This window comes from Rhodococcus sp. IEGM 1351, from assembly GCF_030056875.1.
In the GTDB taxonomy this organism is placed as follows: domain Bacteria; phylum Actinomycetota; class Actinomycetes; order Mycobacteriales; family Mycobacteriaceae; genus Rhodococcus_F; species Rhodococcus_F opacus.
Genome location: NZ_JASHKU010000013.1, coordinates 171,316 through 226,981 on the forward strand (window position 1 = coordinate 171,316; position 55,666 = coordinate 226,981).

The following is a 55,666-nucleotide window of genomic DNA, read 5'->3' on the forward strand; positions in this document are numbered from 1 at the left end:
CGACGCGAAATGCAACACCCGCGAACCCGCGCCCACCCCCAACCGATCCCGCTCATCCGCAGCCAGATTCACCACACCCCGATGCGTGACCGCCACACCCTTCGGCCGACCCGTCGACCCCGACGTATAAATCACATACGCCGGATGATCCACCGACAACACACCCGTCCGGTCGGCGTCGGTGACCGCATCCGCCGGATACGAGGCAACGGCAGACACAACCTCCGCGTCGTCGAGCACGATCCACTGGGTCGCGTCGGGCAAACCCTCCCGCAACGCGGCGGTCGTGATCCCGATCGGCGCCCCACAATCCTCCAGCATGAACGCGATCCGCTCGAACGGATAACCCGGATCCACCGGAACGAACGCCGCCCCCGCCTTCGCCACCGCCCACACACTGGACACGGACTCGACCGACCGCGGCAGCGCCAGCGCGACCGCGACCTCGGGGCCGACCTGGAGGTCGATCAGGAGTCGAGCGAGCCGGTTCGACGTCTCGTCCAGGGCGCGGTAACTCAGGGCGGCGGCGGACGTCCCGTGCCCGGGTGCGACGAGGGCATCGCCGTCCGGGTTGCTGCGCACGGCCCCGGCGAGTAGATCCGGCACGGTGACGGGTGCGAATCCGGCGCGCCCGGTGGCCGGCAGCAGGCTGCGGCGTTCGTCCTCGTCGAGGATGTCGAGGTCGCCGATCCGTCGTGGTCCGTCGGAGATGAGGAACGCGCCGAGGAACCGGCTGAAGCGGGCGTGATGCGCGGCGAGGGTGTCTTCGGAGTACAGGTCGGGGTTGGCCTCGAGGTCCAGGTTGAGGCTGGTGCCGGCGACCCCGTGATAGACGTTGACGGCGAGGTCGGTGATCGGTCCGGTGGACAGCAGTTCGAGCCTGCCGACGATGCTGCCGAGGGTGATCTCGTTGTGGAACAGCATGACGTTGATCAGTGGGCCGTAGAAGCCCTGATGATCGATGGCCGCGTCGCGACGGAGGTCGATGTGCGGGTACCGCTGATGCCGGAGCGCCGCGGTGACCTCCAGCCGGACCGCCGCCACCAGATCCGTGTTCGTCATGTCCGGGCGCACGTGCAGGCGCAACGGGACGACGTTGGACACCATGCCGCCCGAGCGGCGGAGCAGCGCGGTGGTGCGGGCGGTGACGGGCAGGCTGACCGCGACCTCCTCGCGTCCGGTCATCCGGGAAAGGTACGCGGCGAAGGCGGCGATGACCTCGAACGCGGTCGACGAGTCGTGGCGGTCCGTCGCAGCCTCGAGGTGGTCGACGAGGGCGTCGGGGATCTGGCCGCCCGTCGTGCGGCTCCGGGCCCGCGCGGGGGCGCTCCGGTCGACGAGGCTGTGCGGTTCGCCGATGGTGGACACCCGCTCGGACCAGTACTCCCGGTCGGCCCGGTAGCGCGCCGACGTCCGGTAGTCGTCGTCGACCCGGGCGACGTCGGTGAGTTCGGCAGCCTTGGACGGCCCGGCGGCGCGCCCCTCGACGGCTGCGGTGTAGAGCTCCGCGGTCCGGTCGACGAGGGTCACCGATCCCATGCCGTCGAGCGCGACGTGGTGGACCCTGCTGTACCAGTAGTGGCGATCCGGCCCGATGCGCAGAAGCGCCGAGGTCGTGAGCCGATCGCGGCACACGTTGAGCGGGGCGGTGTACTCCTGCCGCATCCACTCCTTGGCCGCGGCCCGCGGATCGGGCTCGTGCTGCAGGTCGACGAACCGGACCGATGCTTCCAGGGTCGGATCGACCAGCTGGTAGGGAACCCCGTCGACCTCGACGAGTCGGAGGAATGCGGAGCCGAGCTCACGGCCCGCGGTGATCATCGACTCCGACAGCAGCGGTACGTCGAGGGCACCCACCAGTTCGACGCACTGCGCGATGTTGACGGGTACGTCGGGATCGAGTTGCTGGGCGAACCACATGCCCTGCTGAGCGGCGGAGAGCGGAAATGCACCGTCCGGAAGGCGACCCTCGGTGGTCACGTCACCACTCGGCACAGCTTCGACCACCTTGTTCGTCCTCTTTCCCGCTCCGGCGGTGGGACGAACCCACCGGCCACCGAAGAAACTCATAGTGACCTGCGAACCTGGGAATTTACCGAACATTACCCGGGAGTACGCTTCAGGTTCCTATCGGACGTACGGTTCAGACCGTTTCACGGCGTCTCATAATGTGGACACCGCGCGGGTTTACCCACGTGGATCCTGTTTCCGGACCACAGATATAGCACTGCCCCACTCCTTCCCGGAAGGAGTGGGGCAGCGGTCGGTGCCGAGCCTCAGCCGGCTGTCACACCCTTGATTTTGGCGATTCGATTCCGCAGCCCCCACTGTGTGACCTTGAGGAGCGCCTCGCGGACGATCCCGCCGCTCATCTTGGATTCGCCGATCTCTCGTTCCGTGAACGTGATGGGAACTTCGCGGACGTCGAAGCCCTCCTGAATGGCCCGCCACGCCAGGTCCACCTGGAAGCAGTAGCCATGCGACTCCACCGCAGCGAGGTCGAGCTTCTCGAGCACCTCACGGCGGTACGCCCGGTATCCGCCGGTGATGTCTTTGATCTTCACGCCCAGGGCGAGCCGCGAGTAGATGTTCCCGCCGCGCGAGAGCCACTCGCGGTGCTTCGACCAGTTGACCACCGTGCCGCCCGGCACGTACCTCGAACCGAGCACGAGGTCGGCGCCGGCGTCCACCTGGTCGAGGAGGCGATGCAACTGCTCGGGCGCGTGGCTGCCGTCCGCGTCCATTTCGACGAGGACGGTGTAGTCCCGGTCCAGGCCCCAGTGGAATCCGGCGATGTAGGCGGCTCCGAGACCGTTCTTCTCGGTGCGGTGCATCACGTGGATGCGGCCGGCGTCGTCGTTCGACGCGAGGGCGTCCGCGATGTCTCCGGTGCCGTCGGGGCTGCCGTCGTCGACAACCAGAACATGCGTCCGCGGCAGCGCCGCATGCAGGCGGCCCACGATCAGGCCGAGATTCTCCCGCTCGTTATACGTCGGAATGATCACCAGAGTCCGTGCGCTCGGTGCCCCGCTCTGCCCGGAATCGGTCTCCGATGCCATGAGGATCCTCCCTGCCGGCAACTGCCGGCGCCTTCTCGGTACTGCGTTGAATCAGTGGGCGAACTGTGCGTCGTCGTTGCACCACGGCGAACGCGACGGCAGCGACGGCGCCGACACAGAGGAGAACCTCCGGAATCGGGCCGAGCCGACTTGCCAGCGTAGTACCGGTGCGGAGCGGCACCTGCGACACCAGGGCCGCGGGTACGAAAAGTGGGGTTTCCGCCGCCGTGGACCCGTCGGGGCCGATGATCGCGCTCACACCGCTGGTCGCGGCGACGACGACGGCGCGACCGTGCTCTACGGCCCGCACCTGTGACATGGCGAGCTGCTGGTAGGTCATCTCGGTGTCGCCGAACGTGGCGTTGTTGGTGGGGACGGCGAGCAGTTCGGCGCCGCTGCGCACCGACTGCTCGAACGCCCGGTCGAACGCCACCTCGTAGCAGGTCGCGACCCCGACGGCGATTCCGTCCGCGTGGACGACCCCGTCCCCGTCCCCGGGAACGAAGTTGCCCGCCCGGTCGGCATACGAGGAGAAGTGCCGGAAGAACCCGCGGTACGGCAGGTACTCGCCGAACGGCTGGATGATCTTCTTGTCGTGCTGCTCCTGCGGTCCCGCATCGCCGTCCCACACGATCACCGAGTTGGTGGTGGTGCGGTCGGAATTCACGAGCACCGCACCCACCAGAATCGGCGCACCGATCGCCTCGGACGCCCGGGAGATGTCGGCGGCGGCGTCGGCGTTGCGCAGGGGATCGATGTCGGACGCGTTCTCCGGCCAGACGACGAGGTCGGGTTGCGGCGCCGCGCCCGACGCGACGTCGTCTGCGAGTTCGAGGGTGCGGTTCACGTGATTGTCGAGGACCCGCTTGCGTTGGTCGTTGAAGTCGAGTCCTAGTTTGGGGACGCTGCCCTGGATCGCGGCGACGGTGATCGTCCGGTCTCCCGAGTCCATGCCCGGCAGCGTCGGCCCCAGCGCGAGCGACACGACCGTCGCGGCGAGTGCGGCGACCAGACCGCCTGCGAGCGGCCGCGTCCAGTTCGTGGCGCCGCTCACCCGGGCCCGCACCGTCACGGCGACGGATGCCAGTCCGGCGCCGGTCAGCGCGACGGCGAAGCTGAGCAACGGGGCACCGCCAATGCTCGCGAGCGGTAGGAACCAGCCCTCCGACTGGCCGAACGCCAACCGCCCCCAGGGGAAGCCACCGAACGGCACGCTGGCGCGCAGCCACTCCGTGAGCGACCAGCACGCCGCGATCCACAGCGGGGCCCAGCGCAGCCGGGAGACGAGCACGGCGAGCACCCCGAACAATCCGATGTACAGCGACTCGACCGCGGCGAGGGCAAGCCATGGGAGGGCGCCGACGAACACCCCGATCCACGGGAGCAGCGGCACGAGGAAGCCGAGTCCCGCGAGGTAGCCGTAGCCGAAGCCCGCGCGCAATCTCGGTGCCGCACCCCCCGCACCGGTGAGGATCAGCGTCAGCAGGGCGATGCCGATGGGTGCGAGGAACCAGAGGGGGCGGGGCGGAAAGCCGGAGAACACGAGGAATCCCGCGGCCACCGACAGGACGGAACGTACCAGCACGCCGCGCTTTCCGGTGGTCCAGCGAGACGTGGTGCTACCGCTCATGGACGACGCTCCCCCGGTGCACCGAACGCAGCAGCACGGGTGTGGGCGCGTCGTCCTCGAGCCGCGGCAGGGCCGGGACCCGGGACCGGGGATCGGTCGACCACCGCTGCACGGAGTCCTTGGGGGCGCTGACCACGAGTTCACCGGCATCCCACACGGCGTACGACGCGGGCGCTCCGGGGTCGAGCGTCCCGGCAAGACCGTCCCGGACCCCGCCGGCCCGCCACGCGCCGCGCGTGGCAGCCGAGAACGCCGCGCGGGGGGAGATCCCGCTGCCGGGCGTGCGGTGGTGGACGGCCGCGCGCAGCATCGCCCACGGGTCGACCGGGGTGACGGGTGCGTCGGAGCTCAGTGCCAGCGACACCCCGGCGGAGGCGGCGGCGGCGAACGGGTTGAGGGTGAGGGCACGCTCGGTTCCGAGGCGCTGCGCGTACAGGCCGTCGGTCCCACCCCACAGGGCGTCGAACGCGGGCTGGACGCTGGCGATCACACCCCACTGCGCGAGCCGCGCCGCGTCGTCACCGGTCAACATCTCGGCGTGTTCGAGTCGGTGCCCGGCCTTCGCGACCGCGGGACCGCCCAGTTCGTCGGCGACGACGGCGAACGCGTCGACCGCGGCCCGGACGGCGGCGTCGCCGATGACGTGGAATCCGGCCTGAATTCCGGCGATGGTGCAGGCGCGCACGTGTGCGGCGATCTCGTCGACTCCCAGGTAGCTCTTGCCGGTCCCGCCGGCCAGATCGGCATAGGGTTCGCTGAGCCACGCCGTGTGGGAGCCGAGGGATCCGTCGATGAACAGGTCGCCGCCCAGCGCGTGGGCGCCGGTGGTGTTCAACAGCTTTCTGGCCTCGTCGGCGTCGGCGACCGCCTCACCCCAGTAGCCGCGGACCTCGACACCGTGCGGGGTGGCGAGGAGTTCACGGAAATCGTCGAGTCCGGCGATGTCGGGGCCCCCGCACTCGTGCACTGCGACGATGCCGCGGGAGGCGATGGCGTCGAGGGCGGCGATGCGGGCGGCGGAACGCTGCTCGGCCGTCAGCAGCGAGCGCGCGACGGTGCGGGCGGCGTGGTGCGCCTCGAATGTCAGCGGCCCCTCCGGCGAGAAGCCGGCGGTGTCGCTCAGATCCGGGACCGACCGGCGCAGGGCCGTCGAGCAGACTGCCGAATGGACGTCGATCCGGGACAGATACACCGTGCGTCCGGGCGCGGCCTCGTCGAGTTGCGCCGTGGTGGGACCGGCGCCGTCCGGCCACGCCGATTCGTCCCAGCCGTGTCCCCAGATGACTGCGTCGCCGTGGGTGCGGGCGAAGGAGGCGAGCCGGTCCAGGCATTCGCGAAGCGATCCGACACCGACCAGGTCGAGTCCGACCATGTTCAGGCCGAGCGCTGTGACGTGCACGTGGGTATCGACGAAAGCCGGGGTGACGAACGCGCCGCCGAGGTCGACCACGTCGGCACCGGGGTGCAGCGCACGGGCCGCGCGGTCGTCGCCGACCCACGACACGACGCCGTCGGTCACTGCCATCGACGTGGCGTCTGGAGCAAAGGAACTGTAGATTCGGCCGTCGACCAGCAGTTGTGTAGTCACAGGCAACCAGTCTGCCTGTTAGGGCAGAACGCGGGGATCACGGGTCGGGGTTCGGGGCTCCTCGTCGATCACTACGCCCTCGAAGACCTCGTCGACCACCTCCCCTTCGATCACTTCGCCGCCACCCCGCCGGGGTGCCCGCGCGAACGCTTCCGCCCCGGCCGCGACGGTGGCGGCACGCCTGCCTGCCAGCAGGACCACGACGGGCCGAAGTGCCCACCGGGTGGGGGGAACGAGGAAGAGCAGCCCGAGCACCGAGGTGACCAGGCCGGGGACGAACATCAGCGCGGAGCCCAACGCGACGAGTGCGCCGTCCGCGACCGCCGCACCAGGAGAGCCGTCGCCGCTCGCCGCCCGGCGCAGGCCGTCCATCACACGACGCCACTGCGACCGCATCAGCAACAGTCCGATCAGCGTTCCACCGAGCAGGAGGAGAACCGTCCACAGCACGCCGATCGCGTTACCGACCAGGACGAGAGCGGCGATCTCCACCACTACGTACAACAGGAACAGTGCGGCGTACATGACGCCCCCTTTCGGACGGCCGGGTCATCGAGGGTCTGGGTCAACCGTCTGATCGTTCAACGTTCGACGGCGCCGATTTTCTCCCGGCCGTTGATATCGAAGCGCTCACAATGCTAAACCTCAAGTTGACATTGAGAGTCTGCGCATGATGCAGTTCACTGCGATGGGGGTCTTCCGACCCCGCGCACAACGAGGAGCCGATATGACTCGTTCCACCGTCTTCCGCCGAGCCGCAATCGTTCTCGCGTCCGCAGCCGCCTTCGGCATGCTGTCTTCGGGACCGGCATCGGCAGCACCGGTCGCCGACTTCGCGAAGGGTGCCGCCGAACTGCAGGCGCTGGCCACCGAGGTCTCCCCCGCCGCGACGGCCGCCGTGGACGCTCTTCTCGGCGCCAGCGTGTTCATCCCGAAGGATGTGCTCGAGGTCGGACTCACCACACCGCAGGACTTCATGTACCCGTCCCCCACGCTCGGGTGCGGCGTCGCCGACAAGCCCGCGACGGTCACGCTGGCGAGCGCTCAGGGCGGACCGAACCTGTTCCCCCAGATCACCGCGAACCAACTCCGATTCCAGGCCATCCCCGCCTACGTGGCGATCCCGCAGTCGTCCGACCTCAGCGTCGCCTGGATCAACCTCACGACGTTCCAGGGCGGGATCGTCAAGCTCGACGACAAGCTTCCGATCATCAATACCCCGCTGCTGTCGAAGATCGTCGACACCGGCAAGGGAACCGTCCTCGCGACGATGTTCGGGACGGTCGGCTACGCCGACTCCGTCACGTGCACCGTGGTCCCGACCGTCGGCACCTTCACCGTCTAGCGGCAGTACGCTTCCCCACCCGCCGGCCTACGAGCCGGGTCGCACCAGGCCCGTCTCGTAGGCCAGCACCACTGCTTGGACCCGGTCGCGGACGTTCAACTTGGTCAGAATCCGGCCCACGTGCGATTTGATGGTCGACTCCGAGAGGAAGAGCTGACCGGCGATCTCCGTGTTCGACAAGCCGGTGGCGACCAGCTGCAGCACTTCCCGTTCACGCTCGGTCAGCACGTCGAGGACCTCCGGGTCACGAAGCGGACCGGGGCCGTCGTCGAGGAACCTCGCCAGCAACCGGCGGGTCACCTTCGGCGACACCACTGCGTCCCCCGCGGCCACACTGCGGATCGCCGACACCAGGTCTTCCGACGGGGTGTCCTTGAGCAGGAAGCCGCTGGCCCCGGCCCGCAACGCACCCATGGCGTGCTCGTCGAGGTCGAAGGTGGTCATCACCAGCACGCGACTCGCGACCCCCGACTCCAGGATCTGGGCGGTCGCGCTGACCCCGTCCACCACCGGCATACGGACGTCCATCAACACCACATCGGGTTCGAGTTTGCGGACCGCGGCGACGGCCGCCGCTCCGTCGCTCGCCTCACCGACGACAGTGATGTCGTCCTGAGCGTCGAGCACCATGTTGAGGCCCATCCGCATCAGTTCCTGGTCGTCGACGAGTAGCACGGTGATCGGCACAGCGCCAACCTAACACCGCAGTCCCGGTGGGCGCCCGACCCGCACACCGGCCCGCGGGACACGGCGGTCACGAGTAGATAACCAAACCAAGACCGGCAGAAGCGCTGGCATACGCTCGAAGTCTGCCTATGATCGAATCGGCGGCCAGTCGGAGTGCCCACAGATCGGGGTGTCCAGATGCGAATCGCGGATGTGTTGCGGAACAAGGGTCCGGCCGTGGTGACGGTCGATCCGGAGATGCCGGTCAGCACACTGATCGGCGAACTCGCCAGGCACAATGTGGGCGCCCTGGTGGTAACGGAGAACGACGCCGTCGTCGGGATCGTCACCGAACGCGACGTCGTGCGCCGCATCCACGAGCGCGGCCCCGACATCCTGAATGCCCGGGTCGTGGACATCATGACGACATCGGTGTTCACCTGTCTCCCGACCGACACCGTGGACAGTCTCGCCGAAACCATGACCGAACGCCGGATCCGGCACCTGCCGGTGATCGTGGACGGGCAGCTGGTCGGCATCGTCAGCATCGGCGACGTGGTGAAGAGCCGGATCGGCGAGCTGCAGACCGAACGCGACCAGCTCGAGTCGTACATCGACCACGGCTGAGCGAGAACCTGATGGCCCTGTTCGTCGTGGAATACACGTACAGCCCCGAGACGTCGTCCCTGCGCGACGATCACCGGACGCAGCATCGTGGGTGGCTCACCGAACTCGTCCGCCGCAAGGTCATGCGTTCGACCGGCCCCCTCGCCGACGGCCACGGTGCGCTGTTCATCGTCGAGGCCGAGGACGAGGACGCCGTCGCGCGCCTGTTCGCGCAGGATCCGTTCGTACAGGAAAATCTGGTCGAGAAGGTGCAGATCCGCGAATGGACGCCCGCGATGGGCGAATTCAGCGAGTAGGACGCACGTCACACCCAGCCGAACAGGGCTCGGCTCCGAATCCCTCTAGCGGATCGTTCTGCGCACGCCGCGACGATCGGCTGTACGAGTCGTCGTCGGGGCGAAGAACTGAAGGAAGTACGCATGTCCGGGTTCCCCCTCGCACCGACCGACAGTCTCGGCCACGACGCGTTCACCTCGCTGGTGGTCTCTCTGCCGCGCCCCGTCTGCGTGTACGACGACCGACGGCGACTGGTGTTGACGAACCCGGCCCTGGCCGACCTCGTCGGCTACCGATTGGACGAGTTCGATCGTGTGGACCTCGCCGGTTTGATGCACCCGTCGGACGCGCCGCGGTGGTTCGGCCTCGTCGGGGGTGTCCTCGATACCGGCGCCGCCCAAGCGGGCTATGCCCGCGTCCGGCACAGGAACGGGAACTGGCTGTGGGCGCACGGGGTCGCCTCCATGTTCACCTCCGCGGACGCCCGCTTCGTCGTGCTCGTGTGGCAGGACAGGACCGACGAGATCTGGGACAACCCCCGCTTGCTCGACACGGCGGAAGTCGCTTCGCTCGACATCGTCCGTTCGCGGGCAGTCATCGAACAGGCCAAGGGTGCGCTGATGCTCGTCTACTCCATCTCCGCCGACGCCGCCTTCGACCTCCTGACGTGGCGGTCACAGCAGACGAACACGAAGATCCGCGTCATCGCGGAGCAACTCGTTCTCGCATTCGGCGACGAAATCCACACGCCCACTTCGTTTCGCGACCGTTTCGACGCTCTGCTGCTCACCGCTCACGAGCGGCACCGCCGATAGGAAAGCCCGGGGCGGTCCCGCGACCTGGGGGCTCAACCCGCGGAACCTGGGCCGGCGGTGCCACCGGTGACGCTTCCGGCCCTGGGGCGTCGATTTCCCGTCTTCTCGAATGACTAAACAGTCGACAGGCACCTGCGAGTTCGCGCGGGAGGACATTTCCGGGAACCGGTGACCGTGTCGCCGCCGAGTTCGGTGGCTGCGAGCAGCGGTCCCGGCTCCACTCTCTAGGATGTCGCGGTGTCCACAGGATTGCTGAACGAACCGCTCGAGCGGTCTGCCCCGCCACCGGTACCGAGCCCGTTTCGGGCGCCGGCGATCCTCGCCGCGTCCGGCGCGGTGGTGGCGGCCGTGTTGTTCTGGATCGTCTCCGGCAGCCTGACGGACGACGCCTACATCAGTCTGTCGGCCGCCAGGAACCTCGCCGTCCACGGGGAGTGGGCGATCGTAAACGGACTGACCGCGAACACGTCGACGTCCCCGCTCAACGTGCTCGTGCTCGGGGCATTGACGTTCCTGACCCGATTGTGGGGCCCGGGCGATCCCCTGTTCGCGCTCGGAATGCTCAACGTCGCGGTCACCGCCCTGTTGGGCTGGGTGCTGGCGCGCACGTGCCGGCGCCTCGGCCTCGGGACCGTCTGGGCGGTGCTCGCCGGTGCGCTGGTGGTGTTCAACCCGTTCGTGTTGTCCGCGGTCGGACTCGAGGTGCTGCTGATCCCGGCGGCCGTCGCGGTGATGGTGTGGTTCGCGCTCGAAGGCAGGGCCGCCTGGTTCGGCGCGGCCGCGGGCATGGCGTCGCTGGTACGTCTGGACCTGCTCGTCTTCGTCGTGGTCATCGCCGCCCTGTCACCGGCGATTCGCACGCAACTGCGCCGCGCTCTCGCCGGCTTCGCCGCGATCGCCGGGCCGTGGTACCTGTTCAGCTGGATCGTCCTCGGTTCGGCTCTGCCCGACACCTTCCTGATCAAGCAGGGCCAGGCCTCCGATGTGGGCGGCTACAACTACCTCACCGGCCCGATCATGTACTTCGAGTCCAACCCGTGGCGGACTGTGGCGGCATTCGGTCCCGCGGCCCTCGCACTCGTTCTGATTCTCGTCGCGCTCGCCTCGTACGCCAGGCCGGGGAAGCGACCGGTGCCTGTGCCGCTGCTCGCGCTCGGACTGTCCGGTGCTCTCTACTACGCCGCCTACGTCGTGCTCGACACCGTGCCGTACCACTGGTATTACGTGGCGCCCGCGACCACGCTGGCGATGTTCGCCGTCCTCGCCGCCGGCATCCACTGGAGCGCCGCGCGCAACGCCACGGACCGCGCTGTCGCCGGCACACTGGCCGGCCTGCTCGCCGTGCTGGGCGCCGGCGCCGTGTACTACGACGTCGAGAGCGGTCTCCCGTGGGACGCACCCCCCATCTTCGGTAACTGGGCGAGTGCGCAGGACTACGAGCGGGTCGGCCGGGCGGTCGGGACCCTCGTCGGGGAGGCACCGGTGCGATCCCCCGGTGAGATCGGGACCCTCGCGTACTTCTGTGAATGCGTCATCGTCGACGAATTCTCCGACCGCGGATTGGTGGTCGAGGACCGGTTGGTGCCCCGTCTCGCGGAGGCCACCGAACCGACGCGCACATTGCTGCGCGCGAACTACGCCTTCTTCGACTACCGGCTCGCACCCGTGAACCCCGCATTCGATCTCCGCTACCAGGAAGGCCGTGGTCCCGGCGGCCCGATGTCCTGGGACGTGTTCTCCGCCGCCCGCGGAGCCGGCCACTTCATCCTGGTGCCGCTCGCCGGCGGCTGACGTCGTCGCCCAGTCTGCCCTCGAAGACGGGGACCGTGCCTACCTGGTCTCGCTTCTGCCACCCGCGTTGGCGATGACGCGCCCGGATTTCGTCGCAGGCTGGGTGTGGAACATCCGTGGGAACCCACGGGTCCGGCTGCGGATGCCGGCGGGTTGGTGCGATGGACTCGCGCGAGAGATCACCGATCGTGCGGAGCTCGACGATGCCCGGGACGCTATCTGCGAGACGGTCAATGTGTTCGACTATGGCGAATGCGCCGTGCATCTACGCGGGTTGCCTACGCGCGCGAAGATCAAGGATCTGCACCGGTACTGGTTCGACACAGGTCGGCCACTCGTCATCGAGCTCCGGGATGCTCCCAGGTAATCCGGCGACTCCCCCGGCCCGTTCGGCCACGATTCGAGCCGAGCGCTTGTCACGACGTCGCGGATTCTCGCTTCGCGTCGAGTCGGTGAAGCAGGGTGCGAGCGCCGTCGAGGAGCAGTTCGAGTGCGTCGGGATAGGCGCTGCGGTCGGAGAGGTCGACGAGAAGACCCGCGGTCGCAGCGATGTGCGGATGCGTCTCGGCAGGCAGCTGCGCGTAGGCGGATCGCCACAGTTGCCGATCGGACTCGCGGACGTCCTCGGGTAGAGCGAGTTCGGCTCCGTCGAGGGCTGCGAAGGCCAGCATCTGGTCCACGAACGCGCGGTAGAGGCGCACTGCTGCGCCGTCGGGGAATCCCGCCTCGCGCAGTATTCCGAGGATCGTGTCGACGGCTGCTTTCTCCGAGGTACGACCGCTGACGCGGCTGGCCGACAGGACTGCCGCCTGGGGATGGTCCAGATACGCTGCATGCGAACGTATTCCGAGAGAGTGGAGGTCCCGCCACCAGTCCCCGGTGGGTTCCCACCCGTGGAACGACCGACCGATCAGCTCGTCGGCGATCGCTAACGTCAGGTCGTCGATGCCGCGGAAGTACCGGTACAGGGTGCTGGGGTCGGCCCCGAGCGCAGCCCCGAGGCGCCGGACGGACAGACCGGCACTGCCGTGGTGGCGGAGCAACCGCAGCGCCGTCTCCATGATCAGCTGCTCCGAGAGAACTGCACCCTGCTTCGTCGGCCTGCGCCTCTTCCTGGCCGAGTCCGAGACCACCTGCTTCGCCATCCCGGCTCCCTTCCGTCCACGGAAGCTTATGCCAACACCGTTGACGCTGCAATCGGCGACAGTGTTGCATGTCACAGGGAGCGAAGCCCCAGGCCGCGGACACGAGAATGCGGATCGGTGCGTGGCCTCTCATCCCTCCCATCCCTCCATCGAAAGCGACGCACACATGGCAGCAGTGAACAACGGCGCGGTCGACGCGCCGAGGGCGACCGCCCTCCGCAAATCCCTCGGCGTCATCGACGGAATTGCGATCGCCGCCTCGAGTACCGCGGCGACGACGAGCATCGGTGTCGGCTTGGGAGTCATCGCCGCCGTGGTCGGTCTCCAGATGCCGGTGGTGTTGGTACTGGCCTTCGTCCCGATTCTGGGAATTGCCAGCGGATACGCCCGGCTCAACAGGGTCGAACCCAATTGCGGCAACAGCTATGTCTGGGTAGGCCGCAGCCTCAGTCCGTGGCTGGGCTTCCTCACCGGTTGGATGGCCATCGTCGCCGTTGTCGTGTTCATGGCCTACACCACCGCGATCGCCGGGTCCGCGATCCTGCAACTCGCCGGCATGGCCGGCCTGCACAGCATCGGCGGGCTCACCCTCGATCCCGACTCCACGCTCCAGTCCACGATGCTGGGGCTGACGATCCTGGGGGCGGTGACCTTCACCGCCGTCCGCGGCGTCGCGGTCGCGGCCCGGCTGCAGAAGTATCTCCTCGTCTTCGAGTACGTCGTGTTGATCGGCTTCTGCACGTACGGGTTGTTCGCCGGGAGCCAGCCGTTCTCCCTCTCCTGGTTCGATCCCTTTGCGATTCCCTCGTTCGCCGTGCTGGCTCAGGGCATGGTGATCGCGGTCTTCTTCTACTGGGGTTTCGAAGCGGCGTTCAGCGTGAGCGAGGAGGTGCGCGACCCGCGCGACGCGTCCCGCGCCGGGGTGATCACCGTCTTCCTGGTCCTCGGATTGTTCCTGCTCGGTGCGGTGGCGTTCCAGCGCGTCCTCACCCCCACGGAACTGGCGGACAACGGGACCGTCGGGCTCGCGTTCCTCGGCGAGGCACTCGCCCGGCAGCCATTGGCGGCTCTCCCCGTGGTCGCGTTGATGTTCTCCGTCGTCGCGTCGCTCCAGGCCACCGTGATACCCAGCGCGCGTGGACTGTTCGCAATGGGCCGGGACCGCACTCTCGGCCCGGTGTGGACCCGCATCCATTCCCGTTACGGAACCCCGGCGGCCGGCACCGTGCTGCTCGGCGCCATCTCCGCCGTGGTCGCGCTGCTGGCCACGGTCATCCCCAAACTCAGCGACCTTCTCGGTGCGGGCATCAGTTCGATCGGCCTGGTGGTCGCCGTCTGGTACGGCCTGACGGCACTCGCCGCCGCTGTCCGGTTCCGCGGCCTCCTGCGCGAGCATCCGTGGGAGGGGCTGCGCGCGGTGGTGTTTCCCGCCCTCAGCGCCCTGGTGTTGCTGGCGCTGGGCGGCTACCTGGGCTGGATCTTCTACACCTCGGCAGATCATCTCGAATTCAGTGCGACCAACGGCTGGTTTCAGCTGCTGTTCCCGGTCCTCATCCTGATCTCGGGGCTGGTGGTGGCCGCGCACGCGAAGTGGGTCCGCCGGTCGCCCTATTTCGTCACCGGCCGCGGAACGGATGCCGGCGACGCCGACCTGCTCGGCGCGCCCACCGAAGTTCCCGTGACCACCCCCTGACCGATCAGCGCGACACAACCTGATCCGAATACCGACGACAGCACTTCCCGATAGGAGATTTCCGATGTCAGCAGGACCCGCAGATCTGGTCTTCACCGGCGGATCGATTGCCACCCTGGACCCGGCCCGCAGCCGCGCCACGACGGTCGCCGTCACCGGTGGCCGGATATCAGCCGTCGGCCACGACGAGGTCCGGGAGCTGATCGGCACCCGCACCGAGGTCGTCGACCTCACCGGCAGGCTGCTGCTGCCAGGCTTCCAGGACGCGCACATCCATCCCGTGGTGGCCGGCCTCGAGTACGCCCGCTGCAACCTCACCGGCACCAGCGACGCCGCCGCCACCCTCGCCGCCATCCGCAGCTACGCCGGCGCACACCCGGAGTTGCCGTGGATCGTCGGCGGCGGGTGGTCGATGGAGGCGTTCGACGGGGGCACACCCACCGCGCAACTCCTCGACACCGTCGTGCGGGATCGGCCGGTGTTTCTGCCCAACCGCGACCATCACGGAGCATGGGCCAACACGAGAGCTCTGGACCTCGCGGGCATCACTCGAGACACTCCCGATCCCGTCGGCGGACGTATCGAACGCGACGCCGACGGCGCGCCGACCGGCATGCTCCAGGAGTCTGCGATGGAGCTGGTCGGCTGCCACACCCCGCAGCACACCCCCGACGACCGGCTGAAGGCGCTGCTCCACGCCCAGCAGCACCTGCATTCGCTCGGCATCACCGCGTGGCAGGACGCGCTACTCGGCGACACCTCCGGGATCTCCGATGTCTCCGATGCCTACCTGACCGCGGCCGGCGACGGCTCCCTCACCGCGCGGGTTGCGGGCGCCCTGTGGTGGGATCGCGATTGGGGCGCCGAGCAGGTCCCCGACCTGCTCCGGCGACGGTCCCTTCTCCGCGTCGGGAGGATGCGGGCCGACACCGTGAAGATCATGCTCGATGGTGTCGCCGAATCCCGCACCGCGGCCATGATCTCCCCGTATCTGGATGGATGCGGCTGCGCGACAGCCCATTCCGGGACCAGCTTCGTCGACCCGGACGAGCTGCGCGGCTACGTCACCGAGCTCGACGCCCTCGGATTTCAGGTGCACTTCCACGCGCTCGGCGACCGGGCCGTGCGGGATGCGCTCGACGCGGTCGACGCCGCTCGGACGACGAACGGATTCCGCGACACCCGGCCGCACCTCGCCCACCTGCAGGTCGTGGACCCGGGCGACATCCCCCGTTTCCGCGCGCTCGGCGTCACGGCCAACATGCAACCGCTGTGGGCAGCCCACGAGCCGCAGATGGACGAACTCACCATTCCGTTCCTCGGGGACGAACGCTCCCGCCGGCAGTACCCCTTCGGTTCCCTGCTGCGCTCGGGCGCAACGCTGGCGGCCGGCAGCGACTGGCCGGTCAGCAGCGCCGACCCGATCCACGGCATCCATGTCGCGGTCAATCGCGTACTGCCGGGCCGGGACGGGCAGGGACGCCCGGTGTTCCTCCCGGAGCAGCGAATCGACCTCACGGCCGCACTCACCGCGTACACCGCCGGGTCCGCGTACGTGAACCACCTCGACGACACGGGCAGCATCGAGGTGGGCAAGCTCGCCGACCTGGTGGTCCTCGACCGGGATCCGTTCACCGGAACCGCCGACGCGATCGGCGAGACCCGGGCCGTCCTAACCTATGTGGGCGGTGATCGCGTCTACACGGCACCGGACGCCTGAGGACCAGCGGGAGGCAGCCCTGGTCGGCGGCGCGGATGCCGGTCGGCGGACCGTCGTGGCGCCGATCGGCATCCGCGGCCACACTGGAGGTGTCCCGCCGAAGTCAGGAGACAGTGATGGGCGACAACAGGCCGTTCGGGTTCGACCCCGACGATCTCGACCGCGTGATCCGTGAGGCCGGCGAGGAATTGCAGGGCGTCAAGGACCGGATCGTCAGGTTCCTGGACCAGGCAGATTCTCAGATTCCGTGGACGGGCGTGTTCGCGGACTTCGCCCGGTCGCCGCGCGGCGCGTCGAAGCCGGAAACGACGGGTGAGACCGGTGACGGTGTGTGGGCGATCTACACGCTCGACGGCGAGGGCGTCGCACGGGTCGAGCAGGTGTATGCCACCGAACTCGATGCGCTCCGCGCGCACAAGCACAACACGGATCCTCACCGGTCGGTGCGGTTCCTTCCCTATGGCGTCACCGTCAGCGTCCTCGACCAGCCGGAGGAAGCGACACCACCAGAGACGGAGTAGCCGGGGCCGCTCAGTCCTCGAGCTCGAGCGGCAACTCCGCGGTGACCCGCCAACTGCCGTCGGTCTGCCGTCCCGCCTCGAGGGTGCCGTGCAGCACGGCGACCCGCTCCCGCATCCCCAGCAGCCCGTTGCCCGATCCGAGCGAGAACTGCCCGGACGAGTTGCCGTTGTCGGTGATTTCGACGAGCACGTCCGTCTCGCGGCGCCGCACCCGCACCTTCGCGCGCGGACGTTCTCCGGCATGCCGCAGCACGTTCGTCAGCGATTCCTGGACCAGCCGGTGGACGCCGAGACTGACCGCCGGGCTGATGTCGTCCAACTCCCCCGTCAGCTCGAGTTCCACGGGCAGTCCGGCGCTGCGCATCATGTCGACCACCCGGGCGAGGCCGGCCGTGCCGTGCTGGGGCATGTCGTCGGTCGCCGGTTCGGTGCGCAGCAGCGAGACGGTGCGCCGCAGTTCCGCCAGAGCCTCCCGCCCGGTGCCGGCGATGTTGGTGAGTGCCTGCTTCGCGATGTCGGGGTTGCTCTTCAAGGCGTAGGACGCGCCGTCGGCCTGAACGATCATCACGCTCACCGCGTGCGCGACGACGTCGTGCAATTCCCGGGCGATCCGGGTCCGCTCGGCCGCCACCGCGTCCTCGGCGCGACGATCCCGGTCGTAGTCGGCGACGACGAGGCGCGCGGCGACCTCTTCGTCGTAGGCCCGGCGGGCGCCGAGGAACTCCGCCGTGATCCAGGAGAGTGCGAAGACGAGGACCGAGAACAGTCCGGCCGCCAGCAGTTCCTGTTCCAGTAACCAGATCGACAGGGCCGAATCCACGGCGAGGCCCACCGCGTACATGGCGGCGGTCCGGCGGTCGACGTAGGCGACGAGCGTGTACAGGGCGACGGCGAGCGCCAGCAGACCGGGATGCTCGGCGTCGAGGTCACCGATCGAGTAACTGACGAACGTGATCGTGATCGACACCACCAGAACGGCACCGGCCGCCGCCCGCGGATACTTGCGACGCCACGCGATAGGCAGGCACAGCAGGAAACCCATGACCAGCTGCACCCACGGCGAGCGGTCTCCCGACGCAGTGAACACGAACACCTCGAGGGCGAACAGGATCGCCGCCAACATCGAGTCCGCAACCGTCGGCTTTCCTCGCAGCCACAGACTGAACCTCCGCATGTGCACAGCGTAAGTACCTCAGGGTGGGTGTGGTTGAGTCTGCACCATGAATGTGGGCGACTGGGCGCTTCTTCTCACCGCTGCGACGGCCGCCGGGTGGGTGGATGCCGTCGTCGGCGGCGGCGGACTGATCCTCATTCCCGCACTGTTTCTCGTCGCACCGCAGCTGACGCCGCAGGCGGCGCTGGCCACCAACAAGCTCACCGCGTTCACCGGCACATCCGCCGCCGTCGTCACGTTCGCGCGCCGCATCCCCATGAACTGGCGGCTGCTGGTTCCCGCCGGCCTGCTCGCGGCGGTGGCGTCCGCGCTCGGCGCGGCAACGGTGTCACGCATCGACAAGGACGTCTTCATCCCGCTCATCATGGCGGTGCTCGTCGGCGTCGCCGTGTTCGTGACGATCCGTCCACAGCTCGGCACCACGCTGGCGAAGGATCCGCCGACACGGCGGAAGGTAATCGCGGTCGTCCTGCTGTCCGCCGGTCTCCTCGGGTTCTACGACGGACTGTTCGGGCCGGGCACCGGCACATTCCTCATCATCAGTTTCGCCACGTTCCTGGGCACGGAATTCGTACGCAGTGCCGCGATGGCGAAGGTGATCAATCTCGGATCGAATCTCGGTGCGCTGGTGTTCTTCGCCGCCGCCGGCCACGTGCTGTGGGCGCTCGGCCTGGGCATGGCGGTCTGCAACGTGATCGGCGCGATCACGTGTTCGCGGATGGCGCTGAGCAAGGGCGCCGGATTCGTCCGGATCACCCTGCTGATCGTGGTGATCGCGATGGTGATCCGGTTGGGTTGGCAGCAATTCGGCTGAGCGACCGACTACGGTGGTCGAGGTGACGGCTCCACGACAGGTTGATCCGGAATTCCTTGCCCTCCCCCTGCGTTCGCTGGCGGACGCGGCACTCGCCGCCGCCCGTGCGGCGGGCGCGTCGCACGCCGACCTGCGGGTGCATCGGCTCACCAGCCAGTCGCTGCGGTTGCGCGACGGCGAAGTGCAGTCGGCGGTGGACACCACCGAACTCGGCTTCGCGGTGCGGGTCGTCGTCGACGGCACCTGGGGTTTCGCCTCGCATGCCGAGCTGACCCCGGCGACCGCCGCCGCGACCGCGGAACAGGCCGTCGCCGTCGCCCGGGCGTTGCGTGGACTGAACCGGGAGCACGTCGAACTCGCCGCCGAACCGGTGCACGCGGACGTCCGCTGGGTGTCCGATTACGACGTCGATCCGTTCGAAGTTCCCGCCTCGGACAAGATCTCGCTGCTCGGTGAATACTCCCGCAGGCTCCTCGCCTCCGACGGCGTCGACCACGTCACCGCCGGATGCCTGCAGGTGAAGGAGCAGACGTTTTACGCCGATCTCGCCGGCTCGTCCATCGTGCAGCAGCGGGTGCGGCTGCATCCGCAACTCGAAGCCACCACCGTCGACCAGTCGGCCGGTGTGTTCGAGACGATGCGTACCCTCGCTCCCCCCGTCGGCCGCGGATGGGAGTACGTCGCCGGCGACGGGGTGTGGAACTGGACCGACGAACTCGCCCGGATCCCGGACCTGCTGGCCGAGAAGGTGAAGGCCCCCACCGTGGTGCCCGGTCTCACCGACCTGGTGATCGACCCGACCAACCTGTGGCTGACCATCCACGAATCCATCGGGCACGCCACCGAGTACGACCGCGCCATCGGCTACGAGGCCGCGTATGCCGGCACGTCGTTCGCCACCCCCGACAAGCTCGGCACCCTGCGCTACGGGACGCCGATCATGCACGTCACCGCCGACCGCACCGAGCGGCACGGTCTCGCCACGGTCGGTTACGACGACGAAGGCGTCAAAACCCAGTCCTGGGACCTGGTCGCCGACGGGATTCTCGTCGGCTACCAACTCGACCGGGCGTTCGCGCCCCGTCTCGGGCTGGAGCGTTCCAACGGCTGCTCGTACGCCGACTCGCCCCACCACGTCCCCATCCAGCGGATGGCCAATGTGTCGTTGCAACCCGATCTCGGCGCCGATCGCAGCACCGACGACCTGATCTCCGGTGTGGAGGACGGCATCTACGTGGTCGGCGACAAATCCTGGTCGATCGACATGCAACGCTACAACTTCCAGTTCACCGGTCAGCGGTTCTACCGCATCCGCGGCGGGAAACTCGACGGACAACTCCGCGACGTCGCGTACCAGGCGACGACCACGGACTTCTGGGGTTCGATGGACGCCGTCGGCGGCCGCTCCACCTGGCAGCTCGGCGGCGCCTTCAACTGCGGCAAGGCGCAGCCCGGTCAGGTCGCGGCCGTCAGCCACGGCTGCCCGTCAGCACTCTTCCGCGGCGTCAACGTACTGAACACTCGGACGGAAGGCGGCCGATGATCGCACCGCAGCAACTCGTCGAGCAGGTCCTCGCCCGGGCCACCGTGGACGAAACCATCGTGATCGTCACCGATGCCAGCGAGGCGTCCCTGCGGTGGGCGGGCAACTCGATGACCACCAACGGAGTGTCGACGTCGCGCAGCTGGACCGTCATCTCGATCGTCCGGGTCGGCGAGGACGCGAAGGTCGGCATCGTCACGTCCGCGTCCGTCGACGCCGCCGACATCGACGGCGTGGTCCGCTCGGCCGAAATCGCCGCCCGCACAGCCACACCCGCGTCCGACGCGATGCCGTTGCTCACCGGCACCGACACCGACGAGCGGTGGGACGACTCGGCGGAGCGCACCGAGATCGGCGCGTTCGAACAACTCGCCCAGGATCTGAGCATGGGCTTCGACGGCAGCGACCAGCTCTACGGTTTCGCCCATCACCAGCTGCACACGACCTGGCTGGGCACGTCGACCGGGATCCGGCGCCGGTTCGCCCAGCCGACCGGGTCGGTCGAGATCAACGGCAAGCGCGGCGACGCCAGCGCCTGGGTGGGCACCAGCACCAAGGACTTCACGGATGTGGCCAGCGTGAAGTTGCTCCAGGACCTGTCGACACGCCTCGACTGGGCCCGCAACGGGGTGGAGTTGCCCGCGGGCCGTTACGAGACAATCCTGCCGCCGTCCGCAGTCGCGGACCTCATGATCTATCTCATGTGGACCATGGAAGGCCGAGCCGCGGAGGAATGGCACTCCGCCCTGTCTGCGCCCGGCGGCACCCGCATCGGGGAGAAGCTGAGTGCACTTCCCCTCACCCTCTATTCCGATCCGGCCGCACTCGGCGTGGAATACACACCGTTCGTCGTCACCGGGTCGTCGTCCGAATCCGTGTCCGTCTTCGACAACGGGATGGACGCGGGCCGGGTCGACTGGATCCGTGACGGCACCGTCAACGCGCTCGCGTACCCGCGGGCGGCGGCGAAGGAATTCGGCGCCGACGTGACCGTGCCCGGCGACAACCTGATCCTCGACGCCGGCGGCTCGGTATCGCTCGACCAGATGGTGGCCGAGACCGAACGGGGGCTGCTGCTGACCACCCTCTGGTACATCCGGGAGGTCGACCCCGCCACCCTGCTGCTCACGGGACTGACGCGGGACGGTGTCTACCTCGTCGAGAACGGGAAGGTCACGGGCGCCGTGAACAACTTCCGGTTCAACGAGAGCCCCCTCGACCTGCTGCGGAGGGTCACCCAGGGCGGAGCCACCGAGCGGACGCTGCCCCGGGAATGGAAGGACTGGTTCACCCGAACCGCGATGCCGCCGTTGCGTGTCCCCGACTTCCACATGTCGTCGGTCAGCAAGGCGCTCTGAGTCGCGGATCCTATGCGGACGCTCGTCTAGGTGACAGCTCGTACTGTTTCCGTTATAAATGCTGCAGACATCGCGCATATGAGATTGCTCACTCCAGAGCCGTTTCGCCGCGCATGTCATATTCAGGTCTCCAGAGAACGGGGCCGAAACTCACCGTAGCGCCGCGTGGCCGGCGCATGCGCCGAGTACGTCCCTTGCCCGTCTGACCAGGAGGTTTCATGCACTCCGATACCACCACCCGCGAACTGCTCCACGACCACACCAAGGTCACGAGACGGTTCGCTCTCGCCGACGTGGCACTGACGACGTTCGTCTGCCTCGTCTGCGCCACCGGAATCGGCATCATCACCGGTTCAGTTCTCGCCGCCGCGACAGGAGGACTGATCGTCGTCCTCGCCACGGCCCTGATGGTGGCAGCGGTATGACCGCGCCGAGACATCAGCGAAGCACCACAATCCAGGAGATCACAGTGTCGAACGACGTACTCGAGGCCGCACCGCCCGCACATCCGATTCCGCACCGTCACCCCGACGGACGCGAGGTTCTCGCCACCGCGAAAGGCATCCTCATCGCCACCCGCGGTTACGGCGACGCCGAGGCGTTCGAGGAGTTGCTCGACGTCTCCCGGCATCACCACGTCAGCGTGATGCGGGCAGCGAAGTCGTTGGTGGAGTTGGCGACTCGGCGACAGCCGTGCCCCTCCGTGACGACGCCCGCACCGTCGTACGCCCTCGAGTTCAAGGAATGGACGACACTGCTGGCGCGGTGACACCGTTCCTGTCCGCCCGGGTGAGACGCTGGTAGCCCCGGTGCGTGAGCCATTCGAGTGGCCCCCGATCGAACCGCCGCAACCACAGGCGTGACACGACGATCAGCGTCGCCGAGACGGCACCGAACAACACGATGGTCGCCGGAACGACGGTGGCGCCGTTCAACCGGGCCGCGAGGCCGAATCCCCAGCCGTAGCAGACGATCGAGCACAGGATGTTCTGCAGCACATAGCAACTGAGGGCAGTGCGGCCGACTCCCGAGAGCGCCCGACCGGCCGGGCCGGGTTCGCGTCCGCCCGCGTAGCGGTGCGCGATCGCGGCGAGTAGCCCCAACGCCACCACCGGAGCGGTCCCGTACCTGCCGAGGATCAGGCCTGCGTCTCCGCCGAACAATCCGAGCGCGAAGTCCAGCGGAAGTGCGATTGCCAGGCCCGCGACCATCAGGCGCCGACGCAAGTCGCCGCGGTCCGGGTCGAGGACGCGCGCACCGTAGAGGTGTGCGCCGACGAGAAACAGGGCGATCGACAGCGGCAGGATGAAGAGCACCTCGAGCCGGAACAGCAACACGTGGTCGGCGCGGAAGACGACGAGATCCCAGAAGCTGCCGTCCGCATAGGGGTTCGGTGACAGCGGCTGGGGCTCCCGCGCGGGCGCCGAGGACAACGCTGCGACGACGAGGCCCAGCATCGCCGCGTGGACGGTTACCGCACACGCCATCCAGACGCGTTGCGCGCGAATGCCTGTGGTCAGGATGAAGGCGACGATCAATCCGGTGAGGGCGTATCCGGTCAGGACGTCGAACTCGGTGAACAGCAGAAAATGCAGTGCTCCGTCGAGCATCAGCAGCCCCGCGCGCCACGGGTATCCGCCCGGCCACCGCCGGCCCTGTCGCTGCGCAGAACGCTGCTGGATGAGCAGTCCGACGCCGAACATGATGGTGAGCAGGCCGAGGAACTTGCCCTGCGCGAACTGCTGCAGCACAGCCTGCACCGGGGCCCAGCCGCCGGTGGCTCGTCCGGTGCCATCGATGTACCCCACCAGACCCTCGACGTTGGTGAAGATCCAGATGTTGGTGGCGAGAGTGCCCAGGATGGCCGCACCGCGCATGACGTCGAGCGCGGCATAGCGGTGGGAACTCGACAGTTGCGACGTCATACCTTCAGCCCCTCCAAGTACTTGTTAGTACGATCGTGCCAACAAGCGTTCATGCTAGCACGGTCGTGTTAACATGGCGGGGTGCCGAAGCTCATCGACCACGACCGAAGGCAGCAGGAAATCGCCGAGGCCGTGTGGCGGGTGATCCAACGCGAGGGCATCGGCGCCGTGTCCGTACGCGATGTGGCCGCCGAGGCCGGAATCTCGAGCGGATCGCTCCGACACGTGTTCGCCAGCAAGGCCGAACTCCTCGCCTATTCGATGCGGCTCGTCGCAACGCGTGTCCGCGAACGAGCACAGGCCCACGCGTCGATCACCGACCCGTGGCAGCGCGCCCTCGCGGTGCTGGACGAAGTCCTCCCGCTCGACGACCGCCGACGCTGCGAAATGGAGGTGAACCTCGCCCTCGTCGCGGAAAGCCCCGCCCATCCACTACTGAATGACATCGCCCTCGATGCCCAACGGCAACTCCGTGGTGCCTGCGCCGCGATCCTGACCGGCCTCGCTCAGCGGGGCCTGATCGCGCCCGACATCGACGTCGACACCGAGGCGATGCGCCTGCACGCACTCGTCGACGGCGCGGCGATGCACGTCCTGCTCGGGGACACCGACACCCCGGAAACCGCTCAGCGGATGATCGCCGAGCACCTTCGCGCACTCGCCTGACCAGCGCGCTGCCGATCAACCGACCACGCGCCAGCACTGGACAGGTTCCACATCACGGCCGCCCACGCCGAGCGGAGACCTGATTACCGGTCCTCGGCCGTGACGGCGAGTCCGATGGTTCCGGTCTTTCCTCGGCGCAGGAGGCTGCCTTTCATCGTGAGCCAGCCGAGGATGCCGTACTTGCGGGCGATCACGTCCCTCGTGTGATCGGTGCCGGCGGCGTCGAGGATGACCGCGCGGGCGGGAACCTCGGGGCCTTTCGGCTTGCCGCGCGCATCGCACGCGGCCACCGTCACCTCCGGGTTGCGGCGGATGCGTTTGACCTTGTAGGAGTCGGTGACCGTCCACATCAGCAGGCGGTCACCGTCGGCGGCGGCCCACAGCGGTGTCGCCACCGCGGTGCCGTCTTTCCGAAACGTGGTGAGCAGGACGTACTTCGCGGACGACACCCGGTCGAATTCTGTGGTCACCGGCCCCATGCTAGACCGAACCGCGGAGCCGGACGGTTGCTCAGTCTCCTTCGAGTTCGCCTTCGGTCTCGAGGTACACCTGCCGCAGGCCGTCGAGGGTCTGCTGCTCGGGGTGCTCCCACATGTTCCGCTCGGCCGCCTCGAGCAGGCGTTCGGCGATGCCGTGCAGGGCCCAGGGGTTGGACTGTTCCATGAACTTGCGGTTCTGCTCGTCCAGCACGTACGACTCGGCGAGCTTCTCGTACATCCAGTCGGCGACGACGTTGGTGGTGGCGTCGTATCCGAACAGGTAGTCGACGGTGGCCGCCATCTCGAACGCACCCTTGTATCCGTGGCGTCGCATCGCCTCGAGCCACCGCGGGTTCACGACGCGGGCGCGGAACACCCGGGACGTCTCCTCCGACAGGGTTCGGGTGCGCACCGACTCGGGCCGGGTGCTGTCGCCGATGTATGCCTCGGGCGACTTTCCGGTGAGAGCCCGCACGGTGGCGACCATGCCGCCGTGGTACTGGAAGTAGTCGTCGGCGTCGGCGATGTCGTGTTCGCGGGTGTCGGTGTTCTTGGCCGCCACGGTGATTCGACGGTATGCGGTCCGCATGTCGTCGGCGGCGGGGGCGCCGTCGAGTCCGCGGCCGTACGCGAAACCACCCCACGTGGTGTACACGTCGGCGAGGTCGGCGTCGCCGCGCCAGCTCTTGGAGTCGATCAGCTGCAGCAGCCCGGCCCCGTAGGTGCCCGGCTTCGACCCGAAGATGCGGGTGGTCGCGCGGCGTTCGTCGCCGTGCTCGGCGAGATCCGCCTGCGCATGTGCGCGCACGAAGTTGCTCTCCGCCGGTTCGTCCAACGCGGCGACGAGCCGGACGGCGTCGTCGAGCAGTGCCAGGACGTGCGGGAACGCGTCACGGAAGAAACCACTGATCCGGACCGTGACATCGATACGCGGCCGGCCAAGTTCCTCGAGGTCGATCACCTCGAGGTTCACCACGCGGCGACTCGCCTCGTCCCACACCGGGCGCACACCGAGGAGCGCGAAGACCTCGGCGATGTCGTCTCCGGAGGTGCGCATCGCGGACGTGCCCCACACGGACAGACCCACCGAGCGCGGCCACTCTCCGTGATCGGACTTGTAGCGGTCCAGCAACGATTCGGCCATCGCCTGGCCGGTCTCCCAGGCGAGCCGGGACGGCACGGCCTTCGGGTCGACGGAGTAGAAGTTGCGGCCCGTCGGGAGCACGTTGATCAGCCCGCGCAGCGGCGAACCGCTCGGCCCGGCGGCGATGAATCCGCCGTCGAGCGCGTGCAGCACCTGGGCGATCTCGTTGTCGGTCTCGCGAAGGCGGGGCACCACCTCGGTGGCGGCGAAGCGCAGGATCTTCGCGACGGTGGCGTCGTCGGTGAGGGTGTCGGCGGCGTCCGGTTTCCAGTCGGCGTCGTGCATGCCCTGCACCAGTGCGTGCGCCTGCTGCTCGATGTCGTCGACGCGGGTACGGGATTCGTCGCCGTCCTCGCTGAGGCCGAGCGCCTCGCGGAGTCCGGGGACGTTCTGCTCGCCGCCCCACATCTGCCGGGCGCGGAGCATCGCGAGCACCAGTTCGACCTCCGCGTCGTCGCGGGGTGCGGCACCGAGGATGTGGAGGCCGTCACGGATCTGGACGTCCTTGATCTCGCACAGCCAGCCGTCGACGTGCAGCAGCATGTCGTCGAACACGTCCTCGTCGGGACGTTCCTCGAGTCCGAGGTCGTGGTCCATCTTGGCGGCGCGCATCAGCGTCCAGATCTGCTGACGAATGGCGGGCAGCTTGGACGGGTCGAGCGCGGAGATGTTCGAGTGCTCGTCGAGCAGCTGCTCGAGCCGCGAGATGTCGCCGTAGCTCTCGGCGCGGGCCATCGGCGGGATCAGGTGATCGACGAGAGTCGCGTGGGCACGGCGCTTGGCCTGCGTGCCCTCCCCCGGATCGTTGACCAGGAACGGGTAGATCAGCGGCAGGTCGCCGAGTGCGGCGTCGGTGCCGCACGACGCGGACATGCCGAGTGTCTTGCCGGGCAGCCATTCGAGGTTGCCGTGCTTGCCGAGATGGACGACGGCGTCGGCGCCGAAACCGCCGGCGGCGGCGTCCGCGGCGATCCACCGGTAGGCGGCGAGGTAGTGGTGGCTCGGCGGTAGATCCGGGTCGTGGTAGATCGCGACCGGCTTCTCCCCGAATCCGCGCGGCGGCTGCACCATCAGCACGAGATTCCCGAACTGCATTGCGGCGATGACGATTTCACCGGCGGGATCCTGCGAGCGGTCGACGTACAGTTCGCCCGGCGCCGGCCCCCAGTGCTCCTCGACGCCCTCGCGCAGTTCGGCGGGCAGCGCCGAGAACCACTCGCGGTAGCGGGCGGCGGAGATCCGGATCGGGTTGCCCTCGAGCTGCTCCGCGGTCAGCCAGTCCGGGTCCTGGCCGCCGGCGGCGATGAGGGCGTGGATCAGCGCGTCGCCGTCCTGGGCGGCGAGACCCGGCACGGAATCCGGACCGTCCGCCGGGCCGAGGTCGTATCCGGCGACCCGCATCTCGGTGAGCAACCGGATCGCGCTGGCCGGCGTGTCGAGACCGACGGCGTTGCCGATGCGGGCGTGCTTCGTCGGGTAGGCCGACAGCATCAGAGCGATCCGGCGGTCGGACGCGGGGATGTGCCGGAGCCGGGCGTGCCGGACGGCGATGCCCGCCACCCGGGAGGCGCGCTCGGCGTCGGGAACGTAGGTGGAGAGACCGTCCGCGTCGATCTCCTTGAACGAGAACGGCACCGTGATCAGCCGGCCGTCGAACTCGGGGACCGCGACCTGGGTGGCGACGTCGAGCGGCGACAATCCGTCGTCGTTGGACTCCCACGATTCACGGCTGCTGGTCAGGCACAGTCCCTGCAGGATCGGCACGTCCAGCGCGGCCAGCGCGGCGACGTCCCACGCCTCGTCGTCGCCACCGGCCGAGACGCCGGCCGGCTTGGTGCCGCCGGCGGCGAGCACGGTGACCACCATCGCGTCCGCCCGGCGCAGCGTGTTCAGCAACTCCGGTTCGGCGGTGCGCAGCGACGCGCAGAAGATCGGCAGCGGAGTGCCGCCCGCCGCGACGACGGCGTCGCACAGCGCCTCGATGTAGCGGGTGTTCCCGGCCAGGTGCTGCGCGCGGTAGTAGAGAACGGCGATCGTGGGGCGGTCCGGGTTCCCTTCGGGAGCGAACGGCGCGACACCCCAGCTCGGCAGGTGGACCGGCGCCTCGAAACCGTGACCGGTCAGCAGCACGGTGTCCGACAGGAAGTGGTGCAGTTGGGCGAGGTTGTCGGCGCCGCCCTCGGCGAGATAGTTGTGTGCCTCCGCCGACACACCGGCAGTGACCGTCGAGCACTCCATCAGCTCGGCGTCAGGGGCGTGCTCGCCGCCGAGGACCACCACCGGCAGTCCGCTGGCGAGGACCGCGTCGAGGCCCTCCTCCCACGCCCGCCGGCCACCGAGGATGCGCACCACCACCAGGTCGGCGCCGTCGAGCAGTCCCGGCAGATCCTCCTCGACCAGCAGCCGTGCCGGGTTGGCCCAGCGGTAGTCCGCCCCGCTGGCGCGTGCGCTGAGCAGGTCGGTGTCGGAGGTGGAGAGCAGCAGGATCACGTGTGGAGCCTTCCTGGGGGTGTCGCGCCCCGTGGCAGTGGTTCTGTGCGGAACCGTAGGTCGGAGGACGGCAGGTGAGGGTCTGGCTCGCCCACCGGTTTCGGCGGGCTCACAGTGGCGCGACCGCACCGGATTTTCACCGGCTTCCTCTCCTGCTGTCGCAAGTGCTGGTGATGCTACCCGGGGCCGGACGTAACCTGGGACCATGGTCGACTCCCGTTCCCGCCCCGACGCATGCCCCGGCGCGCTGCAGGTCCACCGGGCCGCCGACGGTGCCCTCGCCCGGGTGCGCCTCCCCGGAGGTGTGCTGACCTCCACCCAGCTGCAGACCCTCGCGGAATCGGCCCGCGACCTCGGAAACGGCGAGATCGAACTGACCTCCCGCGGCAACGCGCAACTGCGGGCGGTCCGCGACCCGCAGGAGTTCGCCCGCCGCCTCGCCGACGCGGGCCTCCTGCCGTCGGAGACCCACGAGCGGGTCCGCAACATCCTCGTCTCGCCGCTGACCGGCCGGATCGGTGGTGTCGCGGACCTGCGGGATCTGGTCGACGAACTCGACCGGACGTTGTGCGCGGACGCCGCGCTGGCGGACCTGCCCGGCCGCACCCTGTTCACCCTCGACGACGGGCGCGGCGACGTGTCGGCGCTCGGCGGCGATTTCGGCGTCCACGCGGTGAGCGAGACGGAGGTCGCCCTGGTCCTCGCCGGCCGCGACAGCGGCGCCCGGATCGCGGCGACGGAATCGGTGACGGTGCTTCTCGACGCCGCCCGCGTCTTCCTGGAGCTGCGCGATCGGCACTGGCGGCTGTCCGAGATCGCCGACGGGGTCGATCGGGTCCTGTCGGCGTTGACGCTCGCACCGACCGCCGACCCGGTGAGCGGGTTCGCCGACCATCGGCCGCCGATCGGGTGGCTCGACCAACCGGACGGCAACGTGACCCTCGGCGGCGGCCTCGCGTTCGGGATCCTCGATGCCCGGCTGGCCGAGTTTCTCGCCGCGGTCGAGAAGCCGGTGATCGTCACGCCGTGGAAATCGGTGTTGCTGTGCGATCTCGACGAGTGGTCCGCCGAGCAGGTGGTCCGGGTCCTCGCCCCGATGGGCCTGATCTTCGACGAGAACTCGCCGTGGCTGAACGTCAGCGCCTGCACCGGGCAACCCGGCTGCGAGAAGGCGCTCGCCGACGTGCGATCCGACGCACGGGACGCCGTCGCGAGCGGCGAACTCCCGGTGGAGGGCCGGCAGCACTGGTCGGGCTGCGAGCGGTGCTGCGGGCGGCCCAAGGGTGAGGTCGCCGACGTCGTCGCCACGGAGACGGGTTACCGGGTGGAGGAGCCGTGACCGCGGTGCCTCTATCGTGAGCGGATGATCGAGTACATCCGAGACGGCGCGGAGATCTACCGCCAGTCCTTCGCCACGATCCGCGCCGAGGCGGATCTCAGTGCCTTTCCCGAGGACGTCTCGCAGGCCGTGGTCCGCATGATCCACGCAAGCGGTCAGGTCGACCTCGTGGACGACGTCGCGTTCACCCCCGGTGTCGTGAAGGCCGCCCGCGCGGCGCTGGCGGGCGGCGCCCCGATCCTGTGCGACGCGCAGATGGTCGCTGCCGGCGTGACCCGGAAGCGTCTCCCTGCGGACAACGAGGTCCTCTGCACGCTGCGCGACCCCCGGGTCCCGGTGCTGGCGGAGCAGATCGGGAACACCCGCTCGGCGGCCGCACTCGAATTGTGGGGCAGCAAACTCGACGGTGCCGTCGTCGCGATCGGCAACGCCCCGACCGCGTTGTTCTACCTGCTGGACATGATCGAATCCGGGGCACCCCGGCCTGCCGCGATCGTGGGCGGTCCGGTCGGCTTCATCGGTGCGGCGGAGTCGAAGGAAGCGTTGATCGAGCACCCGAGCGGACTGGACTATCTGGTGGTCCGCGGCCGCCGGGGTGGCAGCGCCATCACGGCTGCGGCCCTGAATGCGATTGCGAGCGAGATCGAATGAGCTCCGACGAGCGGGTGACCGGAAAACTGTGGGGCGTCGGCATCGGACCGGGCGACCCGGAACTGGTGACGGTCAAGGCCGCGCGGGTCATCGCCGAGGCCGATGTGGTGGCGTTCCACAGCGCCCGGCACGGCAAGAGCATCTCCCGCGCGGTCGCGGCGCCGTACCTGCGGGACGGCCAGATCGAGGAGCACCTCGTCTACCCCGTCACCACCGAGACCGTCGACCACCCCGGCGGGTACCAGGGGGCGATGGACGAGTTCTACGAGGAGGCGTCGCAGCGACTCGCCGCCCACCTCGAAGCCGGCCGGTCGGTCGCGCTCCTCGCCGCGGGCGACCCGCTGTTCTACAGCTCCTACATGCACATGCACAAGAGGCTGGCGCAGCGCTTCGAGGCGGAGGTCATTCCCGGGGTCACGTCGATCAGCGCCGCCTCCGCCGCGCTGGCGATGCCGCTCGTCGAGGGCGAGGAGATCCTCACCGTCCTGCCCGGAACGCTGCCCCGCGGCGAGCTGACGCGGCGCCTGCGGGAGACCGACGCCGCGGCGATCCTGAAGCTCGGACGCACCTACCCGGCCGTCCGGCAGGCGTTGAAGGACTCCGGCCGCATCGACGAGACGTGGTACGTCGAGCGGGCCAGCACGACCCGGCAGAAGATCGACGCCGCGGACGACGTCTCGGACAGCGACGTCCCCTACTTCTCGATCGCCATCGTGCCCAGCCCGTCGAACGCGCACCGCGACGACGCGGCACCGCAGGGCGAACTCGTCGTCGTCGGGCTCGGTCCCGGCGATCAGGCCTGGACGACACCGGAAGTGCAGCACGAACTGTCGCTCGCCACCGACCTCGTCGGCTACGGCCCCTACATCGACCGGGTCCCCGAACGTCCCGGCCAGCGCCGTCACTCCAGCGACAACCGCGTCGAGGCCGAGCGTGCCGCGATGGCACTCGACCTGGCCAAGAACGGGGCCCGCGTCGCCGTCGTGTCGTCCGGTGACCCGGGTGTGTTCGCGATGGCCGCCGCGGTGCTGGAAGTCGCGGCCGAGGAGCAGTGGCGCGGCGTCCCCGTGCGCGTCCTGCCCGGCATGACCGCCGCGAACGCCGTCGCGAGCCGGGTCGGCGCACCCCTCGGGCACGACTACGCCGTCCTGTCGCTGTCGGACCGGCTCAAGCCGTGGGACGTGGTGGCGCAGCGCATCTCCGCGGTCGCGAGCGCCGACATGGCCTTCGCCGTCTACAACCCCGCGTCGAAGTCACGCACCTGGCAGGTCGCCGCGATGCGCGATCTGGTTCTCGAGCACCGCTCCCCCGACACCCCGGTGATCATCGGCCGCGACGTGGCCGGCGCGCAGGAGTCGGTGCGGGTCGTGCGGCTCGCGGACCTCGACCCGGCCGAGATCGACATGCGGTGTCTGCTCATCGTGGGCTCCTCCATGACGACCGTCGTCGAGAACGAACACGGAACGAGGGTGTTCACGCCCCGGCGTTATCCGGGCTGAGTACCTCAGTCGACACGGCCGGAGCGGAGTTCGGTCACCGCGATCCGGGCGGCGTGCCCGATCGCGGCATCGACCACAGGAAGCACGGGATCGGTTCGGGCGGCGCGAGTGAAGACGGCGACCGCGACGGGAGTCTCGCCGGGAAACGTCACGACGGCCACCTCGTTGCGGATGGCGCCGATTGTCCCGGTCTTCCCGGCGACGTCCACCTCGGAATACGGGAACCCGGACCGGATGCGGTGCTGCCAGATCTGCGCGGACATCACGTGCCGGACGAACTCGCCCTGCGGCCCGGGCACCGCGCTACCGGTCCAGATCGCGTCGAGAAGCGAGGTCATCTCCCGCGGAGTCGTCGCGCTCGCATACGACGGGTCGTAGGCGGACACGGTCCACGCCTCGTCGTTGTCGGCCAGTGCCGCGAATGCTTCGGCGGTGGTGTGCGCGTGGGCGTCGATCACCAGGCTGCGGTGCGCATCCGCTGTGCCGCCGATGATGCGCGTGCTCGTCATGTCCAACTCGGACAGCGCGCGCTCGACGCTCTCCAGTCCCACCTGCCCGAGAACGAGGTCGGCGGCGGCGTTGTCGGACACGGTCATCATCGACAGCGCCAGATCCCGCCAGCTCAGCACCACGGGATCACGGAATGTCGACACCCCCGTCGGCCCCGGAGTGCAGTCGGCCGGATTGATCCGGACGGTCGCGGTCGGCGACAACTCCCCGGATGCGAAAGCACGGCACAGGGCTACGAGTAGCGGAAGTTTGTAGACCGACGCCAGAACCACGAGGTCGTCCGCGCCGACCGCGATGTCACCCCCGTCGTCGATCGGGGTCCCGACGCGGCGGGCGTGCAGCCATCCGGTGCACCCGGCGTCGGCGAAGACGTCACGGATCCGCTTCTCCGCCGACGCGGTCATCGATCGGCCCTCAGCAGCACCCGGTCGAGGGCGGCAGCGGACGGTGCGACGTCGGCCCCGGAGCGCCAGACGATGCGCAGGCGCAGCGCGAGATCTTCACGCAGCAGATCGACCCAGGTCACACCCGGCATGACCGTCGGTGCCGTCGCCGTCACCCCGAAATGACCGCCCGCGGCCACGTGCGTGAGAATCTCTCGCGGACCCGGTGCGACCACGATGTCCGGGTCCGCACCCCGGGCCCGCCACAGGTCGACGAACAGGTCGTGGGCAGGCGGATTGTCCGACCGTGGACCGGTGGCGAGGGCCAGTCCGCGCAGCATCCGGACCTGCGCCTTCCTCGCGACCGCCGCCGGGTGGTCGTCCGGCACCACCACCCACCGTCGAAGCTTCAGCACCGGCCCGCTGTCGACGCCGGTGAGCAGAGCGGGATGTTCGACCACGGCGACGTCGAGACTGCCCGTGCGGACGGCGTCCACCAGTTCGGTGGTGGACGCCGTGGTCGTCACCACCCGGGTGGGCCGGGCCTCGTCCGCGTCGCGAAGAGCACGGACACACCGCACCACCACACCGTCGGCCACCGAGTGCGGGACACCCCACCGCACCACCGCATCGCGACCGCCGGCGATGCGGTGCGCCTCGTCCTCGAATCGGGCCGCGTCGGCAACGAGAAGCCGCGCACGCGGGAGCAATTGGCGTCCGGCATCGGTGAGCCCGACTCCTCGGGCACTGCGCTGGACCAGCTCCGCGCCGAGTCGCTGTTCGAGCCGCCGCACTCCCTGTGACAGCGGCGGTTGCGTCATACCGAGCCGGGATGCGGCGTTGCCGAAATGTCCCTCTTCCGCAACGGCGACAAAGAAACTCAGGTGGCGGAGCAGATCCATGGCGACCATTGAACCAGTTCCGACCGCCCCCGTCGGGCGACGCCACCGATTCCCGGGCACAAAACATTGCCCTGAACTGCGGCGATAGCGCACCCGACTCGCGACCACGCCGCTGTCGTCTTTGCGCTATGAGTGTCCGCATCCGACATTGGATCCATGCCCACATACCGAAATCATCCGAAGCCCCGGCGCACCGGTCGTCGCGGTGCCGTCACTCTCGCGCTGGCGCTGCCCCTGCTGCTCGGGGCGTGCACGGCCACCGCGGAACAAGCCCAGCCCACCACGTCGGTGGTTGCGGCGCCGGATCGGCGGCCCCTCGATGCGACGATCGACGCCCTGGAGGCGCAGCACTCCACGCGGATCGGAGTGACGGCAGTCAATCCCGCGACCGGCGAGGTCTACAGCCACCGGGGCGACGAACGGTTTGCGATGTGCTCGACGTTCAAGGCCTACGCGTCCGCCGCGGTCCTGCGCAAGACCGAGGACGGGTCCACGTCACTCGACAAGACCGTCGTGATCGAACCCGGCGACCTCGTCGAGAACTCGCCGGTCACCGCCGCTGCGGCCGGCACCCCGATGACCTTGGCGCAGATCGCCGAAGCAGCGCTGACGCAGAGCGACAACACTGCCGGGAACTACCTGCTCCGGGAGATCGGCGGTCCGCAGGCGGTCACCGACCTCGCCCGAGACGTCGGAGACGGGAGCACACGGCTGGACCGGTGGGAGACCGAACTCAACACCGCATTCCGCGACGACCCCCGGGACACGACGACACCGAACGGCCTCGCGCAGGGTTTCCGTGCGCTGCTCCTGGGAGACGCCCTCGACACGGCCAGCCGCGATCAGCTCCTCGAGTGGATGCGGGCGAGCAAGACGTCGGACAAGAGAATGCGCGCCGGTCTGCCGACCGGATGGACTGCCACCGACAAGACCGGTGGCGGCGGCTTCGGCACCGCCAACGATGCCGGTGTCGCGTGGAGTCCGGACGGCGCGCCCATCGTCCTCGCCATCCTCACCGACAGCCTCACGAATCAGGAAGACGCGCAGGGAAACAACCAGGCGATCGCCGACACCACCGCGGCCGTCATCAAGGGCTTGACTGCACCGTGAGCCATCTGAGCAAGGGCAGGAACGAACGGGCGACGGCAGTCTCGTGTACCGGTACCGAACGTCGCTCTCGACTGCACAGATGGGGCAATCGATGGTGCGTCGACGGACGGAGCGAGCTGTCGCTAGCTCACGACGTCGTGACTGCGCACCACCCGGCGCAGAGGCTTTCCCGTCGTGGCGACGCGCCGCCCGGCCACCGTCAACATCGGGCGCGGAATTCCGATGCCCATCACCGGCACGCCCGTCACATACCCTTCCCGGTAAAGATAATTCGACGCATCGGCCACCTCGTCCCGAGTCAGGGGCGAGGGCGCCCAGCCGACCGTCTCACCGATGGCATCCGCGTCCAGAATCGGACTTCGGTACCCTTCCGTAGCCTTCGCGAGAAGCCAACGCAGAACAGCGTCACGAACCGCCCATTGACGATCGGTAGCTGCATTCACATTTCAGTCCTCCGGTAGATGCCGTTGATGCTTGCATGCACCATAGCCACCGCACAGGAATAAGCAAGTTCGTGAGCGTTCCTGCGGTTCTTGGGATCTCACGGATGATCGCTTCCGACACGGCACCCCGTTCGAGACGGATGCCGAAGTGGACTTATCCACTTTCCTGGGTATGGTCAGGATCAGTTCGTGGTGGCCACTCGAAGATGGAGCGACAATGGCTGACAAATCCGCCGTCAAGAGTTCGAAACAGTCCGCACGCGCACTCAGGGAGCGCCGGGCAGAGAAGCGGGCGAAGGCCCAGGAGTCGACGAAGATCATCCGAAAGAGGAAGGGCTGAAGCCGCATTGAAGATTCACGACGTGCTCAGCTGGCGATGAAGAGCACCACCGTCCCAATAGTCGGTGCTGGTAATAATGCGGTTGCCTTTCACTTCCAGCATCTGCACTCCGGCCAGGTGCACACTCTGCCCTTTCGGCTCGTACGGGCCCAGGCGGCCATTCAAGTGACCGGACAGTGCGTAGGTCACCGCCGCACGGTTGCCACCGATGAGCGTGTCACCGAGGCTCCATTGCGCGTCGGGAAATGCTGCGAAGAGCCCGGCGAGACCGGCGGCGATCTTCTCCGGTGTGCGATGGTCCGGTCGGAAAGATGCTGGCCGCTACCAACCGATCACCGATGAGGGTCGCGCACCTTCACTTCATGGTCACCGCGAATGGCCTGCGGACCCTCGTCACGCACATCTTCGTCGCGGGCGATCCGCGAACGCGGGGACAGCGTGTTCGGCGTGAAGGACTCGCTGATCAAGGACTTCGTGGAGCAACCCCCAGGGACACCCACCCCCGATGGGCGCCACATCGGCGACCGGAACTGGGCTCGATGCGAGTTTGACATAGTCCTTGCACCAGAACAGATTTGATTCACGCCGCCCTGGCTCCATACCTACATCCGAAGGACGACGAGGCCGGCCCGGCCCGTCCGGCACACAGAACGTACACAACCCTTGACTCGGACACCTATCATCCGAGTAAACTAGGACACTATAAATCCAAGTTAGGAGATGGGCATGAAGATCGTCATTTTCGGAACCGGACTCATCGGGAGTCAGGTCGCATCGACGCTGAGCGAGTCCGGGCACGACGTCGCGGCCCTCGGTCGCGGCGATGGTATCGACACCACCACCGGCAAGGGAGTCGCGGAGGCTGTGGACGGCGCTGACGTCGTCGTGGACCTCACCAACTCGCCGTCGTGGGAAGACGACGACGTCCTGGCCTTTTTCCGCGAATCGACGAAGCACATGCTCGCCGCCGAAGAGGCGGCAGGCGTGGGGCACCATGTCGTCCTGTCCATCGTCGGCGCCGATCGACTCCCCGACTCCGGATACATGCGTGCCAAAGTTGCCCAGGAGGATCTGGTCAAGTCCGGCCCCATCCCCTACTCGATCGTGCGATCGACGCAGTTCTTCGAGTTCATCGCCGGCATCGCCGCGGCAGGCACAGTCGGCGAGACGGTGCATGCGACCCCGGCACATCTTCAGCCGATTGCTTCGAAAGACGTCGTCACCCGGGTAGCAGAGGTCGCCGTCGGTGCCCCGCTGGGCGGCACAGTCGAAATTGCGGGACCTGAACCGCTTGGCATCGATGCACTCGTTCGACGGCTGTTCGCCTCGACCGGCGACCAGCGGACCGTGACGACCGATTCCGACGCCGGCTATTTCGGTGCCAAACTCGATGACGCTGCGATCACTCCGACACCCGGCGCCAATGCCTGGATCGCACCGACCACTCTGGACGAGTGGTTGCGCGAACACGCCTGAAACGATGACGCAGTACCACCCCGCACCACTGACACAGGGGCGTGGATAGAGTCGTGGCCATGAAGCTTTCCGGTGGTGTGGAGTGGGCACTTCACTGCTGCGTGGTTCTCAGCCAGGCCGAAAGCCCGGTACCCACGGCCCGGCTGGCCGAACTGCACGGTGTCTCGAAGACATACCTCGCCAAGCACCTGCAGTCACTCGCACGGGCCGGCCTCGTCCACCCCACCGAGGGCCGCGACGGCGGATACGTCCTGACCCGCGCACCCGAGGCCATCACCGTCCTCGACGTCGTCCAGGCCGTCGACGGAACCGAGCCCGCCTTTCGATGCACCGAGATCCGCCGGCAAGGAGTGCTCGCCGCCCCTCCAGAGCAGTGCCGCTCTGCATGCGGCATCGCGAAAGTCATGGCTGGTGCCGAACAGGCTTGGCGCGCATCACTATCGGGTGTGACGATCGCCGACCTCGGCGCGACGATAGACCTCGCCGGCCTCAAACACATCTTGGCGACGCCCACGACCTGAGGTCACCCGCGGCAGACGGAACGCGAGATTCCTGACTTCCTAACCGTGAACCGCCCTACGATCGATGGATGGAGACCGGAACCGACGAGACCAAGACCTGTTCGTTCTGCCGCGGTCCGATCGGATACGAAATCAAGGACGCCCATGCCGGCTTCGCGTCGCTCCCCCCGGGCAAGCGGTATCGCGTCTTCCACTGCGTGAATCGATGCCCACGATCGGCGCCCGACGGCCTCGAATGCGGACACCGCCACGAGTACCTCTGACCCGTTCGTCAATGCCGTCCGGAAGATTCAACCCAGCGAGTTCATACGCCGCCTAGCCGCGTGAGAGTCCGGGCTGGGTCTGGATCTGTCCGGGGCCGCCCTTGAATCCGCCGGCCTTGCCCACGGTCCATTCACCGTCCGCACCGCACACCAGGGCACCGTTGCGGTCACCGGGCTTGCCGTACGTCACTGTCTCGTTTCCGTTCGAGTCCGTGTTCACGATCGGACACTGCCCACCGGTGGGACCGTTCGGGCCGATCGGCTCGGCGTGAGCGACGGACGCCGCCCCGAAGGCGCTCAGGATCGGAAGAGCGGCGAAAGCGGCGGTGGCAATGGTTCGTCGGGCGGTGATCATTCAGTGTCTCCAGAGTGTCGGGGAAGTGTTTCGGTGACAGGTACAACTCTGCCCACTCCGGCTCCCGAACTGAAGCAACCCTCAGGGGGCTTCGCGGCACCCCTGGGAGTGGAATCACCCCACCCTGACGGAAATCGATGGCGAGATACCGACTGGCGGGATCCGTTCAGAGCCGGTTCGGTCCCGACCCCTCTACGGCGAGTTGGTCTTCGGGATTGAGCAGATAGCACGCCTTCATCGACAGGCAACCACACCCGATGCATCCGGTGAGCTCGTGTTCGAGGCGCTCGATTCGCTTGCGCTGATCCTCGAGCTGCACCCGCCACAGCTTCGACACGCGCTGCCAGTCGCGGATCGACGGCATCCGGTCTGCCGGGAGCGTCTCGAACACCGTTCCCACGTCTGCCAGTGGGATCCCGAGCCGTTTGGCCACCACGATCAGCGAGATCCGCCGGAGCATGTGCCGTTCGTACCTGCGTTGATTCCCGGACGTCCGCGTCGATGCGATCAGTCCGAGCTGCTCGTAGTAGTGCAGCGCCGAGACAGCGACACCGGTCCGACGGGACACCTCCCCCACCGACAGCAGATCCTTCGGATCCAAAGACATCACACCAGCCCCTTGACCTCGAGTCCACTCGAGATTTTAGCGTGGAGTGCATGACAACGACCGCCCCGTCACCGGCCAGCTGGTCCGAACTGCTCGGACCCCGCTACCGCTCCACGTCCGCAGTCCTCGCCGGCGGCGTGGGACTGCACGCCGTCAACATCTTTCTGACGACGAGCCTGCTGCCCACCGCCATCGGCGAACTCGGTCGCGAATCGCTGTACGCGTGGAGCGCGACCGTCTTCATGGTGGCGTCCGTGATCTCGTCGATGACCGTCAGCCGGCTGCTCGCGCATCGCGGGGCGCTCGGTGCGTATCTGTTCGCTCTGGCTCCGTTCTTCGTCGGCACGATGATCTGCGCCGTCAGCCCGTCGATGGAGGTGCTCCTCGTCGGACGAGCGGTCCAGGGGCTCGGTGGGGGCTTGCTCGCCGGGCTGAGTTACGCGGTACTGCGCGAGGCGCTACCGGAATATCTGTGGGCCCGCGCGACCGCGCTGGTCTCGGCGATGTGGGGCGTCGGAACTCTGGCGGGACCGGCGATCGGTGGACTGTTCGCGCAACTCGGCCAGTGGCGTCTCGCGTTCGTCGCGCTGGCAGTGGTTGCCGCCGCCATCGCCGTGATCGCTCCCCGCGCGTTGCCGCGCACCGAGCGTGTGCGTGGCGGAGAACCCGTGCCTGCCACGTCACTCGTACTGCTCACCCTCGCGACGATCGCGATCAGCGTGGCGGGCATCCTCGGCAACCGGACCCACATGCTGGCCCTGATCGCGGTCGGGGCCGCGTTCATCGTTCTCTTCCTGGCCTGGGAGCGGCGATCACCGCGCCGAGTGCTGCCGCAGTCGACGTACACCCGGGCCTCGTCGCTGAAGTGGATCTACCTCACCATCGCGTTGCTCGCGTCCGGCACCGTGTCGGAGGCCTTCACACCCCTGTTCGGTCAACGGCTCGCCGGACTGGTGCCGTTCGCCGCAGGCTTCCTCGGCGCCATGATGTCGGTGGGATGGTCGGTGACCATGATCTTCAGCTCCGACATCTCCCGCCCGCGTGCGCAGACGGCGGCGAAGATCGCCGGACCACTGGTTCTCGCCGCCGGCCTGGTCCTCACAGCGGCCCTCTGGCGTGACGACGCCGGGTTGGGAGTGGTGATTCTGTGGGCGGGCGCCCTGGCCGCCGCCGGTGCCGGGATCGGCCTCGCCTTCCCGCACCTGATGGTCGCCGCGATGCGGAGCACCGACGACGAGCAGGAGGGGGCCAAGGCCGCGGCGGGGCTCAACACGGTCGAGTTGATCGCCATGGCCGTCGGGTCCGCGATCGCCGGGGTGCTGGTCAACCTCGGTGCGCCCTCGGCCCTCGCCTCGGCACGAGTGCTCTTCCTCGGCCTCGGCGTCATCGCGGCAGCCGGCGTGTTCACCGCCTACCGCGCGACCCGGCAGGCCGAGCACGAGGACGCCCGACCGTCCTAGCCCGAGACGCGAAGTGGTCTGCGCGACGGAGAATGTCGTGGGCGCGGGCAAGCTGTGGCAGATGACCGCCGTGAGTGACGCGGCTTCCGTCCGCACCCAGACGCTCGATCGTCGTTTCCGCCCACGAGATGTCGTCCGCATCGGGTGCCAACGCGGTATTGATCACCGGCACCTGGTCGGACGCGAGGGTCAGTTTTCCGGTCATCCCCATTTCGCGGGCCAGTCGCGTGTCGTCCCGGACGACCTCGGCGTCGCGAGACAGCGTCGGCCCGTCGATCGGGGCTCCGATCCGGGCAGCCCGGCTGGCATTGACGAGCCGAGACCGGGCGTACGACAACGCCATCGCGGTTCGCCCGGCACCCGTGTCGCGGCAGTAGTCGCCGATCCCGAACGCGAGTCGACAGACGGGAGCGGTGCGAGCAATGTCGTCGACTGCCACGATCGCGGCCGCGGACTCGACGAGAGCGACCACCGGAACACCCGAAATCTTTTCAGCGGTGTCCCGCACCTGTTCGGGTGCTTCCGTTTTCGACAGCATCAGCCCGCGCAGGCCGGGCAGGCCGCGGAGCGCGTCGAGGTCGCGCTGCCAGTGCCGGGTGGTCGCGTCGTTGATCCGCACCCAACCTGCATTTCGGGCGAGCCACTCAGCGGTGCAGGCCCGCCCCTCGTCTTTCGCCGCGAACGGCAAACCGTCCTCGAGGTCGATGATCAGCGAGTCGGCGCCAGACGCAGCCGCAGCCGCGAGGACCTCGCTCCCGACCGCAGGGACCAGAAGCCAACTCCGCGCCATTGCGACGTCGACCTCGCTGCGCTGGGCTGTCTCGACACTCATTCTGCTCTTCCCTCGGCCATACCGAGGAGTCTGCGCGCGGCCGGGAGGCGACGCACTCGACGAAGCGGAGTGCGCCGACGGCGCCCGGTCACCGCTTCGTCAGGTGCGCCTCCGACCCCGGCAGTTCACCTCAGAAGTCGAAGCCCCAGGAGGCCGGGTTGAAGACGACGCGGTACCAGACATTGGTCGGTTCATCGAACGTGCATGGCACGATCACGACTCCCGACGTCTGCTCGAGCGCCGCAGCCTTCCCGCAGAAGTATTCCGCACCTTCACCGGACATCTCGGCACGATAAACGGGGCCGATGTGCCAGGGTTCGGCACTCGCGGTTCCGGCCCCCACGGTGGCTCCGAGAACGAGAGGTGCGGACAGTATCCCGACCAATGCTGCGGTACGCCGAGCGGACTTCTTCTGCACGAGATCTCCTTCGTAGGCGACGACACGACCGTTCTGTGTGGTTAGTTCGCACAAGAACCGTCGGACGTTACCGGGGAGCCGACGCCCGCTCCTCGAACACCTGAGCCGACCCGTTCTGCTCGGCAAGTTCACGGGCGCTGTTCAGCGCTTCCTGGGCCGCCGCCTTCACCGCCGCCTTCACCGCCGCGGAATCGTCGACGGTCGCAGGAGCTTCGACAACGTCCGGTGTCTCGACAACGTCCGGCGTCTCGGCGAGGTCCGGCGTCTCGACAACGTCCGGCGTCTCGGCGAGGTCCGGCGTCTCGACAACGTCCGGCGTCTCGACTGGGTCAGGAGTTTCGATGGCCGGTGCAGGCGCAGGCGTCGTGTGGGGTACCTCGACGGGCGCTGTGCCGCCTTTTTTCAGATACTGTCCGCACACGGGCCATGCGCCGGGGCCCTGGGTCTTCAGGACGTTCTCGGCGACGCGGATCTGCTCGGCCTGACTGGCTTCCGAGGCCATGCCCGTTCCACCGTTGGCTTTCCAGGTTTCCGGTGTGAACTGCAGTCCGCCGTAGAACCCGTTTCCGGTGTCGGTGGTCCAGTCACCGCCGCTTTCGCACTCGGCGACTTCCTCCCAGTCGTGCGGGGCGCCTCCGGCGGTTCCGGCGCCCAGCCCGAGCAGAACGGTGACTGCCGCGCCGATCAGGGCGATCCAGCCGAGGGTGTGCTTCTCCATGTTGCGAGTGGTCATGCTGGCTCAATCCTCTCCGCGCGTGCGGACGCGGCGTGCCGGCGACAACGTCTCGGTTGTCGGCCGTCCGTTTCGGTGCCTCGTCCCGCGCCTCGAAGGTGTCGGGATTACGAACCCGCGTCGGCAGATCTGCAGCGGCGGGCCCCCGAACGTGGCCTCCTCCCGAAATTCACACGGCATGAACAAGGTACGGATGTTCGACTATTGAGAAACGCGAGTGAAAATTGTGCTGTTCTGAGGTTTCGATACCGTTTCGACGTCATGTCGTGACAATTCCGTGACGCGTCAGAAGGGCTCGTGAATACCGCAGCGGCTCATCCATTCCCGCTTTGGGGCGGGATCTCGATTTCGATACGGCGTCCGCGCGGCGCACCCGCCGCGGCCCGTAGTCGTGGCAGCACCCTGTCCGGACGCCCATCCGGAGGAGATGAACAGCCTTCGAACGCAAGGCATCTCGGAATCAGCAACCGAGACGGCGACAGATCAGGGAAGCACACCCTGTCGCAGGACGGTCCACGACAGCTTCCTACCTGCTGCGCACCTCCCACTTGCCCACGAGATTGCGCATGTACGACTCGACGGTCTCGACGCTCGGCGACGGCCGGTCGGCGATTCGCGGGGTCTCGACGTGTCGTTCACCGGCACTCTCATATTCGGCGTACCCACCTCGGAGGGTAGCGGTGCCGGCGTGATGTTCCATAACGTCATCTTGGGCGTGTATCGCCCGTCAGAGCACCTTCACCACATCTCGGAGGTTCCAGTGTCCGGACCGACCCTCTCGCCCGCGAATTACACACCGCTCAGTCCGCTGCGCTTCCTGGAGCGCTCGGCGACGGTGTTCCCGGATCGGGTCGCCGTCATTCACGGCGACCGCCGCTACAGCTATCGCGAGTTCGGCGACGAGGTCGAGAGACTCGCCCGGGTCCTGCGGAGCCGGATCGAGCCCGGCGACCGCGTTGCGTTCCTGTGCCCGAACACCCCCGAGATGCTGTTCGCCCACTTCGCGGTGCCCCTCGCAGGTGGCATCTTCATCGCGCTGAACTGGCGGCTGGCGGGCCGTGAACTGGAGTACATCCTCGAGCACTCCGGGACGAGCCTGCTGTTCGTCGACTCCGAACTCGTGGGATCCGTCGCGACCGCCCGCCACGCCGTCCCGAGTCTGCGCGAGGTGATCGAGATTCCCGACTCCACGATCGCGCGGCCGGTGGTCCCGGAGGGGATCGCGACCGGGATGTACGCCGACTTCCTCGCGGCCGCAGACGACGTGGACGACATCCCGTTGCACTGGGGTGTCAATGACGAACAGCAGGTGATCGCGATCAATTACACGTCCGGAACCACCGGGAAACCGAAGGGGGTGATGTACACGCACCGCGGCGCCTATCTCAATTCCCTCGGCGAAACGTTCCACAACGGCTTCACTGGGTCCACCAAATACCTGTGGACGCTGCCGATGTTCCACTGCAACGGCTGGTGCACCCCGTGGGCGGTCACGCAGGCCGCCGGCACGCACATCTGCCTGCGCGCGGTGCGTGCCGACGCGATCTGGGACGCCATCGACACCCTCGGGGTCACTCACCTGTGCGGCGCTCCCGCCGTGTGCTCCACCATTGCCGAAGCGCCCCAGGCACATCCGGTCAACGCCCTGCGGATCACCACCGCCGCGGCGCCGCCGTCACCGACGGTGATCGCCCAGTTGGAGGCGATCGGCGTCACCGTCGTCCATGTGTACGGGCTGACCGAAGTCTACGGGCCGTACACGATCTGCGAGTACCAGGAGTCGTGGAGCGAGCGCACCGCCGAGGAACGCGCGTCCCTGCTGTCCCGGCAGGGCGTGGGCATGGTGCAGGCAGAGAACGCCCGCGTCGTCGACGCGCAGATGACCGACGTCCCCGCCGACTGCGAGACCATGGGCGAGATCGTGCTGCGCGGCAACAACGTCATGCTCGGCTACTACCGCAACCCCGAGGCCACTGCGGAAGCCTTCGCGGGCGGCTGGTTCCACACGGGCGATCTCGGCGTCATGCACCCGGACGGCTACATCCAGCTCAAGGACCGCGCGAAGGACATCGTCATCTCCGGCGGCGAGAACATCTCGACCATCGAGGTGGAGCAGGCATTGATAACGCATCCCGCCGTACTCGACGTCGCGGTCATCGGTGTCCCCCATCCCAAGTGGGGTGAGCGGCCCAAGGCATTCGTCATTGTGAGGAAGGGGGCCACGGTCACGGCTGAGGAACTCGTCGAGCACACCCGTGGGCGTATCGCGAAGTTCAAGGTGCCCGATGAGATCGTCTTTCCCCTCGAACTCCCCCGCACCCCGACCGGGAAGGTCCTCAAGTTCGAACTTCGAAACTCGAATTGACTGTCTCGCAGGAGCGCGTGGGCGCGGAATCGGAGAACAAAACCTTCCGTCGTTGCGATCGGTCGACGGGCGCACCCTGTTGATCGAGGACGACACGGACGTTCTCTTCGAGGGCGTCGTCGTGCGCCCGCACGGGTGGATCGACCACGTTCGAGCCCTCGGCGCGGTCGGCGTGATCGCCGGGGCGGGCATCACCTCTACGCCCGTCTGGGAACGGCAACTCCCCCGGTTGGCCCGCGAGAGCGAATTGCTCGGTTCCGTGGCCACGGTCACCCTCACGAACGCCTTCGGCAGGGAAGATTTCAACGCCTTTGCCTTCGAGGTGATCTCGGCATGGCGGCCGGCACTGCCTCCCGCGGCGCTGCACGATGCGGGCTTCGCGCGCGAGGACGACCGGCCCCACCGCGCGGTCATCGAGGTCGTGGCAAGTGCGGCGAGACACCAGGTGGTCGTCCCCGCACGAATCTTCGACATGGTCCACCGCCGCGCCACAGACCACACATCGTTCGGGTGGAGGGACTCCCGAACACTGAAACGGCTCCTGCGAAAGGTTCGCACCGACGAACGCGCGCCGGCCGCCGAACTCTGACAGCCCGGCCCGTTACGTTGGAAGATGCTTCTCCGCTGCCACGTCACCTCCGTGCTGAATAATGCATCCGACCCCGGGCCGGCGGGGCTGACCCGCTCGGAGACTTGGGCACGGCGTTGGGTTCGCGCACGTGCCCGACGGCCGGTGCGTCGTTGTGCAAAACTCGGAAGGGTACGTACAAACGTGCTGCGCCGGACCACTGTGATGCGGAGGCGTCATGTCCCGATCGGTTCCCGGAGGTGCTTCGGAAGACGCGGAGCATACGGCGTACGCGCGTGTGCGTGCCGGCCAGGTCAACGCGGTTCAGGCCGCACTCGAGGATCACATGGGACGCCTGGATTGGTCGAGAGATCAGATCGAGCGTTACCGCACCGAGCGGCTGCGGGCCCTCCTCGCGCACGCACGCGAGCGGTCGCCATTTCATGCCCGGAGACTTCGCGGTCTCGATCCGTCCTCGGCCTCGGTCGCCGACCTGGCGTCGCTGCCGATGATGACGAAGCGGGACGCCCAGGACGAATGGGATGCGGTCGTCACGGTTCGCGACCTCGACCGCGAACGCGCCGAACGGATTCTGTCCGAGCAGCAATGGTTTTCGTACACGTCGGGCGACGAGCAGATCTTCAGCTCGGGTGGGTCGAGTGGTGTCCGCGGCGTCTACGTCTGGGATTGGCAGTTCTACGTTTCGGCGGCGTGCCTTGCCTGGCGGGTACAGGCGCGCGAGGAACGGCGGGCGTCGTCGGTGCGGTCTCCCGCACGGCTGGCCGTGTTGGCGGCCGGTGTCCCCCCGCACGCGAGCACCCCTCTGTTCGACGTGCCGACCGCACCGGGGATGGAGACCGTCGTGATCCCGGTGGGCGCACCGTTCGACGCGAGGTCGTCGCCGCCGTGGCCGCTGCCCGGCCCACGCATCTGGTGGGCTATGCGACGGTGATCGGACGACTTGCCCGAGCGGCAGTGGCGGGTGACCTGAAGATCAGTCCCGTGCGGGTGAGCACGAACTCCGAACCCCTGCTGATTGAGGACCGGCAGGCCATCCGCGACGCCTGGTCGGTGCCGATCCACAACCTCTGGGGGTCGACCGAGATCGGCGTGCAGGCCGTGGGTTGCGGATACGGCGAGGGCCTGCACGTGTGCGAGGACGAGGTTGTGCTCGAGCGTGTCGATGACAGTGGTGCTCCGGTCGCAGCCGATGCGCCCGCCGCGCGAACGCTGGCCACGGGTCTGGCCAACCGCACGTTTCCCTTCATCCGGTACGACCTCGGAGACCAGGTCACGTTGCTGCCCGATCGGTGCGCGTGCGGAAGCGCGTTCGCGCGCGTCGCCGACATCGGTGGGCGGCGCGACGACGACTTCCGGTACGGAACGACGATCGTGCCGGCGAGCACTTTTCGTTACGTCCTCGGCGCAGATCCACGTATTTCGGAGTATCAGGTCCGACAGACGGTCGACGGAGCGGAGATCTTGGCGGTCGGCGACCCGGACGTCGCCGCGCTGACGCCGGCTGTCGCCGCGGCGTTGCGCCGACAAGGTGTGGCCGATCCGCAGGTCCGGATCGCGGTCGTCGACCATCTGCAGCGTCATCAGGCGAGCGGGAAATTGCAGCGGTTCATCGCACTGCGATAGACCCGAACTGCACCGCGGTAGCCACTCGGGCGGTCGAGTCGGCCAGGGGTCGACGATCTGCACCCAAGGGTGTCTGTCTTCACGGCCACTCCCGTTCGAGGATGGTCGTACACGGTCACCCAGTCGAGGAGCAATGATGACGGACACTGATTGCGGGGCGGTCGCCGAAAACGCTGGGGGCACATCACCTGCCGCCACAGATCTGAGTCGCGTTCACGCCGAGATCGCCCGCCTCGATGCGGAGATCCTGGATGCGGTCAACCGCCGTCTCGCTCTCGCACAGCTCGCGGCCCGAACCCGGGTCGAGTCCGGTGCACCGATGGTCGCGCTCGGCGGCGAGACGGACGTGATCCGCCGGTATCAGGACGAGTTGGGTCCCCGCGGCTCGCTGCTGGCCCTGGAATTGCTCCGGCTCGCGCGGCCACCCTTCTCTTCGACGTACCGAACTCGGTAGCCCACCCACTTTCACCTCGGTCGATACCGAGCACGAGAGCAGTGCCCAGCAGTCGTCGTGACGCTGGGCACTGTTCGCCTGTCCAGCACAATCCGGGTGCGCCAGATCGGCCGCGACACCGAAAGCGTCCCCACCCGATGTCACCACCCCGGATCCTCCGACGGCGGATGCGACCGCGGCTGTCGAACTGAAGGCGGCACTCGAACAGATCCGCGACGCCCAGCGGCGAGGCGACTTCAGTGCGTTCGGTGCCGCCCTCGACCACCAGCAGGCGGTCGATGCCTCTCCCACCCCGTCCGACTGCGCCGTGCGCCCACCCCGAGCAGAAGGCCTACTTCCGTCGCCACGCAGTCCTTGGATTTCCTCACCGCATTCGGTCACCAGCCGAGCCGCTCGGGGTGCATCGTGAAGACCATGCGTGATTTCCGATTCTCGTTCAACATCTTCGGCTTCGAGTCCCTCGACGCCCTTCTCGACCGATGCCGACTCGGCGAGAGCGCCGGCTACGACACCGTGTTCGCCGCGGACCATCTCGGCGCCCCGGCCCCGTTTCCGCTGCTGGTGGCCGTCGCCGGTGCCACCCGCTTGCGTGTCGGAACCCTGGTGCTCAACGCACCGTTCTGGAATGCCGTCCTCCTCGCCCGCGAGATCGCGACGACGGACGTCCTCACCGACGGAAGGCTCGACATCGGACTCGGTGCCGGACACATGAAGTGGGAGTTCGACGCAGCTGGTATCGAATGGAAAGCCCTCGGCGGACGGGTCGAACAGTTGTCGGAGATGGTCGACGGCCTGCGCACCTTCTTCACCGCGGATCTCGACGAGTTACCCGAGGGCCGCGCCCTGCCACGACCGTTGCAGCGGCGCGGATTCGGCGGCTCGGGCCCACCACTGATCATCGGCGGCACCGGCGACCGGGTGCTGAGGGTCGCGGCGGCCCACGCCGACATCGTCGGCGTGGCGGGGGCATTTCAGATTCCGGGCCGACCCCCGGGCACCTTCCGCCTCGCCACCGCGGACGAGACCGCCGAGCGAATTCGATTCGTGCGGACACATGCCGGCGCGAGAGCCGAAGACATCGAGTGGCATCTCCTGGTCCAGACGGTCGTCGAGACGGATGACCGCCGGGCCGCGGCGAGCGAGATCGCGGACCGGCTCGGTGGGACGATGTCGGTCGACGACCTCCTCGACACCCCGTATGTCCTCGTGGGGACCGTGGAGGAGATGGCCGAGCAGCTCCGACGCCATCGGGACCGCTACGGTTTCTCGTACATCACCGTCCACGAACCGTATCTGGAGATGTTCGCGCCCGTGATCCGTCAACTCCGAGAACAGAGCTGACGGACAACGACTCACGGGGTGTTGATGTATTCCTGAATGGCCTGCTGCGCCCGGGGGTTGCCCTGCCCGATACCGACGATCGCGCCGGTGATCGCCCCGATCGGCGTGCCGACGATGCAACCGGCGAGACTGCCGGGGAACATCGAGACACACCCGACGCCGAGACCGATGAGCGCGCCGATCGCCGTCCCGGCCGCTCCCCCGTTGGCCCAGCCGACGCCGAGCTCGTTGAGCATGTTTTCGAGGGCCTTCTGCTTGTCGACCTCGTGCCTGCCGGGGATCGCCAGGGCCGGCGTTCCCGTGTTCGGTAGGACCGGGTCGGCGTGGGCCGTACCCGCCCCGAGTGTCACCGTCGCTGCGACGAGGACCGACGCTGCCGATTTCTTGATCAAGTTCATCGCGATCCCACCCTGCTGAAGAAGGAAAAACCGGTTCCGACTGTAACCTGCGGCTGCATCATCGGTGGCGAAACCGCGGCATCGGAAGACTACCCCGGCGATTGTCCGCCGGCAGGGCTGAAATGTTCGGCTCGAGGTCTCGGTAAAGATGTGTGTGCCGTCGTGGTGCCGCCCGTGGCACACAGCACCTCGCCGAGCAAGGGTTCAGGGCAGCGATTCGGGCAGCCCGAACGGCTCGAAGTGTTCCGGCCCGAGGAACGAGGTGAGGTCCGCGATCTTGGTGCCGCGCAGGGTCAGCACGGTGATCGACCAGGGCAGGTGGGTGCCGGCGTCTTCGTCCCAGAGGTAGAAGGCGACGGCGGGCTGACCGTTCGCACCGACCGGGAGGTGACGCCACGAACCGCACCCCGTGAGCGGGACCCGGACCGCGAAATCGGTGACCGCGTCGAGACCGCGGTACCAGTGCGCCATCGGTGGCATCGACCAGGTGACATCCTCCGTCAGCAAGGCAACCAGGGCGTCGGCATCACCGCGTTCCAAAGCACTGGAGTACCCGGCGACGATGGCACGCAGACGCGTGTCGTCGATCTCTCGCAAAGTGTGCGCCTGCGTGACCGGCGGAATCTTTTCGGCGACGATCGCCCGTGCCCGCTGCAGCGCGCTGTTCACCGACGCCGTCGACGTATTCATGGTGTCGGCGATCTCGGCGGCGGAGAAACCCAAGACTTCGAAGAGAAGCAGGGCCGCCCGCTGATTGCCCGGCAGATGTTGCAGTGCCGCAACGAATGCCAATTCGACAGCCTCGCGTTGCTCGTAGTGTGCGGCCGGCCCCGCCGATTCGGCGGTCGGACCCGCGTCAGCGTAGGGCCCCAGCCAGGCCACGTCCGTGAGCGGGATGTCACCGATGACGGCACGATCACTGGACGGGCCCAGGTCGACGGGCAGGGCCCGCCTACCGCGCGATTCGACGGTGTCCAGGCACGTGCGTGTCGCGACGGTGTAGAGCCAGGAGCGCAGCGTGCTTCGACCTTCGAACCGAGCAAAACCGCGCCACGCCCGCAACAAGGCATCCTGCAGAGCGTCGTCGGCGTCGTGACTGGATCCGAGCATGCGGTAACAATGCGCGTGCAGTTCTCGGCGCAACGGTCCGACGAGGCGGGTGAACGCGGCATCGTCTCCATGGCGCGCCCTGGCCAGGTCGGCATCCTCGGCGTCTTCCGCGACGGGTGTTCGTGCGGACATGTCGGTCACAAGGGACGATTCTGCCCGACCGCCGGCGGCCGCACCGGCGACCGGCGAGACCTGCCAGCGGTAGACCGGGCCCCGCGGTCGATCTCGGGCATCGGACCGTGGCACAGCGCACCGCGTCACCTGGTGGTGGTCGCAGCCGGTGTGGGCGCCAGCGACATCCCGGCGTAGACCTCGTCGAGAACGGTGGGCAGCAAAGCGTTCGCCGTGGTCTTGCCCTCGGGTGACAGGGTCAGATTCGTCCAGATCACCAGCGTGACGTCGTTGTCCGGGTCGTAGCCGATGAACGAGTTGAAACCCGGCAGCTCACCGCCGTGGTAGTACATCGAGGCGTTCGGCCCGAAACGCTGATAGCTGATGCCGTACCCGTATTGCTGCCCGTCGGGTGTGCTCGGATCCTCGGGTTGCAGGCTGTGGAGCCATTGCTGCTGGTACTCGGGATTCAGGACAGTGCCCGACACCAGGGCCCGGATCCACGTGGCCAGGTCGTCTGCCGTGGAGATGGCGCCACCGGCAGCGGTGGCGTAGGAGGAATTCTGGTTGGTGTAATCGAGGGGTTGGAGCGTTCCCGCGCGTGCGGCGGCCTGCATGTCGGCGGGATACTCCTCGTCGACCATCGCGTAGGACGATTCGCCGTACATGTAGCCGTGCGAATAGCGATCCGGGATGGTCGCGGCGTCGACGGCGGCGGGAAGCGAGGTTTGCTGCAACCCGAGGGGCCCGAACAATCGATCCCGGAATTGCTCGGCCAATGGGCGCGCGCCGACCTTCTCGGCGATCAGACCCAGCAATGCGTAGTTCGTATTGCTGTACTCGTAGGAGGTGCCCGGCGGGAAGTCCGGCGGGTGCCGGAACGCGATATCCAAGACCTCTTGCGGCGTCCAGGCCTTCGCCGGGTCGGCATCCAGAGTGGCCGCGAATTCGGGCGAGTTCGTGTAGTTGTACAGTCCACTGCGCATCGTCAACAGCTCTGCGACGGTGATGTTCTCGCCGTTGGGCACATCCGAAACGTAGGTGGACACCGGGTCGCTGAACTCGAGCTTCCCGTCTTGGGCGAGGAGCACGGTCAGCGCCGCCGTCATGGTCTTGGTGTTCGACGCGATCCGGAAATGGGTTTGTTCGTCAGGCGGCGTCTGCGCGCCCAGTTCGGCCGTACCGACCACGGCGCCAAAGGTCCCCTGCGGGGTGCGGAGCTGCACCACCGCGCCGGGCACGAGTAGCTCCTCGGCCGCCGCGTTCACGGCGGCCTGGAATGTAGCCGGATCGATGGGTTTCAGCGCCGACCCCTCCGGTGCGGCCGCGCTCGTCGCGGCGGGCACTGCACCGTTGGACGCCTGCGAGGTCGTCGGCTCCGAACTGGTCGAGCAGCCCGCGATCGCAACGGCAACGCCCACCGCGAGCACAGCGGCGCGGGTGGCATTCGGTGTGCGGCTCCGGCGCCCTCCAGCCGTCCGGCTCGGCACGTTCCCCACCGGGAAATTCCTCATCGCCGGCATCACCGCCTCTGCGGCAGAGTTCGATACCGCGCCGATGAGCGGTATCAGCTGGGCAGATCTCCTTGTGCATCCTAACCCCGATGCCCGCCCGCTCCTTCGACTTCACCGGAACAATCTCCCGCGAGAAAGTACACTTCTCCACCTTCACGATGGGCCCCGAGGAGACAGAATGCGGGAACCGCACTGACACCCGATCACCGGTTCACCTCCTCCGACCCGCTCATCGTCACCCGCAACAACCCGCTCAGACGAACGCGGCGTCGGAGAGGGGTAGATCCGCCGCACCTGTAGCGCCCACCAAATCGGCTCCGTTTCAAGAATGGTCGCGAGGGTAATTGCGGTGTATGGGTGCACGAGTGAGGACAAGCGGCCGGAGCACACCGGCCAGGCCTGACCGTGGAGGCACTTCCTCTCACAGCAAGACCGCGGACAACGACGAGCCGAGGGCCACCGCCACGGCGGCGACAGTTCGATCTCACCAGATTTCGATGAAGTCGACGCCGCCCGCCGTCGCAGCCTCGGGTCGGCTGCCACGAAGACGACCGTTGCCCCCCAGGCGGCCGGCAGCCGAAAGATCACCCTCCACGTCACGCGACAGCGTGCCCGGGAGAAGCAAACCCGCACCCCGAGCGGACCGCCCCGACGCTACGAAGCCGACGGCCCGGAAGCGTTCCCGAGACACAGGGTCCCACGTGACGGCGCGCCCTCGGCCCACCACGCCGGCTCGTCAGCGCAGGCCTGACCCGATCTCGCAGGAGACCGAACGCGGACTGTTGTCGCGGTCGGTCGAGGCGGTCATCGCGTGGCTGAAAGACCACGTTCACCGGCTCATGGACGCGATGCGAGAACGCGGCGAGACGGTGACGCTGAATATTCGGCAGAAGTTCCGGGAATGGATGGACACGCTCGTCGACACGATCGCGCAGAGCGACGCGGGGATCGACGCCGTAATCGCAGGCATTCGGGCCGCGCTGACCGGCAAGAATCCTGTGTGGGCCGCGATCAAAGCGCTCGTGTCCGGGTTGAGCGGCAAGGCCAAGGTCGCCCTCGTTCTCGTCCTTGTCCTCGGGTCCCTGCTCGCGCCGGTATTGCTCGTGGTCCTCCTGCTGGTGCTCATTGTCGCGGCACTGGTGGCGGTGGTGCGCGCCGCCGCCACGTGAACGCCCAGAATCTTCTCCGTGAACAGGGTTGCTGCTGAGGCACTTTCGATTCTCGGCGCCAATCCGCCATCTAGAGACAGTCCGCATGGATGCGTGGCCGCCGAAGGCTGCCCGAACCGAATTTATTGCTGGTGGTTGAGTGTCTCGCAGCTTGGGTAGTCGACAAGCGGCGCCCCTTACCGCGCACGGTTTTGCGAGACATTTCCGAGGACGGTTCTGCGACACATTGCCGAAGTGGGCGAGCGGCGCGCCGGTGACTACTCGGTAAAGGGGTTCGACGATGAAAACCAAAGGTCAGGTGGCATTGGCCGTCGGCGCGGGATACATGCTCGGCCGTACACACCGAATGAAGATGGCACTGATGCTCGCGGCCGCGGGTGCGACCGGACGCTTCCCCGGCGGGCCACGCGATTTACTGGAACGCGGTACGAAGATGCTCGCGAGCTCCCCCGAGTTCGCCAAGATCAGCGACTCGGTGCGTGAAGAGCTGGTCAGCGCGGCGAAGGCCGCAGCCGTCACCGCCGCAAGCCACCGTATTAACTCGCTCAACAGCCGCCTCCTGTCGAGCGGCGGAGAAGTCGTCGGCGACGTTGGCGACACCGTGGACGACACCGCGAGTGGTGTCGGCAATTCCGTAGGCAAGCTCAGCAGGCTCGGAAAACTCGGTCGCAAGCGACGCGGCCGGTCCGAGGACGAGGAGTACGACGAAGCCGAAGTCGAGGAAGAGCCGGACGAACAGTACGCCGACGAGGACGACGAGTACGAGGAACCCGACGAGGAAGATGCCGCCGACGAGGAAGATGCCGCCGACGAGGAATCCGCGCCCCCACGCAAGCGCCCCGCCGCGCGTCGACGGACTTCCAGCAACGGCAGCTCCCGGCCGACCAGCAGATCGCGGAGCGCAAAATCCGACGAGGATGACGAAGAGGCCCCTACCAGGGTCCGCAAGACACGGGCGAAAGCCACGACTAATTCTGCGCCCGTCCGACGGGCACGGAGGTGACGGCGATGACGAACGCCGCGAAGAAACTACAAGGGGCCGTACCGGGCGACGGGCACGGCGCGTCGAGCGTGCTGCAGGACTCGATACAGACGCTGCTCGGCACGGTCGCCGAGAAGGCACTGTCGTCGGTCTCGGACAAGGTGTCGAACACCTCCGGTCGGCTCACCGACTACGCCGAGAGCGGCGGTGAAGGAGGGCTGCTCGCCGCACTCACCGGTTCCGAGAAAACGGATGACGATGAGTCGCCGGACAAGTCCGACACCGGCGGCGGCTGGTGGGAGGGCGCCAAGCAGATGGTCAAGGACAAAGCCTCCGACGTCAAGGAGGCCGTCACCGGCGGGGGCGGTGGTGGTAGCGGAAAAGGCAAGAAGCTGAAATTGACCAATATCGTCGAAACGATCGACGTCGGAGTCCCGGTCCAGCTGGCCTACAACCAATGGACCCAATTCGCCGACTTCCCGTCGTTCATGAAAAAGGTCGAACGGGTCGAACAGGAATCGGACGAAAAGCTCGAATGGAAAGCGCAGATCTTCCTGTCGCACCGAACCTGGGAAGCGACGATCCTCGAGCAGGTTCCCGACGAGCGGATCGTGTGGCGCTCGAAGGGCGCCAAAGGTTTCATCGACGGGGCGGTGACGTTCCACGAGGTGACTCCCGATCTCACCCGCATCGTCCTCATCCTCGAGTATCACCCGAAGGGATTGTTCGAGAAGACGGGAAACCTCTGGCGTGCACAGGGACGACGAGCACGGCTGGAATTGAAGCACTTTGCACGCCACGTCATGACACAGGCCGTTCTCCATCCCGACGAAGTCGAGGGCTGGCGCGGAGAAATCCGGGACGGTCAGGTAGTCGAGCAGGAGGAGGACGAGGCGCAGCCGGAGGAATCGGAGGATCTCGAGGAAGAGGAAACGGACGAGAGCGAGGGTGAAGAGCCCGAAGGCGAGGAGCCCGAAGGCGACGAGGCTGAGGAAACCAACGAAGACCACACCGAGGAAACCGACGAGGACGCCGGCGAGCAAACGGACGAGGACGAGGAAGCACCGCCGCCGCGGCGCCGAGGTCGCCCGCGCAAGACCGCGGCTGCCGCCGAGGATCAGGCCCCGAAACGGCGAGGTCGCCCGCGCAAGACTGCCGCGAAGACGGCGGGCTCGAGACAAGGAGCACGGCGATGACGGCGATACAACCGGCGGGGGGAGGTGGCGGCGGAGTCAGCGGCGGTCCCAGCTCGAGTAGCCTCGCCGACGTCATCGACACCATCCTCGACAAGGGTCTCGTCATCGACGCCTACGTGCGTGTCTCGCTGGTCGGCATCGAACTGCTGACGATCGACGCACGCGTCGTGGTCGCCAGTGTCGACACCTACCTGCGGTTCGCGGAGGCCGTGAACCGGCTCGAAATCGGCAGTGGCGAGCCGAAGGGCCTGACGGATCTCGTCGGGGACGTCACCGAGGGTGGTGCCAAGTCGAAAACCAAGGGCGCACTCGAGTCCGCGGGCGAGAAACTCGGCGACATCCTCGGCGGAGGTCAGGAAGAACCTGAGCGCGAACGGGTTTCGCGCAAGTCCACTCGAGGGGACAAGTGATGTCTACGTCAAACCAGAGCACCGACGAGCCGCGCACCAGCGGTGTCTACGTGTACGGAATCGTGCCTGCCGATGTGGAAGCCGAAGAAGACG

Annotated in this window: 57 protein-coding genes, 2 pseudogenes and 1 riboswitch (2 of these 60 running past the window's edge); of the genes and pseudogenes, 35 read left to right on the forward strand and 24 right to left on the reverse strand. The window is 67.8% G+C overall.

From position 1 onward, the window contains the following. The 5 genes from QM806_RS23010 to QM806_RS23030 form a co-directional block, all read right to left on the reverse strand. Positions 1-2,007, reverse strand: partial view of a non-ribosomal peptide synthase/polyketide synthase gene (locus tag QM806_RS23010; RefSeq protein WP_283292971.1) — the 5' end (the start) only. It extends 27,531 nt beyond the left edge of the window; 2,007 of the gene's 29,538 nt are visible here — the first part of the coding sequence; it begins with the start codon at positions 2,005-2,007; the stop codon falls past the left edge of the window. 269 nt (positions 2,008-2,276) lie between these two features. Continuing rightward, a complete protein-coding gene (locus QM806_RS23015) occupies positions 2,277-3,059 on the reverse strand; it encodes a polyprenol monophosphomannose synthase (protein ID WP_283292973.1) in 783 nt (260 codons plus the stop codon). Beyond that, complete coding sequence (gene lnt / locus QM806_RS23020; RefSeq protein WP_054246448.1) at positions 2,986-4,689, reverse strand: apolipoprotein N-acyltransferase; 1,704 nt, start codon at positions 4,687-4,689, stop codon at positions 2,986-2,988. The genes QM806_RS23015 and lnt overlap by 74 nt, the downstream gene beginning before the upstream one ends. Then, positions 4,679-6,283, reverse strand: coding sequence for an amidohydrolase (locus QM806_RS23025; protein WP_064080336.1), 1,605 nt, complete (start codon positions 6,281-6,283; stop codon positions 4,679-4,681). The genes lnt and QM806_RS23025 overlap by 11 nt, the downstream gene beginning before the upstream one ends. Positions 6,284-6,295: 12 nt before the next feature. After that, positions 6,296-6,802 (reverse strand): FxsA family protein, encoded by a 507-nt coding sequence (locus QM806_RS23030; RefSeq protein ID WP_005575303.1) that lies wholly within the window; start codon positions 6,800-6,802, stop codon positions 6,296-6,298. Positions 6,803-7,004: 202 nt separating this feature from the next. Between QM806_RS23030 and QM806_RS23035 the strand changes: the two genes are divergently transcribed. Next, complete coding sequence (locus QM806_RS23035; RefSeq protein WP_005260678.1) at positions 7,005-7,622, forward strand: hypothetical protein; 618 nt, start codon at positions 7,005-7,007, stop codon at positions 7,620-7,622. Between the two features lie 27 nt (positions 7,623-7,649). Here QM806_RS23035 and QM806_RS23040 read toward each other — a convergent pair whose 3' ends face one another. Further along, positions 7,650-8,309: a response regulator gene (locus QM806_RS23040; RefSeq protein WP_005260679.1), complete on the reverse strand. Its 660-nt coding sequence runs from the start codon at positions 8,307-8,309 to the stop codon at positions 7,650-7,652. A gap of 177 nt (positions 8,310-8,486) precedes the next feature. Here QM806_RS23040 and QM806_RS23045 point away from each other — a divergent pair, with 177 nt between their 5' ends. The 5 genes from QM806_RS23045 to QM806_RS23065 all read left to right on the forward strand — a co-directional run bounded on the left by QM806_RS23045 (position 8,487) and on the right by QM806_RS23065 (position 12,164). Next, positions 8,487-8,915, forward strand: a complete 429-nt coding sequence (locus QM806_RS23045; RefSeq protein WP_005246355.1) for a CBS domain-containing protein — start codon at positions 8,487-8,489, stop codon at positions 8,913-8,915. Between the two features lie 11 nt (positions 8,916-8,926). Next, positions 8,927-9,211: a YciI family protein gene (locus QM806_RS23050; RefSeq protein ID WP_005575305.1), complete on the forward strand. Its 285-nt coding sequence runs from the start codon at positions 8,927-8,929 to the stop codon at positions 9,209-9,211. A 123-nt stretch (positions 9,212-9,334) separates the two neighbouring features. Further along, positions 9,335-10,006, forward strand: a complete 672-nt coding sequence (locus tag QM806_RS23055; RefSeq protein ID WP_054246451.1) for a PAS and ANTAR domain-containing protein — start codon at positions 9,335-9,337, stop codon at positions 10,004-10,006. Positions 10,007-10,243: 237 nt separating this feature from the next. After that, positions 10,244-11,797 carry a glycosyltransferase family protein gene (locus tag QM806_RS23060; protein ID WP_054246452.1) on the forward strand — a complete coding sequence of 518 codons (1,554 nt, stop codon included), beginning with the start codon at positions 10,244-10,246 and terminating at the stop codon, positions 11,795-11,797. Positions 11,798-11,870: 73 nt separating this feature from the next. Beyond that, entirely contained in the window at positions 11,871-12,164 is a 294-nt protein-coding gene (locus QM806_RS23065; RefSeq protein WP_005575311.1) for a nitroreductase/quinone reductase family protein, read from the forward strand. 49 nt (positions 12,165-12,213) lie between these two features. Here QM806_RS23065 and QM806_RS23070 read toward each other — a convergent pair whose 3' ends face one another. Further along, entirely contained in the window at positions 12,214-12,942 is a 729-nt protein-coding gene (locus tag QM806_RS23070; protein ID WP_005575312.1) for a TetR/AcrR family transcriptional regulator, read from the reverse strand. Between the two features lie 166 nt (positions 12,943-13,108). Here QM806_RS23070 and QM806_RS23075 point away from each other — a divergent pair, with 166 nt between their 5' ends. The 3 genes from QM806_RS23075 to QM806_RS23085 all read left to right on the forward strand — a co-directional run bounded on the left by QM806_RS23075 (position 13,109) and on the right by QM806_RS23085 (position 16,876). Then, positions 13,109-14,635 carry an APC family permease gene (locus QM806_RS23075; RefSeq protein ID WP_054246453.1) on the forward strand — a complete coding sequence of 509 codons (1,527 nt, stop codon included), beginning with the start codon at positions 13,109-13,111 and terminating at the stop codon, positions 14,633-14,635. 64 nt (positions 14,636-14,699) lie between these two features. Next, on the forward strand, positions 14,700-16,355 hold the full coding sequence (locus QM806_RS23080) for an amidohydrolase (RefSeq protein ID WP_283292978.1): 1,656 nt from the start codon (positions 14,700-14,702) through the stop codon (positions 16,353-16,355). A 116-nt stretch (positions 16,356-16,471) separates the two neighbouring features. After that, the gene (locus QM806_RS23085; RefSeq protein WP_037205128.1) at positions 16,472-16,876 is read left to right on the forward strand and encodes an Rv0313 family protein; all 405 of its coding nucleotides are present in this window, start codon (positions 16,472-16,474) and stop codon (positions 16,874-16,876) included. Between the two features lie 10 nt (positions 16,877-16,886). Here QM806_RS23085 and QM806_RS23090 read toward each other — a convergent pair whose 3' ends face one another. Then, complete coding sequence (locus tag QM806_RS23090; protein WP_037205116.1) at positions 16,887-18,050, reverse strand: sensor histidine kinase; 1,164 nt, start codon at positions 18,048-18,050, stop codon at positions 16,887-16,889. Positions 18,051-18,096: 46 nt separating this feature from the next. Between QM806_RS23090 and QM806_RS23095 the strand changes: the two genes are divergently transcribed. The 5 genes from QM806_RS23095 to QM806_RS23115 all read left to right on the forward strand — a co-directional run bounded on the left by QM806_RS23095 (position 18,097) and on the right by QM806_RS23115 (position 22,534). After that, a complete protein-coding gene (locus tag QM806_RS23095; protein WP_283292980.1) occupies positions 18,097-18,864 on the forward strand; it encodes a TSUP family transporter in 768 nt (255 codons plus the stop codon). A 22-nt stretch (positions 18,865-18,886) separates the two neighbouring features. Continuing rightward, positions 18,887-20,407: a TldD/PmbA family protein gene (locus QM806_RS23100; RefSeq protein ID WP_005573636.1), complete on the forward strand. Its 1,521-nt coding sequence runs from the start codon at positions 18,887-18,889 to the stop codon at positions 20,405-20,407. After that, the gene (locus tag QM806_RS23105) at positions 20,404-21,765 is read left to right on the forward strand and encodes a metallopeptidase TldD-related protein (RefSeq protein WP_283292983.1); all 1,362 of its coding nucleotides are present in this window, start codon (positions 20,404-20,406) and stop codon (positions 21,763-21,765) included. Before QM806_RS23100 ends, QM806_RS23105 begins: the two co-directional genes overlap by 4 nt. 218 nt (positions 21,766-21,983) lie before the next feature. Next, positions 21,984-22,190 (forward strand): hypothetical protein, encoded by a 207-nt coding sequence (locus QM806_RS23110; RefSeq protein WP_005246380.1) that lies wholly within the window; start codon positions 21,984-21,986, stop codon positions 22,188-22,190. Continuing rightward, positions 22,187-22,534 (forward strand): ANTAR domain-containing protein, encoded by a 348-nt coding sequence (locus QM806_RS23115; protein ID WP_005573632.1) that lies wholly within the window; start codon positions 22,187-22,189, stop codon positions 22,532-22,534. Before QM806_RS23110 ends, QM806_RS23115 begins: the two co-directional genes overlap by 4 nt. Here the strand turns inward: QM806_RS23115 and QM806_RS23120 are convergent. Then, on the reverse strand, positions 22,503-23,690 hold the full coding sequence (locus QM806_RS23120) for a DUF418 domain-containing protein (RefSeq protein ID WP_182624848.1): 1,188 nt from the start codon (positions 23,688-23,690) through the stop codon (positions 22,503-22,505). The genes QM806_RS23115 and QM806_RS23120 overlap by 32 nt on opposite strands. An 81-nt stretch (positions 23,691-23,771) precedes the next feature. On the opposite strand from QM806_RS23120, the gene QM806_RS23125 reads away from it, so the two are divergent. Further along, a complete protein-coding gene (locus tag QM806_RS23125) occupies positions 23,772-24,356 on the forward strand; it encodes a TetR/AcrR family transcriptional regulator (RefSeq protein WP_283292988.1) in 585 nt (194 codons plus the stop codon). An 83-nt stretch (positions 24,357-24,439) separates the two neighbouring features. Here the strand turns inward: QM806_RS23125 and QM806_RS23130 are convergent, their stop codons facing one another. Together QM806_RS23130 and cobN are read right to left on the reverse strand one after the other, a co-directional pair. Next, entirely contained in the window at positions 24,440-24,835 is a 396-nt protein-coding gene (locus tag QM806_RS23130; RefSeq protein ID WP_005260695.1) for a PPOX class F420-dependent oxidoreductase, read from the reverse strand. Positions 24,836-24,866: 31 nt separating this feature from the next. Beyond that, on the reverse strand, positions 24,867-28,469 hold the full coding sequence (gene cobN / locus QM806_RS23135; protein WP_054246455.1) for a cobaltochelatase subunit CobN: 3,603 nt from the start codon (positions 28,467-28,469) through the stop codon (positions 24,867-24,869). A 56-nt stretch (positions 28,470-28,525) separates the two neighbouring features. Further along, positions 28,526-28,668: riboswitch (cobalamin riboswitch) on the reverse strand. 6 nt (positions 28,669-28,674) lie between these two features. Between cobN and cobG the strand changes: the two genes are divergently transcribed. From cobG to QM806_RS23150, 3 genes are read left to right on the forward strand one after another with little or no spacing between them, the layout of a single operon-like run. After that, complete coding sequence (gene cobG / locus QM806_RS23140) at positions 28,675-29,808, forward strand: precorrin-3B synthase (RefSeq protein ID WP_182624849.1); 1,134 nt, start codon at positions 28,675-28,677, stop codon at positions 29,806-29,808. Positions 29,809-29,832: 24 nt separating this feature from the next. Next, the gene (locus QM806_RS23145) at positions 29,833-30,459 is read left to right on the forward strand and encodes a precorrin-8X methylmutase (RefSeq protein WP_005260698.1); all 627 of its coding nucleotides are present in this window, start codon (positions 29,833-29,835) and stop codon (positions 30,457-30,459) included. After that, positions 30,456-31,958 (forward strand): precorrin-2 C(20)-methyltransferase, encoded by a 1,503-nt coding sequence (locus tag QM806_RS23150; protein ID WP_210460670.1) that lies wholly within the window; start codon positions 30,456-30,458, stop codon positions 31,956-31,958. Before QM806_RS23145 ends, QM806_RS23150 begins: the two co-directional genes overlap by 4 nt. A gap of 5 nt (positions 31,959-31,963) precedes the next feature. Here the strand turns inward: QM806_RS23150 and QM806_RS23155 are convergent, their stop codons facing one another. Continuing rightward, complete coding sequence (locus QM806_RS23155) at positions 31,964-32,872, reverse strand: serine hydrolase (RefSeq protein WP_054246459.1); 909 nt, start codon at positions 32,870-32,872, stop codon at positions 31,964-31,966. Continuing rightward, complete coding sequence (locus QM806_RS23160) at positions 32,869-33,762, reverse strand: LysR family transcriptional regulator (RefSeq protein ID WP_005562010.1); 894 nt, start codon at positions 33,760-33,762, stop codon at positions 32,869-32,871. Before QM806_RS23160 ends, QM806_RS23155 begins: the two co-directional genes overlap by 4 nt. Before the next feature lie 147 nt (positions 33,763-33,909). Between QM806_RS23160 and bla the strand changes: the two genes are divergently transcribed. Beyond that, positions 33,910-34,863 (forward strand): class A beta-lactamase, encoded by a 954-nt coding sequence (gene bla, locus QM806_RS23165; RefSeq protein WP_005260702.1) that lies wholly within the window; start codon positions 33,910-33,912, stop codon positions 34,861-34,863. Between the two features lie 122 nt (positions 34,864-34,985). Here the strand turns inward: bla and QM806_RS23170 are convergent, their stop codons facing one another. Continuing rightward, positions 34,986-35,306 (reverse strand): serine recombinase, encoded by a 321-nt coding sequence (locus QM806_RS23170; protein ID WP_283292994.1) that lies wholly within the window; start codon positions 35,304-35,306, stop codon positions 34,986-34,988. 217 nt (positions 35,307-35,523) lie between these two features. Here QM806_RS23170 and QM806_RS23175 point away from each other — a divergent pair, with 217 nt between their 5' ends. Further along, positions 35,524-35,646: a hypothetical protein gene (locus tag QM806_RS23175; protein WP_005260704.1), complete on the forward strand. Its 123-nt coding sequence runs from the start codon at positions 35,524-35,526 to the stop codon at positions 35,644-35,646. Positions 35,647-35,661: 15 nt separating this feature from the next. Here the strand turns inward: QM806_RS23175 and QM806_RS23180 are convergent, their stop codons facing one another. Next, positions 35,662-35,925 (reverse strand): ester cyclase, encoded by a 264-nt coding sequence (locus tag QM806_RS23180; RefSeq protein ID WP_120661128.1) that lies wholly within the window; start codon positions 35,923-35,925, stop codon positions 35,662-35,664. Between the two features lie 14 nt (positions 35,926-35,939). On the opposite strand from QM806_RS23180, the pseudogene npcC reads away from it, so the two are divergent. From npcC to QM806_RS23200, 4 genes and pseudogenes are all read left to right on the forward strand, one after another. Next, positions 35,940-36,225 (forward strand): annotated as a pseudogene (gene npcC / locus QM806_RS23185) (hydroxyquinol 1,2-dioxygenase); the annotation flags it as partial. A 147-nt stretch (positions 36,226-36,372) separates the two neighbouring features. Next, the gene (locus QM806_RS23190) at positions 36,373-37,122 is read left to right on the forward strand and encodes an SDR family oxidoreductase (protein WP_054246471.1); all 750 of its coding nucleotides are present in this window, start codon (positions 36,373-36,375) and stop codon (positions 37,120-37,122) included. Positions 37,123-37,181: 59 nt separating this feature from the next. Further along, the gene (locus tag QM806_RS23195) at positions 37,182-37,643 is read left to right on the forward strand and encodes an RrF2 family transcriptional regulator (RefSeq protein ID WP_039950286.1); all 462 of its coding nucleotides are present in this window, start codon (positions 37,182-37,184) and stop codon (positions 37,641-37,643) included. Between the two features lie 68 nt (positions 37,644-37,711). Then, the gene (locus tag QM806_RS23200) at positions 37,712-37,906 is read left to right on the forward strand and encodes a hypothetical protein (protein ID WP_283292997.1); all 195 of its coding nucleotides are present in this window, start codon (positions 37,712-37,714) and stop codon (positions 37,904-37,906) included. 52 nt (positions 37,907-37,958) lie between these two features. Here the strand turns inward: QM806_RS23200 and QM806_RS23205 are convergent, their stop codons facing one another. Both QM806_RS23205 and soxR read right to left on the reverse strand, forming a co-directional pair. Next, positions 37,959-38,261: a hypothetical protein gene (locus QM806_RS23205; protein ID WP_283292999.1), complete on the reverse strand. Its 303-nt coding sequence runs from the start codon at positions 38,259-38,261 to the stop codon at positions 37,959-37,961. 166 nt (positions 38,262-38,427) lie between these two features. Next, a complete protein-coding gene (gene soxR / locus QM806_RS23210; RefSeq protein ID WP_005565550.1) occupies positions 38,428-38,868 on the reverse strand; it encodes a redox-sensitive transcriptional activator SoxR in 441 nt (146 codons plus the stop codon). 50 nt (positions 38,869-38,918) lie between these two features. On the opposite strand from soxR, the gene QM806_RS23215 reads away from it, so the two are divergent. Further along, positions 38,919-40,328 carry an MFS transporter gene (locus QM806_RS23215; RefSeq protein WP_242322992.1) on the forward strand — a complete coding sequence of 470 codons (1,410 nt, stop codon included), beginning with the start codon at positions 38,919-38,921 and terminating at the stop codon, positions 40,326-40,328. Here the strand turns inward: QM806_RS23215 and QM806_RS23220 are convergent. From QM806_RS23220 to QM806_RS23235, 4 genes are all read right to left on the reverse strand, one after another. Continuing rightward, positions 40,273-41,160 carry an HpcH/HpaI aldolase/citrate lyase family protein gene (locus QM806_RS23220; RefSeq protein ID WP_283293001.1) on the reverse strand — a complete coding sequence of 296 codons (888 nt, stop codon included), beginning with the start codon at positions 41,158-41,160 and terminating at the stop codon, positions 40,273-40,275. The genes QM806_RS23215 and QM806_RS23220 overlap by 56 nt on opposite strands. A gap of 130 nt (positions 41,161-41,290) precedes the next feature. Continuing rightward, positions 41,291-41,578: a hypothetical protein gene (locus tag QM806_RS23225; RefSeq protein ID WP_065493081.1), complete on the reverse strand. Its 288-nt coding sequence runs from the start codon at positions 41,576-41,578 to the stop codon at positions 41,291-41,293. A gap of 67 nt (positions 41,579-41,645) precedes the next feature. Beyond that, positions 41,646-42,311, reverse strand: coding sequence for a transglycosylase family protein (locus QM806_RS23230; RefSeq protein WP_169695362.1), 666 nt, complete (start codon positions 42,309-42,311; stop codon positions 41,646-41,648). A 526-nt stretch (positions 42,312-42,837) separates the two neighbouring features. Beyond that, a complete protein-coding gene (locus tag QM806_RS23235) occupies positions 42,838-43,011 on the reverse strand; it encodes a hypothetical protein (RefSeq protein WP_283293034.1) in 174 nt (57 codons plus the stop codon). Between the two features lie 60 nt (positions 43,012-43,071). Here QM806_RS23235 and QM806_RS23240 point away from each other — a divergent pair, with 60 nt between their 5' ends. From QM806_RS23240 to QM806_RS23260, 5 genes and pseudogenes are all read left to right on the forward strand, one after another. Then, complete coding sequence (locus QM806_RS23240) at positions 43,072-44,676, forward strand: AMP-binding protein (protein ID WP_283293006.1); 1,605 nt, start codon at positions 43,072-43,074, stop codon at positions 44,674-44,676. Between the two features lie 52 nt (positions 44,677-44,728). Continuing rightward, positions 44,729-45,265, forward strand: a complete 537-nt coding sequence (locus tag QM806_RS23245; RefSeq protein WP_283293007.1) for a hypothetical protein — start codon at positions 44,729-44,731, stop codon at positions 45,263-45,265. Between the two features lie 217 nt (positions 45,266-45,482). Then, positions 45,483-46,888, forward strand: a pseudogene (locus tag QM806_RS23250) (phenylacetate--CoA ligase family protein). Between the two features lie 136 nt (positions 46,889-47,024). Beyond that, positions 47,025-47,342 (forward strand): chorismate mutase, encoded by a 318-nt coding sequence (locus QM806_RS23255; RefSeq protein ID WP_005565559.1) that lies wholly within the window; start codon positions 47,025-47,027, stop codon positions 47,340-47,342. A 414-nt stretch (positions 47,343-47,756) separates the two neighbouring features. Next, positions 47,757-48,683, forward strand: coding sequence for an LLM class F420-dependent oxidoreductase (locus tag QM806_RS23260; protein WP_182624854.1), 927 nt, complete (start codon positions 47,757-47,759; stop codon positions 48,681-48,683). A gap of 11 nt (positions 48,684-48,694) precedes the next feature. Here QM806_RS23260 and QM806_RS23265 read toward each other — a convergent pair whose 3' ends face one another. The 3 genes from QM806_RS23265 to QM806_RS23275 all read right to left on the reverse strand — a co-directional run bounded on the left by QM806_RS23265 (position 48,695) and on the right by QM806_RS23275 (position 51,648). Continuing rightward, positions 48,695-49,081 (reverse strand): hypothetical protein, encoded by a 387-nt coding sequence (locus QM806_RS23265; protein ID WP_005565561.1) that lies wholly within the window; start codon positions 49,079-49,081, stop codon positions 48,695-48,697. Between the two features lie 204 nt (positions 49,082-49,285). Continuing rightward, positions 49,286-50,332: a sigma-70 family RNA polymerase sigma factor gene (locus QM806_RS23270; protein WP_043789156.1), complete on the reverse strand. Its 1,047-nt coding sequence runs from the start codon at positions 50,330-50,332 to the stop codon at positions 49,286-49,288. Between the two features lie 116 nt (positions 50,333-50,448). Then, positions 50,449-51,648 (reverse strand): serine hydrolase domain-containing protein, encoded by a 1,200-nt coding sequence (locus tag QM806_RS23275; protein WP_005565563.1) that lies wholly within the window; start codon positions 51,646-51,648, stop codon positions 50,449-50,451. An 869-nt stretch (positions 51,649-52,517) separates the two neighbouring features. On the opposite strand from QM806_RS23275, the gene QM806_RS23280 reads away from it, so the two are divergent. From QM806_RS23280 to QM806_RS23300, 5 genes are all read left to right on the forward strand, one after another. Then, positions 52,518-52,985: a hypothetical protein gene (locus tag QM806_RS23280; RefSeq protein WP_283293010.1), complete on the forward strand. Its 468-nt coding sequence runs from the start codon at positions 52,518-52,520 to the stop codon at positions 52,983-52,985. Between the two features lie 280 nt (positions 52,986-53,265). Further along, a complete protein-coding gene (locus QM806_RS23285; protein ID WP_043789147.1) occupies positions 53,266-53,988 on the forward strand; it encodes a hypothetical protein in 723 nt (240 codons plus the stop codon). 5 nt (positions 53,989-53,993) lie between these two features. Beyond that, positions 53,994-55,163, forward strand: a complete 1,170-nt coding sequence (locus QM806_RS23290) for an SRPBCC family protein (RefSeq protein ID WP_283293012.1) — start codon at positions 53,994-53,996, stop codon at positions 55,161-55,163. After that, the gene (gene gvpJ / locus QM806_RS23295; RefSeq protein ID WP_005246459.1) at positions 55,160-55,573 is read left to right on the forward strand and encodes a gas vesicle protein GvpJ; all 414 of its coding nucleotides are present in this window, start codon (positions 55,160-55,162) and stop codon (positions 55,571-55,573) included. Before QM806_RS23290 ends, gvpJ begins: the two co-directional genes overlap by 4 nt. Continuing rightward, positions 55,573-55,666, forward strand: partial view of a GvpL/GvpF family gas vesicle protein gene (locus QM806_RS23300; protein WP_005564556.1) — the 5' portion only. The gene runs 686 nt beyond the window's last position; the window shows 94 of its 780 coding nt (coding positions 1-94); it begins with the start codon at positions 55,573-55,575; the stop codon falls past the right edge of the window. The genes gvpJ and QM806_RS23300 overlap by 1 nt, the downstream gene beginning before the upstream one ends.

Coding starts and splice junctions, on each gene's coding strand:
- QM806_RS23065 (WP_005575311.1), top strand. CDS start 11,871: ATGACGCGCCCGGATTTCGTCGCAGGCTGGGTGTGGAACATCCGTGGG.
- QM806_RS23115 (WP_005573632.1), top strand. CDS start 22,187: ATGACCGCGCCGAGACATCAGCGAAGCACCACAATCCAGGAGATCACA.
- QM806_RS23035 (WP_005260678.1), top strand. CDS start 7,005: ATGACTCGTTCCACCGTCTTCCGCCGAGCCGCAATCGTTCTCGCGTCC.
- QM806_RS23090 (WP_037205116.1), bottom strand. CDS start 18,050: ATGCGGAGGTTCAGTCTGTGGCTGCGAGGAAAGCCGACGGTTGCGGAC.
- QM806_RS23085 (WP_037205128.1), top strand. CDS start 16,472: ATGGGCGACAACAGGCCGTTCGGGTTCGACCCCGACGATCTCGACCGC.
- QM806_RS23200 (WP_283292997.1), top strand. CDS start 37,712: ATGGAGACCGGAACCGACGAGACCAAGACCTGTTCGTTCTGCCGCGGT.
- QM806_RS23030 (WP_005575303.1), bottom strand. CDS start 6,802: ATGTACGCCGCACTGTTCCTGTTGTACGTAGTGGTGGAGATCGCCGCT.
- QM806_RS23265 (WP_005565561.1), bottom strand. CDS start 49,081: ATGAACTTGATCAAGAAATCGGCAGCGTCGGTCCTCGTCGCAGCGACG.
- QM806_RS23230 (WP_169695362.1), bottom strand. CDS start 42,311: ATGACCACTCGCAACATGGAGAAGCACACCCTCGGCTGGATCGCCCTG.
- QM806_RS23215 (WP_242322992.1), top strand. CDS start 38,919: ATGACAACGACCGCCCCGTCACCGGCCAGCTGGTCCGAACTGCTCGGA.
- QM806_RS23205 (WP_283292999.1), bottom strand. CDS start 38,261: ATGATCACCGCCCGACGAACCATTGCCACCGCCGCTTTCGCCGCTCTT.
- QM806_RS23175 (WP_005260704.1), top strand. CDS start 35,524: ATGGCTGACAAATCCGCCGTCAAGAGTTCGAAACAGTCCGCACGCGCA.
- gvpJ (WP_005246459.1), top strand. CDS start 55,160: ATGACGGCGATACAACCGGCGGGGGGAGGTGGCGGCGGAGTCAGCGGC.
- QM806_RS23260 (WP_182624854.1), top strand. CDS start 47,757: ATGCGTGATTTCCGATTCTCGTTCAACATCTTCGGCTTCGAGTCCCTC.
- QM806_RS23045 (WP_005246355.1), top strand. CDS start 8,487: ATGCGAATCGCGGATGTGTTGCGGAACAAGGGTCCGGCCGTGGTGACG.
- QM806_RS23220 (WP_283293001.1), bottom strand. CDS start 41,160: ATGAGTGTCGAGACAGCCCAGCGCAGCGAGGTCGACGTCGCAATGGCG.
- QM806_RS23190 (WP_054246471.1), top strand. CDS start 36,373: ATGAAGATCGTCATTTTCGGAACCGGACTCATCGGGAGTCAGGTCGCA.
- QM806_RS23290 (WP_283293012.1), top strand. CDS start 53,994: ATGACGAACGCCGCGAAGAAACTACAAGGGGCCGTACCGGGCGACGGG.
- QM806_RS23075 (WP_054246453.1), top strand. CDS start 13,109: ATGGCAGCAGTGAACAACGGCGCGGTCGACGCGCCGAGGGCGACCGCC.
- QM806_RS23255 (WP_005565559.1), top strand. CDS start 47,025: ATGACGGACACTGATTGCGGGGCGGTCGCCGAAAACGCTGGGGGCACA.
- QM806_RS23070 (WP_005575312.1), bottom strand. CDS start 12,942: ATGGCGAAGCAGGTGGTCTCGGACTCGGCCAGGAAGAGGCGCAGGCCG.
- QM806_RS23080 (WP_283292978.1), top strand. CDS start 14,700: ATGTCAGCAGGACCCGCAGATCTGGTCTTCACCGGCGGATCGATTGCC.
- bla (WP_005260702.1), top strand. CDS start 33,910: ATGCCCACATACCGAAATCATCCGAAGCCCCGGCGCACCGGTCGTCGC.
- cobG (WP_182624849.1), top strand. CDS start 28,675: ATGGTCGACTCCCGTTCCCGCCCCGACGCATGCCCCGGCGCGCTGCAG.
- lnt (WP_054246448.1), bottom strand. CDS start 4,689: ATGAGCGGTAGCACCACGTCTCGCTGGACCACCGGAAAGCGCGGCGTG.
- QM806_RS23285 (WP_043789147.1), top strand. CDS start 53,266: ATGAAAACCAAAGGTCAGGTGGCATTGGCCGTCGGCGCGGGATACATG.
- QM806_RS23050 (WP_005575305.1), top strand. CDS start 8,927: ATGGCCCTGTTCGTCGTGGAATACACGTACAGCCCCGAGACGTCGTCC.
- QM806_RS23095 (WP_283292980.1), top strand. CDS start 18,097: ATGAATGTGGGCGACTGGGCGCTTCTTCTCACCGCTGCGACGGCCGCC.
- QM806_RS23130 (WP_005260695.1), bottom strand. CDS start 24,835: ATGGGGCCGGTGACCACAGAATTCGACCGGGTGTCGTCCGCGAAGTAC.
- QM806_RS23110 (WP_005246380.1), top strand. CDS start 21,984: ATGCACTCCGATACCACCACCCGCGAACTGCTCCACGACCACACCAAG.
- QM806_RS23105 (WP_283292983.1), top strand. CDS start 20,404: ATGATCGCACCGCAGCAACTCGTCGAGCAGGTCCTCGCCCGGGCCACC.
- QM806_RS23055 (WP_054246451.1), top strand. CDS start 9,335: ATGTCCGGGTTCCCCCTCGCACCGACCGACAGTCTCGGCCACGACGCG.
- QM806_RS23015 (WP_283292973.1), bottom strand. CDS start 3,059: ATGGCATCGGAGACCGATTCCGGGCAGAGCGGGGCACCGAGCGCACGG.
- QM806_RS23235 (WP_283293034.1), bottom strand. CDS start 43,011: ATGGAACATCACGCCGGCACCGCTACCCTCCGAGGTGGGTACGCCGAA.
- QM806_RS23145 (WP_005260698.1), top strand. CDS start 29,833: ATGATCGAGTACATCCGAGACGGCGCGGAGATCTACCGCCAGTCCTTC.
- QM806_RS23150 (WP_210460670.1), top strand. CDS start 30,456: ATGAGCTCCGACGAGCGGGTGACCGGAAAACTGTGGGGCGTCGGCATC.
- QM806_RS23120 (WP_182624848.1), bottom strand. CDS start 23,690: ATGACGTCGCAACTGTCGAGTTCCCACCGCTATGCCGCGCTCGACGTC.
- soxR (WP_005565550.1), bottom strand. CDS start 38,868: ATGTCTTTGGATCCGAAGGATCTGCTGTCGGTGGGGGAGGTGTCCCGT.
- QM806_RS23155 (WP_054246459.1), bottom strand. CDS start 32,872: ATGACCGCGTCGGCGGAGAAGCGGATCCGTGACGTCTTCGCCGACGCC.
- QM806_RS23160 (WP_005562010.1), bottom strand. CDS start 33,762: ATGGTCGCCATGGATCTGCTCCGCCACCTGAGTTTCTTTGTCGCCGTT.
- QM806_RS23195 (WP_039950286.1), top strand. CDS start 37,182: ATGAAGCTTTCCGGTGGTGTGGAGTGGGCACTTCACTGCTGCGTGGTT.